Source organism: Sphingobacterium sp. UBA865 (assembly GCF_002295765.1).
Classification (GTDB): Bacteria; Bacteroidota; Bacteroidia; order Sphingobacteriales; family Sphingobacteriaceae; genus Sphingobacterium; species Sphingobacterium multivorum.
This window is the reverse complement of sequence record NZ_DBGB01000022.1, coordinates 288,358-329,183: the sequence shown is the minus strand read 5'-3', so window position 1 is coordinate 329,183 and position 40,826 is coordinate 288,358. Positions and strand designations below refer to the sequence as shown.

The window sequence follows — 40,826 nt, the reverse complement described above, 5'->3', positions numbered from 1 at the left end:
TTGCTTAAAGGAATAGGTCAATAAGCTTATTTTCTAGCAGGAATTTACAACTTATTTTATAGGGATTTAAAACGGGTTTTATAGGGGTTCATCCGAATGAAGTCCGAATGAGGTCCCTATCAGGTCCCTATTAGGTCCGTTTAAAGAATAGGAATACTCACTTCATGTTTTGAACCTGAACTATGGAAGATTAATGTCCCATCCCTTTTAGTGTAATACAGCTTTCTAAATCCCATTAAAAACAAAGAAATGACATGAAATTGATCTGCAATGAGTAGTTTTGTAATCCGTGATTACAAATGAATAACAGATGGTTACCAAAGAACAAGTATTAAATGCATTATCCTATGTTGAAGAGCCTGATTTGAAAAAGGATCTTGTAACATTGAATATGATTCAAAATATCGAAATCGAAGGCCAAAAAATTTCTTTCGATGTCATTTTAACTACGCCAGCTTGCCCGCTTAAAGACCATATTGAGCATGCTTGTCGAAACGCTATAGCCCATTTCATCGACAAAAATCTCGAAGTTCAGATCAATATGACTTCCAATGTGATTGGGAAGCAAGGTGCACAAGTGTCGGGTATTAAAAATATCATTTTGGTATCTTCAGGCAAAGGTGGAGTTGGTAAATCTACGGTTGCCGCCAATCTAGCTCTTGCTCTCCATGCCAAAGGTGCTAAAACAGGACTTTTAGATGCCGATATCTATGGACCATCGCTTCCGATTATGTTTGGATTGGAAGGCGCTAAGCCAGGTTCGGTAGAAATGCCAGACGGACAGGTTAAAATTGAACCGCTTGAAAAATTTGGGCTGAAATTACTTTCAATAGGATTTTTCACCGATCCAAACCAACCTATTCCATGGCGTGGTCCAATGACCACCTCCGCAATCAAGCAGCTTTTTAACGATGCGCACTGGGGCGAACTGGATTACTTGGTCGTTGATATGCCTCCAGGCACTGGTGACATCCATATCACCGTATCGCAGACATTCCCTATTGCCGGAGCTGTGATTGTCACTACGCCGCAGCACGTTGCCCTGGCCGACGCCGTCAAAGGAATTGGAATGTTCTTAATGGATAGCATCAATATTCCATTATTGGGCGTCGTAGAAAATATGGCCTATTTTACCCCGGCTGAGCTGCCAGAAAATAAATACTATATTTTTGGTAAAGACGGTGGAAAACGTTTAGCAGAAGAATATAAAGTTCCTTTCCTTGGTGAAATCCCTTTATTAAAAGGCATTTCTGATGCTGGAGATAATGGTTTCCCAGTTGCCATAGATACCGAAGACCCTGTAACGAAATCATTTTTAACGATTGCAGAGAAAGTTGCCCAGCAACTTTCCATTATCCATAGCCAGGGGAAATAATTAGTTAATAATGTCCCTCGTGCTTCACAAAAAAAAGGCTTTCATACATATGAAAGCCTTTTTTTGTGAGATGCCATCTAATTAGACGGCAAGCTCCAACAATACCGGGCAATGATCGGAATGGACAGCATCTGGCATTATGCTGGACGATTTGATTTTCTCTGCCAGAGGTTTTGAAACCATATTATAATCAATACGCCAACCTAGATTTTTCGCACGTGCTCCAGCACGGTAACTCCACCAACTGTAATGGTGCGGATCCGGATTTAAATGGCGAAAAGAGTCGATATAGCCCGAATTAATAAAATTCTCCATCCATTCGCGCTCCTCTGGAAGAAATCCCGAAGAATTTGCATTTGATTTTGGATTGTGAATATCAATAGCACGGTGACAAATATTATAATCACCACAAACGACCAAATTCGGTTTTTCGACCAAAAGCTTATCGCTATATAACTGAAAATCCGCCAGAAAACGGTATTTAAAATCCTGTCGCACGTCTCCTGTCGTACCTGATGGAAAATAAGTACTCATCACGGAAACCTGATCAAAATCAGCACGGATAATACGTCCTTCAAAATCATAATCTTCATGGCCGCAACCATACTCAATATGCTTAGGTGTGATACGCGTAAACAAGGCGACTCCGCTATAGCCTTTTTTTTGAGCGGGATACCAGTAATGCTCATAGCCCATCTGTTCCAACAAAGCAATTTCAGGAATTTGATCCGGTGTAGCTTTAATCTCCTGAAGACAGATGACATCTGCATTTACAGTTTTCAACCAGCCTAACCAATCTTTCTTCAAGGCTGCACGTAAACCATTCACATTATAGGTTACTATTTTCATTTTTTGAATATTGAGATGCTAAATAATAAAGGAAAAAGCTCTTCAACCCCTGATTTGCGAATCATAACGACATTAATAATCCTTGGAAGAGAACAGATCACCAATTTTAGAAAAGATACCCGTCTGAGGTTTTAGACCTTTTAGTTCTCGCTCCAGGTTTAACGCTTCTCGTCTTGTGAGCACGTGCATGCTCATTTTCTGGTCGACTTCTGGCCTATCGTGCTTATCGGTTTTCACAGCTGCAATCTGATCGATGACATCCACGCCTTTGACCAGCTCACCAAATACGGTATAATTCCAATCCAAATGCGGAGCTCCACCAATAGTCGTATACGCCTGACGTTGCACTTCCGAAAATTTCTTACCATTCATTCGTGTTTGCTCCAAACGATCGAGGTCTTCAGGGGTGAATACCTTTCCCTGAACGAGATAAAATTGAGAACCTGAAGAAGCCTTTGCGGGATTATTATCTCGAGCCGCTCCGATAGTACCTTTTTTATGGAATAAACCATCCTGAATCTCTGCAGGAATTGTATACCCTGGTCCTCCATTACCCAATTGAGCGCCGCCAACGGCATTTCTTGAATCAGGATCACCACCCTGAATCATAAAATTCTGGATGACACGATGGAACAAAGTCCCGTCGTAATATTTACTTTTTGCCAATTTGACAAAGTTATCCCGATGTTTAGGTGTCTCATTATACAACCGCAGCACACAGTTTCCCTTGTCAGTAACGATCTGTACATATTTAAACTCGGGTTTAGCCGCAAATGCCAAAACCTGCAAAAAGCAGAATACTGCTATTAAACTAGCCTTTAAAAATTTCATCTGTTAATAATTATATGCTCCCAATTAGAACTTCCAGTTTTTTCAATTGTGTTATCTTCTAGATAACGTTTAATTCCTCAAAATAATTTATGATCAAGGACTTCATAATCAGCTCTTGTTCCAAAAGCGTATAGTTAGGAATAGGTTTTACCAATTCCCAATGTGGCCACCCCTCTTCATCCAGACCTTTCAGATTATAAAATCCCATTGCACTGAAAAGTCGACAGGTCGCAATGTGCATCAATTCTTCTTTTTCCCGTTTTGAGAACTTTTGAGCACCTTTACCCAATTCCTGAACACCAATGAGGAATAAACAGACTTTGATGTCCGGCTTTTCCATATCGAATAGTGAAGCAATTTCATCCTGTAGAATGCTCCACTTCTTATTTACTTCTGCTGCCTTCATTTTTTTGTTTTAAACAAACTAAGATAAATAAATACACTTATGCCGTTAGATTCCCTCCTTTTGCAATAACCTCTGCACAGCGCTGATCAATCATCTGAAAAACTGGATCGAACAAATTATCGTCAAAATACGGATCGGGAACGACATCGTCTCCTAAAAACAATTTCACTTTGTTCAGGTCTTCCTTATCAATCACCTGAGCGCATACATCTTCATAATTTTGTCTATCCATCACAAATATAAGATCATATTCGGCAAAAAAATGCGGCTTGAAATGTCGGGCCCGCTGACCGGAAATATCGACACCATACTTCTTTGCAATGGCTATCGCCCTACGGTCGGGTGCTTCACCAATGTGCCAGTCACCTGTACCCGCCGATTCAACGACCCAATTTAATTGATTATCCGCAACTTTTTGTTTTAATATACCATGTGCAAGGGGCGAACGACAGATATTGCCCAAACAAACCATTAAAATCTTCATCTCTATAATTTTAAAAAACTATCAAGCAATCGCGATACCGTTGACTGATCCAACTAAAGGACGCAAAGAACGCCTTTAGCCCATATAATCAGGCTCTCATTCTTGTCGATAGCAAAATATATAATAAATCATCAGGCCAGAAAGACGCAGCTTAACAAGTACTGGCGCTGTTCGGCACTTCATTCCGCAAAATAGCTAAACTAAAATTATTAAGGAAACAACCAGCTTAAAATTGACCTACATGTTACCAAGTGACATAGCATTTCCACCAAATTTTCCTGATTTCGCATACAAAAACAGCGGAAAAACCCGCCTAAAAATCATTCTGACCAATAACTGAGTTCATTAAAGCCAATGAAATTAAACAATGCTTAGTAAACCAAGCATAGCGAGTTCATTACTCCCTTAATGAAAAAACGTGATCATAATACAAAGGATAAAACCTTCATGACTTCGCAGCCACCAACAGCAATGAAAGCAAACTGAAGGTTTTTTCTGGCCAATAAGATCAGACACTTTCAGAAAAAAAAAGGTGGCCTAACCTTACGGCTAGAACCACCTAAACTATATTAATCAACCAATTCTTAATTCAACGCTTAATATTCTACTGGGAAGCTCAATTGAACAGCACCACCTTGAGGAGATACCCCTTTCAATCGCACAATATTACGTTGTGTTGCGCCAAGCGCAGTTTCAACATCGTCTACTGTATTTACAGCTTTTCCATTAACCTCAGTAATGACCAATCCACGCTCTACACCGAAGTAATCAAAGATGCCACCACGATTCACTTGGGTCACAACAACTCCAGAGTTGACACCCAGCTCTTTTTTCTTCTGAGCTGAAGCAGGAATAAAGCTTGCACCCAATTTATTGTAAATCTCCGTTGCACTTTTAGAAGCTTTACCGCCGGTATTTGCGGTCTTCAAGGATTCTTCCCCTTTCAATGTCATGGTTACTTGTTTTTCCTTACCATCACGTTTGTAGGTGACATTGACCTTATCTCCAGGACGCGCACGACCTATAGTTTCACTTAAGACAGGTGAACCTGTGATCACTTTTCCATTAATCTTGGTCAGGATATCTCCTTTTTTAACACCTGCAGCCTCTGCGGCACCACCAGCTACAACGTCTTGAACATACAAGCCATCAACATCTGTAAAACCTTTCTCTTTAGCAAGTTCAGGTGTTATTTCGGTATAGGTAACACCGATATAACCGCGTTTTACATTACCGTATTCGACAAAGTCATCGACAATCTTTTTCACCAAATTGACCGGAATCGCAAAACCATAACCCGCATATGTTCCTGTCGGAGAAGCGATAGCAGAGTTAATACCAATCAATTCTCCCGAAGCATTCGTCAACGCACCACCACTATTTCCTTTATTGATAACAGCATCTGTTTGAATAAAGGATTCTATCGCTGAACTCACCGGGATTTGATCCTGTCCACCACCAAATGGATTACCACGTTGTTGCTGACCTTCACTCAGAATACCGATCTGACGACCCTTTGCACTAATGATACCTGCGGTAACTGTAGATTGAAGCCCTAGCGGGTATCCAAAAGCCAACACCCATTCACCGACATTGACATTATCTGAGTTACCTAACTTGACCACAGGAAGCCCCTTGCCTGACACTTTCAACAAGGCTAAATCTGTATTCGGATCACGTCCGATCAATTTGGCTTCAAACGTACGTTTGTCTGTTAATACGACTTCAATTTTATCTGCATCTTCTACGACGTGGTTATTCGTTACAATATAACCATCATCCGAGATAATTACACCTGATCCGGATGCCTGCACAGGTTGCGCCTGCATTTGACGACGTCCACCACCTTGTGGCATGCCAAAAAACTCTTCAAACATATCGAACGGAGAACCTTGCGATTGCTGTGATCCTTTACGGCTATAGGTTGTCTTAATATGCACTACACCTGGCGACACTATTGCGGCAGCCTGGGTGAAATCAGGATTGCCTGTTGAAGACATAACTCCTGTAGGATTGTTTGCAAAATAAACTTTTTGTTTGTCTTCGAAAGACATACCATCCAACTTCTTATTCTCAATAAGCTTGTAACCACCTAATGCTACCGCTCCACCGAAAACAGCCGTTAATAGCGTTAAACCGACCTTATTCATAAACTTATTTCTATTTTAAAATGTCCTAATATATGCTGATAACTTTTGCTCCTAAAATTACCGATTTTATTCGGATATGTTCAAATGTAATACCATTTCAAGGCCTTCGGAAAATCCGACACGTTAAAAAATGTTAATTGCTAGACAAATGCAATCATTTTAACAAATCTTAACTTTTACCCGGTTTTTTGTAACAAAAAAACGTATTTTTGTTACTACAAATCAACGTAATGGCATCAAAAGTAAGATTTTCAAAATATCAGGGCGCAGGAAATGACTTCATTTTAGTAGACAACCGCGACAGTGCATTTGACCGCGCAGATGAAGCATTGGTAGAAAAACTCTGTAACCGTCGGTTTGGCATTGGTGCCGATGGCTTAATGCTGCTTCAAAACAAGGAAAATTACGATTTTGAGATGATTTATTATAATGCCAACGGCAGAGAAGGCAGCATGTGTGGTAACGGGGGCCGTTGTATCGTCGCTTTTGCACGCGACTTAGGCATCATTACTGACAAAACTGTCTTTTTGGCAGTAGACGGCATACACCATGCCTCGCTAGCAGCAGACCTTGTCAACCTGCAAATGATCGATGTACAAGATTATACACGTGATGGTGAAGCTTATGTATTACAAACGGGGTCTCCACATTATGTTGAGTTTGTAAAAAATCTGCAGGATAAAAATGTCTTCCAAGATGGCTACGCAATTCGCAACAATGCTACTTATGAAAAAGAAGGCATCAATGTAAATTTCATTGAAGCGGAAGGAGATGGTTATTTCCTCCGTACTTTTGAGCGCGGTGTTGAAGATGAAACCTATGCCTGCGGCACTGGAGCAACTGCAGCAGCGATGGCTGTTGCTCTGCAGCAAAATTTAGAAGGTGATATCACTATTCCTATTCGCGTATTAGGAGGGCAGCTTTATATTTCATTCCATAAGAAGGGCTCCCATTTCTCAGAGGTATTCTTAAAAGGTCCAGCACAATTTGTCTTTGAAGGAAACTATTAGATTTTTACTCCTATAGCGAGTCAAGCTAATTACAACTCAAATTTTCAACTCAGGTAAATCAAGCCGTGAAGGACGACCTGTTATCTTTGGCATTTAACGATACCTGTGAACAACTTCATAATGAAGGTTAGTACAGGATCTTAACGAGGCTATCCCTTGGAATCGATTTTTAAAATTTCAACGTGCAAATTGCAATTAATGGTATATTTTATTGTATATTAGAAACCTTTATTTATAAGGTCCGCTATTTTTAATGCAACAGTCAAAGTCATTTCCAGTATATAAAATCGTTTATTCTATATGTGAGCATCCCTATCTTGGCTATCTTATTGAGCCACACATGGTCAAACTCAATCCCAACGGGACTTACTCACTACGTTATCAGCGTATATTTAGCAATACTGTCGATGCTTACGCCGCGGAATTGGATGAAGTAGATTACAAACTGATTCGATTGCTCGATGAAATCGAACAAACGCATCTCATCAAAAAATACTATAAAAAAGCAATTAGACCTGTCGATTTCTTTTCCAAAGTTTTCGATAAAAAGTTGTATGAACTTCTTCGGCCTAAAATAGATGAAAAAATGATCCAATTTTTTGAAGCTATTGGAGACAAACCACTTTTCATGATGAGCAAAGATGGTTATCCAGCAGATCAAGAAATTAAATTGGCAACCTCTGCGGCATCGATTCTATTTCATTTTCGACGAAACGAAGAAGAAACACGTTATTTCCCGACAATCAAATACGAAAATCAGCGTCTGGAGTTTATGTTCAAAAATGCCATTGTCTTGACCAATGTACAAGCATGGTTACTTTTAAACAATACCCTATATTATTTCGATCAGGCCCTTGAGGGCAAGAAGCTCAGCCCTTTCCTGAATAAACGTTACATTTCTGTCGGTAGAAGCACTGAAAAAAAATATTTCGAAACCTTTGTATGTGGACTGATTGAACGTTATCATGTCTATGCCGAAGGATTTGAAATTCAGACCCACCAGCACCAAGCAATTCCACTCCTCCATTTGATTTATGTCGAGGATGGAGCCTCGCAATTACAACTGCAATTCAAGTACGGACCGCATACCTTTACCGCGGGAGCCGAGAATAAGGTTACTGTTCGCATGGAATATAATGCGCAAGATGATCAATATATATTCCACCGTGTCAAACGATCGTTGCAATGGGAAGAACAACAACATGAAAGCTTAAAAAAATTGGGACTACAGGATGTTGATCTCCAACTCGGCTTATTAACGCCAGCAAACCAAACTGGAAAACGGCTTTCAGTATTTGACTGGATGAACAACCATCAAGAACAACTGGAGGCTCTTGGATTCCACATTATACAAAATAGTGAAGAAAAACGCTTCTTCATAGGGCACACCTCCTTAGATATCTCCATTGATGAAGACAATGATTGGTTTGATATAAGTGCTATCGCAAAATTTGGGCCCTATGAGATTCCATTTATTCAGCTGCGCAACCATATCCTTAATAATATTAAGGAATTCACCTTACCAAATGGAGAAATTGCCATGATTCCGGAAGAATGGTTTGCAAAATACAACCATCTCTTCCAATTTTCTGCAGACCGACATGAGCTCAAACTAAATAAGGTACATATTGGTCTACTCTTTGAAATTAGTGAGCATACAAAACTGGTATTTACACGAAAACTACAGAATCTAGCCAACTTTGAAGAGATTGCTGATATTCCCGAACCAAAACATTTCAAGGGAAATCTTCGCCCATACCAAAAAGCAGGATACAATTGGTTTAATTTTTTGAAGCAGTATAAATTTGGCGGCTGTCTTGCAGATGATATGGGTTTAGGTAAAACCATACAGACTTTAGCGTTATTGCAACAGCAAAAAGAACAACTCCAAGACGAACAGGATGTCCGTACCTCACTTTTGGTCTTGCCAACATCATTGGTATACAACTGGCAAAAAGAAGCACAGCAATTTGCGCCACAGCTTAATATTCACCTTCATACCGGAAACAACCGCATTAAAGATGCCTCGCTTTTCGCTAAATATGATTTGGTCATTACTACCTACGGGATTGCCCGCATTGATGAAGAAACCTTGAGTGGCTTTTATTTTAATTACATTATCCTCGATGAGAGCCAGAATATCAAAAACCCAACTTCCAAATCGTTTAAAGCCATCAAAAGCCTAAAAAGCAAAAACAAATTGGCCTTGAGTGGAACTCCTGTAGAAAATTCCGTTTCGGATCTTTGGGCACAGATGCACATCACCAATCCAGGATTACTAGGAAGCTATACCTATTTTCAGAAGGAATTTGTACAGCCCATAGAAAAGAAAAAAGATGAAGAAAAGGCGCAGCGTCTTCAAGCGATTGTCAAACCTTTTATATTAAGACGTACAAAAGATCAGGTGGCAACAGAATTACCGCCAAAAACTGAACAGGTACTTTATTGTGAAATGACTGAAAAACAATCCGAGTTGTACGAAAAAGTCAAATCTGAATATCGCAATGCCATTCTTGACGGACAATTGGACAGCAAGCCAAAATCTACCCAAATTGCGCTGTTGCAGGGCTTGACAAAGCTCCGACAATTAGCCAATCATCCCCGAATGGTGGATGAGAAGTTCTCGGGTGCTTCCGGCAAGTTCGACGCTGTCATTGAAACGCTTGAGATGGTAATGCAAAGGGGCAACAAAGTACTGATTTTCTCCCAGTTCGTAAAACAGCTCAATATCTTCCGTCAGTATTTCGATAATAAAGGAATAAATTATGCCTACCTAGATGGCGGCACAAAGAACCGGGATGAAGCCGTTAGCCAATTTCGTAAAAACAACGATACTAAGTTATTTCTTATATCGATAAAAGCAGGTGGGGTGGGACTCAATCTGATTGAAGCGGACTATGTTTTTATTCTGGATCCGTGGTGGAATCCAGCTGTGGAACAACAGGCCGTAGACCGTTCACACCGCATCGGTCAAACGCGCAATGTATTTATCTATAAATTTATCAGTAAAGATACCGTCGAAGAAAAGATACTGGCTTTACAGAATAAAAAGAAATCGATTGCACAAAGCCTGATCACGACAGAAGAAAGCTTTATCAAGTCACTATCTCAGGAAGATCTGCAGGAACTTTTGGCCTAAATAAAATATTACTGTTTATATTCATTAATCTTCGCCATATATATCGATGGACGGATACCCGTTACACGCGTAAAAATATTACTAAAAGAAGACAGCTCGTTGTATCCCACGCGCATGGCTATTTCTAGAATGGAATAGCTATTCTCTGACATCAGCTCCAAAGCTTTTGCAATTCGTATGGCTCTTAAAAACCGAATATAACTGATGCCCATATCGTCTTTAAAAAGTCTGGACAACGAGCGGCTACTCATTCCAAAGCGAGCCGCAATCTGTTCTATGGTAAAGGCCTGATCAATGTTGCTGTTCAGATATCTAGCCACACTCCTGAGTTTCTCACTTTTAGGATAGGGATGCTGCATCGGGAAAGCATCTATTGGTGAACTTGTATCCGGAATGATAGCCATCATCGCGCGCAAGAGACAGTATTTTGAATAATCGGTCGTTTTACTGACCCCTCCGCTCCAATCCTGAGCAAATAAAAACATTTCACGCACCAGATCATTGCTAAGAAATATATTCGGTACTGAAAGTACGGACGGCATCTGCTGCCGCTCTTTGAAATAAAAACTATATAGCGGGATACGGGAGCTTGTGCTTTCCAGATGATAGGTTGTATTTGCCGGAATCCACATGTAAAATCTTGCCGGTAAGTACCAGTGCTTTGTTGCTGTAAACACATGAACAATTCCACCTTCGGCATAGAGCAACCGTGCCTTTTTATGTTTATACTCCCGAGAATCGATACGATCGACATACATGTGGTCTACATAAAAATCATATTGATCAGCATCAATAGCTGCCAGTTTTTCCTCTTCCATAACTTAAAATTACACTTTTCCTACAACATGGCGCAAATGAACATATATTCGTCCGACTATACAAAACAAAACGTTTCTATCTCACAGTATCTTTGTACAGCCATATGCTCATGTGCTCAGAGGAAATTTGCTCGTATTCCGAGTACTCCTGTTTAAGTCAAATACAAAACCAGAAAAATTGCTACTTCGAGTACAGCATAGCTGAACTGGATGAATGGCTCCGAGACTTTTTGAGCTGGAAGCTTTGATGATTTTAAGGTAAAGGATACGTCAAGCACATACAAAGGAATAAGCACAGGCAAAGCAAACAATTGAAAAACGCGCAATTAAACAACAATGAATAAAGAAGATAAAAAAGACAAAACAAAGGGATTTAATAAAGTGCTCGTCATATTTGCCAGCCTATTATTATTGACCGGTATTGGCGTCTTAGTCAGACACCTCATTTTTACTAATCAGTATGTCACGACAAATGACGCTCAAATTGATCAATATGTTACACCCATTGCCAGTAGAATCGCTGGTTTTATTAAAGAGGTACGATTTGAGGAAAATCAATATGTTCATCGAGGCGACACGCTGCTTATTATAGACGCGAGCGAGTATCAAACCAAGGTGGATATGGCGAATGCCGAACTCCAAAGTAGTGAGAGAAATGCCGAGGTTCTCAGCAAAACAGCCGATGCGGCAGCTAATAGTATTTCGGTTCAAAAGGCAAGATTAGAGGCTGCAAAAGTAAGTGTATGGCAGACCCAACAGGATTACAATCGGTTCAAGAATTTATTTGAAGCTGAGGCTGCCACCAGACAGCAGTACGATAATGCCAAAGCAGCATACGATATCGCATTGGCGCAATTGCACGCCATTACGGAAGAATATAATTCAGCTCAACTGAACAGCAGCAAAGAAAAAGCAAACGAATTGCCGGCAAGAGCTAATATCAATATCAAAAAGGCTGCGAAAACAAATGCACAGCTTTTTCTCTCCTATACCGTAGTAACCGCTCCCTACGATGGCTTTGTTGGCAAACGAACGATCCAACCAGGACAATTTGTAAAGGAAGGCCAGACACTAGCCAACGTCATTAGCGAGGAAAAATGGATCAACGCTAATTTTAGAGAGACTCAACTCGAAAACCTTTCAGAAGGTACTGTAGTCACGATACAGGTTGATGCCTTTCCCAAACTTAGTTTTAAAGGAAAAATTCACTCTTTTTCCCCAGCATCAGGTTCCAAATTTTCCGTGATACCTCAAGACAATGCAACCGGAAATTTCGTAAAGATTGAACAACGGATTCCTATTAAAATTGTATTTGATCCAAAACAGGATCTTAAGAAATTGCGTGCCGGTATGAATGTGGTTATCCATGCTACCCATCAATCCTAATCATCATGCGTATGAATAAATCTTTATACTATAGTTGGGTGCCCGAATGGATAAAACTTCCGTTAATGATATTAGCGATGTTCCCACATCTCATGTTAATGTCTCTCTTCCATTCCAATACGGCATTTACCGCTTCGGTACTGGACATTGAAGCCGAGGATATTCAGTATTTTCTATCCCTGATGTATGGCGCCATTGTCGTTGCTTTACTTCTATTTCAGCGGCTATTTTCCTTCTTCAGAGTAAGAACATATATTCTTTTGACCTGCAGTCTTTCCATTTTGATCCTACTAGGCATTTCGCTGACAAGAGATCCATTTCTTATTGGCATTCTGCGCGTGGTAGAAGGTATTTTCTGTGTATTGGAAGGAGCTTGCTTTCTTCCCTTGCTTATGATGCAAATTAGGCATGCCAAAAGCCGTACGATTGCTTATTTTTTCCTGTACACCTTTATGCTTACGGGATCAACTTTAACGACCTCCTTACTCAAAGAAAGTATTATGGATTACGGATGGCAAGATATGATCCACGTCGTCCTCTATTGGCATTTGATTGTGATTGCAATAGCTTTGCTGTTACTTAACAATAATCGCTTGGGTAAAAAATTCCCCCTCTATCAATTAGATCTGGCAAGTTGCTTGTTTTTATTGATATCATTGAGCTGTGGAGCTTATGTCTTAATTTATGGTCGCAAATACTATTGGTTTGAACACGCCAATATCACCATAAACTTCGCCCTTTCCCTTATTTTCGGCGCACTCTTTATGATTAAACAAAAGACGGTCAAAAGACCCCTTTTTCATTTTGAGATCTTGAGATACAAAAATGTGATCTTTGGTGTTACCCTGTTTTTTCTGTTTTATATTATTCGTAGCTGCCTCAATAATGTTTATACTGTAATGGCTACAGTTTGGAAGTGGCCCTGGCATTATATTATTGATGTACAGTACATCAACGTGTTTGGCACAATACTGGGTGTCGGTAGTTCAGGTTTTTTACTCCTGCGCGATGTATCTCCTAAATATATCTTTGGTTTCGGCTTTTTGATTTTGGCGACCTCATGTTTTCTATTTGTACCCACATTTTACCCTGACACCACAATTTGGACAATCGGTCTTCCTTTGTTTATTCAAGGAATAGGTCAGGGATGGCTCTTTACACCGCTTGTTATCTATATCTTGACTGGTGTCGAATCCCATCACGTTGGCAATGCAGGTCTTATGGGCACAACAGCTCGGTTCTGGAGTACGAATGTCGGATTTGCTCTTATCCAAAACGTCAGTTATGTATTAAATCAAAAACATTATATTCAACTCGAACAAACATTGAATACAAGCAGTCCCCTAACAATAAACTATTGGGATACATTAATGGAGAAATATGCCGGAATATATGGCGATCAGATAGCTGGCCGAATTGCCAGCAAAAGTATTTCGGGAACCCTAAGTCAGCAAGCAACGTTAATCAGTAACATGGAGATATTTACTTATCTAGGGATACTAGGAATACTAATAACGGGGCTAATATTTTTATTCGGCCCAGCCAAAACACTTTTCATGCGCCTAAGGATACCATACTTGTAAATGAGGCCGCCCCCCCTATAGACAAGCTCCATGATTTCGCGAGCAACAACAGTTAAGAACCCGAACGGAAGATTCTTTTTGGCTAATCAACCGCGTATCGCGCGCGCATTGATGACTTAATCGCGCATTGATGACTTGATAAAAACAACAGCAATCAATAAACAACCTCTTTCAGAAAAAAGGGGCTGTTTGCATAGCAATGCAGACAACCCCTTTTCGGTATCTCGTACTTAAAGCTATTTAAGCATCGAATTCTTTAAGTGCTTTTTTCACACGCGCTATGACCTCTTGTTGACCAAGTAATTCAACAATCTGAAATACATCTGGTCCAAACTTACCCCCTACCAACATAATCCGGAATGGCATCATAAGCTCACCCATCTTCATCCCTGATGCCTGAATCGCATCCTTGAAGAAGGGTTCCAATTCAGCAGCCTTCCAGGTATTAAATCCTTCGAATGATTGGTTAATATCCTCAAAAAATGCAGTTTTCTCAGCAGACCATTTAGGTTTTACCGCGCTCAAATCATATTCCGCAGGCTGCGAAAAGAAGAAGGACGCCTGAGTCCAAAAGTCTTCAACAAAGGTTAAACGTTCTTTCACGGCATCCAATACCCTACTCACATAAGCGGCATCGGCTTCTACTTTATGATGCTCCAAAACTGTATTGATCTGTGGCAACAGAGATTCTGTCGATGTGCGTTTAATCCATTCATGGTTGAACCATTTTGCTTTTTCAAAATCAAATTTTGCCCCAGCTTTACTGATACGGTCAACACCAAATTTCTGGATCAATTCATCTAAGGAGAAAATCTCCTGTTCAGTTCCATCATTCCAGCCCAACACCCCAAGCATATTGACAAAAGCTTCTGGCAAGAAGCCCATCTCACGGAATCCTTTTGTTGTATCACCAGATTTCGCATCAGTCCAGTTCATTGCATAAACAGGGAAGCCCAAGCGATCGCCATCACGCTTACTTAATTTACCATTTCCATCTGGTTTCAGAATTAATGGAAGGTGTGCCCAACCTGGCATGCTATCACCCCAGCCGAGGTATTCCCACAATAAAATATGGATAGGCGCCGAAGGCAACCACTCTTCACCACGGAAAACATGCGATATTTCCATAGCTTTATCATCGACAACAACTGCCAGATGATAAGTCGGCATGCCATCTGCTTTAAGCAACACCTTGTCATCGACAAGATTTGTATCAAAAGCAACCTTTCCACGGATCATATCCGTGAATGTTACCGTTTCATCGGTAGGAATCTTTATACGAATGGTATGCGGAGTCCCCGCATCCAATAATTGTTGAGTTTCAGTCTCAGACAGACTCAATGAATTACGCAATTGAAGTCTATTTTCGTGGCTATAGCGAAAATTAGGCTGCAACTTACGTTGCTCATCCAATTCCTCTGCAGTATCAAATGCATAATAAGCATAACCATTCTCGATCAACTGCTCAGCATATTTCCGGTAAGATGGTTTTCGCTCACTTTGACGGTAAGGTCCGTACTCGCCCCCTTTTAACGGGCTTTCATCTGGAGACAGACCACACCATGCTAAACATTCGTTGATATACTCCTCAGCACCTGGGACAAAACGAGTTTGGTCCGTATCCTCGACACGTAAAATAAAATCTCCCTGATGCTGACGCGCATAGAGAAAATTAAACAAAGCTGTACGTACCCCACCAAGGTGAAGACCACCTGTCGGGCTCGGTGCAAAACGCACTCTTACTTTTCTTTCTGAACTCATGCCGCAAAATTACCACAAAATTTTTGATTTGGATGGTACGTTAACTTCTTCAATGAAATAAAAGTGCAGAAAACAGACATTTATTCAGTAATTTGCAAATGAAGGACACGAATACGTAATCATGAAACCCTATCAGATTAGCCAGCAACGCTGGAAATTTATCTTGCTTATCTTTGCAGCAGTCATTGCTGTCGCCTCTTTGGTTTATACCAACTACCTCGTTCGAAATCTTGCGCATGCCGAACGTTCAAAGGCTGAGGTATGGGCTATGAGTACCAAAAATATCATGACCATGCCCGACGTTGATGATGAATTCATTACGTTTATTTACGCCGTAAGAGACAGCCTAAATTTACCAGCAATTATTACTGACGATAAGGAAGACATTATTTTCTGGCGTAACCTCGATTCCACAAAGACAAATATTAAACCCGGACACAACGACAGTGTTACAAAACATCTCGATTATGATCCGGCATATTTTCAAAAGCAGCTCGCGTTTATGAAGAAGAGCCATCCTCCGATTACATTGGAATTGGAAAATGGTCAAAAATGGCATGTTTATTATAAGGATTCTTGGTTTTTGCAACAGTTAAGGGTGTTTCCTTATGTACAATTATCATTGATTGCCCTCTTTCTCATTATTGCCTATACGGTTTTCAACTCCATCCGAAAATCTGAACAAAATCTTGTTTGGGTCGGACTAACCAAAGAAGCAGCACATCAGTTGGGCACCCCTATTTCGTCACTGATGGGCTGGTTAGAATTGATTCGCATAAAATTTGATGCCGAAGAAGATGACACGCTAAATGAAATGGAAAATGACATTAAACGACTTGAAATCGTCGCTGACCGCTTCTCCAAAATAGGATCTACTCCCGTACTGACCAACCATAACCTCTATGATGTCATCAAAAATTATATGGATTATTTTCGCATACGAACCAGTAATAAAATTGCTTTCGAATTAAAAGGCGACACACATCTTGAAGCACAACTCAATATTCCACTCTTTGATTGGATTATCGAAAATTTATTGAAAAACGGAGTAAATGCCATTGGCACAGAAGGAAAGATAACTGTTAATATTTCAGAAAATATTGCGAAAGAAGAAATTTTTATAGACATTAGTGATACGGGCAAAGGAATTCCGAGATCTAATTTTGAATCTGTTTTCCAGCCGGGTTTCACAACACGGAAAAGAGGTTGGGGGCTTGGCCTTAGTCTGACAAAAAGAATGGTGCGGTACCACCAGGGACAAATTTTTGTAAAAGAATCTGAAGTAGGTAAAGGAACAACATTTCGAATAATCTTAAAAAGCAATTTAAAATATGAAGCCACTCAAATCTGACGAATATCCAGCAGTCTACGCACCTTATATTGAGACTGTCGTCGATAACGTGTTTGATGCACTAGAAGAACAAACGCTCTCCTTTCCAGCATTTCTGGACACGATTCCTGAGGAAAGAGGTAATTTTAAATACGCCGAAGATAAGTGGACCATCAAAGAAGTTGTTGGCCACGTCATCGATAATGAGCGTATCATGGCTTACCGGGCATTGCGTTTTTCACGTAATGACCTTAAAGAGCTTGCCGGGTATGACCAAGACTATCTCATTCAATATTCCCGTTACAACGACCGCACATTAGAAAGTTTAAGCAAAGAATTCACCTTTCTTCGCAAAGCTAACATGATGCTTTTCAATAGTTTTAACGATGTGGAACTAGAACGTAAGGGCATGGCATCTGAACGGCTGACAAGTGTAAAAGCGCTTTTGTATGTCATTGCGGGCCATCTCAATCATCACCGCATTATTATCCAAGAACGTTATTTAAACTCAGACGATGTCAAAAATTTGGTTTCAGCATTACAGCATTGAGGAAATTAACGTATTCTTCAATAAATATCTGTCAGGTCTGCTCGAAATTCAAGCAACAGAAATAGATGACAACTCCATCACGGCGACCATGCCTGTAACAGATAAAGTCAAACAGCCGCACGGCATTTTACATGGCGGTGCTTCTGTCGTTCTGGCGGAATCTTTGGGAAGTATCGCATCCAATCTCGTGGTTGACCCTGACAAATACCGCGGTGTGGGACTTGAAGTAAATGCCAATCACATACGCCCGGTCAGTAGCGGTGTAATCACCGCGAAATGTAGTCCAATACACATTGGTCGGTCCACACATATTTGGGAAATAAAAATGTACGATCGTTTCAACAAATTAAATTGTATCTCAAGACTTACAGTAGCAATCGTTCCAAAATAACGAGGACTGTATGGCTCCTGCTAACTCGATTTATCAACTTGGTCCAATTAAAATTCGACAACGTTCATAAGCAAAGGAGGATAAATTTCACAATTTATCCTCCTTTTTTTTGTCAATTAATTATCAAAATCCCTCAAAAATATGCCTTTATTTATTTCCAATATTCAAGAAATTTAAGTAGTCTTGTAGGATGGATACCTTAAAAATCAGTAATTATGGAGCGCAATCGTTTGTTCATTCCTTATTCCTACTGATTTACCAATCCTCGAACGATAACTTAACTACTCGAACGATAACTTAACTAAATATAATAAAACAAAACATGACCACTAATCCTAACGTTGGTAAAACAGCTTTTCGCCCTATGGCCATCTGCTGTGGTTTATTTTTTATCCTCGGTTTTATTACCTGGGCAAACGGAACTTTAATTCCATTCTTAAAAATTGCTTGTAACCTCGAAACAGATTTGCAAGCTTTCTTCGTAACCTTTGCTTCCTATATTGCTTATTTTTTCCTAGCACTTCCAAGCTCAGTCATCATCAAAAAAATTGGTTTCCAAAATGGTTTAGTTGTCAGTCTTATTATATTAGGTTTAGGGTCCTTGATCTTTATTCCTGCGGCAGATAACAGAAGCTATGGTCTATTTTTAACAGGAATCTTTATTCAAGGTTCAGGAATGGCATTATTACAAACAGCAGTTAACCCTTACTTAAGTATTATTGGTCCTATTGATAGCGCAGCACAACGAATTTCAATAGCTGGTTTTTTCAATAAATCGGCTGGTATCATTGTACCTATCCTTTTCGGAACACTCTTTTTAAAAGATGCTCAAAAAGTAACAGCAAAATTAGAAGCAACAACGGATCTGGTCCAAAAAAATGCGATCTTAGATAATCTTCTTCAACGCGTACACACGCCATACATCTCGCTTGCAATTATTTTCGTTGCCTTCGCAATTTTCTTAAAGTTCACTCACTTGCCTGAGGTCGATATGGACGCAGAAGAAGAAAGCAGCGTAGAAAGCGGAACTGTTGCGGCAAAGAAAACATCGATATTTCAATATCCACATTTGTTCTTGGGCGCTTTGGCAATTTTCTTCTGTGTAGCGGTCGAAGTTATGGCGGGAGATATCATTGGCGTCTATGCACGCGAACTGAAAGTTGATCCCTTCTTTACGACCTACGCAACAGCATTTACACTATCTTGCATGTTGATCGGTTACATTATCGGTATTATCTCTATTCCAAGATTTGTATCACAACAAATGGCCCTACGCATTTGCACAATCATTGGCATCACATTCACCGTCATTTCTGTTTTCACAACTGGCACAACATCATTTATATTTGTTGCCTTATTAGGAATCGCAAACTCCCTCATGTGGCCAGCGATCTTCCCATTAGGAATTAAAGGTCTGGGAAAATTCACAAAAACAGGATCAGCAATTATGATTATGGGTATTGCTGGTGGAGCAATATGGCCTTTGATCTATGGACTGTTAAAAGATCATTTGCATATTGATTTTCAACATGCATTCCTATATGCGATGGTACCAGGCTATCTATACATTATGTATTTCTCTATAGCAGGTCATAAAGTGGGAAAAACGAATTAAGGTAAATCCATCTTATATTTTAAGAAAAAAAGGCATCTAAAAATAGATGCCTTTTTTTCTTAAAATTCTTCCTACTTTTAGGAGATAGATGCTGTAAGAGCCATTAAATATTAAGCATACAACAAAACAAACAATGATACAGATGAAAAAGAATCTTTTTGCAATTGCCATTGCCGCAACAATGATGTTTACGGCCAACGAATCTTTTGCTCAGCTAAAGCTACCTGCAGCAAGTAGCTCACAGACAGTTACACAAGGATTGGGTATTGAAAACGTAACCCTTAATTACAGCAGACCTAGCATGAACGGTCGTAAGATCTTTGGCGATCTTGTTCCTTATAATGAAGTATGGCGTACAGGAGCAAATACCAATACCACATTAACCTTTGAAGGTGATGTTGAGTTGAATGGCCATAAGCTTTCTGCTGGAACCTACGCTCTTTTCACAATCCCGAACAAATCAGAGTGGACCATCATCATCAGTAAAAACACAAAACAATGGGGTGCCTATACCTATAAACAAACTGAAGATGCCTTACGCTTCAATGTTAAACCACAGACCTTAGCAAATCCAGTGGAGACATTTACCATTTCTTTTGACAATGTTACACCTACAGGCGCTGTATTGAGTCTCGCTTGGGAAAAAACGTCTGTAAAGGTTGATCTCAAAGTCAATCAACAGGCTAAAATATTAGCTTCTATTGACGAGGCTATGAAGGGTGAGAAAAAACCTTATTTTGCTGCAGCCCAATATTACTTCAGTAATAATTTAGATCTAAATAAAGCACTAAGCTGGTTTGACGAAGCTGCTAAAGCTCAACCCAAAGCCGCTCACGTCCTATATTGGAAAGCAAAAGCGCAATTAAAAGCTGGAGATAAAAAAGGTGCGATAGAAACAGCAACCAAAGGTCTTGAAGTTGCCACAGCAGATAAAAATGGTGAATACATCAAATTAAATACACAAGTGATCAACGCTGCAAAGAAATAGGTATCTCTATCTAAAAATGCCCCCAGAAAGTGTCTAACTTTTTGGGGGCATTGGCATTTAAAACCTTTTTTATAGCTCAGCTTTTTATTTTATAACTCGTCTTTTAGCAATTGCTCAAGTTCTTCTGGTGAAACGTTCATATTGACGTTTCCATCCTTCGCAAAAGATATCTCACCAGTCTCTTCAGAGACGATAACGGCAATCGCATCCGAGATTTCCGTCACTCCAATTGCAGCGCGATGCCGTAGTCCGAATTGCAGCGGTAAATCCTCACTATCCGACAATGGTAGCACACAAGATGCTGTCATAATCTTAAAATCAACAATAACCACCGCACCATCATGTAATGGGCTATTTTTATGAAAGATACTTTCAATCAAGCGCTTGGAGATATGGGCATCGATATACTCACCACTACTCTGATAATACTCCTCATCAAAATATTTTGAAAAAACCAATAAAGCACCTGTCCGTGTACGCGACATGCTTCTACAGGCTTCAATAACCGGTTTTAAGTCTTCCGTCAAATCCTTTTGTATAGCTTTCTTATTCCCGATAAATGACCAAAAAACTTTTTTCCGTTTCATGGATATGTTCTTCCCAACGTGCAGTAAGAACCGCCTGATTTCCTGTTGGAACACGACAATCAATGCAATGGACCCTACAGATATAAAACCGCCGAATATCTCGGTCAGTAAACGCATGTGCATCTGCTTAACGACTATATAAACACCATAAAACAGTGCTACACCAATCAGGATATTAACAGCAATGGTCCCTCTAATCAAACTATAGATATAGTAGATAATAATCGCTACCAATATGATATCAATAACGTCCAATAGGCGAAAGCCGCTAAACAGGCTATAGTCGATTCCATCCATATATGCAAGTTAAAAAAAAATAGATATTATTTGTATTTTTACATCATAACATACAGGAAAATGACTAGACTTTCAGTAAATATCAATAAAATCGCAACGCTCAGAAATTCTAGAGGTGGCAATAACCCCAATCTAGTATCTGCGGCACTAGCCTGTGAACGTTTTGGCGCTCAAGGTATCACTGTGCATCCACGACCTGATGAAAGACATATTCGATATCAGGATGTTTTTGATCTAAAAGCAGAAATCCAGACCGAACTCAATATTGAAGGGAATTGCCAAGAACAGAAGTTTATTGACCTTGTATTGGCCAATAAACCAGCACAGGTAACCTTAGTGCCCGATACCGAAGGACAATTAACCTCTAACCATGGCTGGGATACCATTAAAAACAAAGCCTATCTACAAGATATGTGTAAATTGTTCAAAGATGCAGGTATACGTGTTTCTATCTTTGTTGATCCCGTCGAAGAAATGGTAGAGGCCGCGGCCGAAACAGGAACAGATCGCATTGAGCTCTATACAGAAGGATTTGCTACAGAGTATGGCTTCGATAAAGAACTTGCGATAAAACCCTATTTCAAAGCTGCATTAAAAGCACGTGAAGTTGGATTAGGTCTAAATGCAGGCCATGACCTGGACCTCAACAACCTGCAATATTTCAACCAGCACATTCCTGAGCTGCTGGAAGTAAGCATAGGCCATGCGCTTATATCCGATGCACTATACTTAGGGTTAGAGGAAACGATCAAACGTTACCTCGCTTGTTTGAAGTAGTGCAACATTCAGGGAATAGCGTTCATCAGGCAGCACCCTTGTGGTTGAGAAACTGCAAAAATATTCATTAAAACCTTCGTAATTTCGCTGTCACCAGTAGCTCCAAAGGAGATCACAAAGGTTTTCTCTTGCTGAGAGAAAACACAGATTCATAAAAAAGGGCTTTCACAACGAAAGCCCTTTTTTATTGCACCCCAAATAGCGGTGTTATTGCTCAAATGGCAGTTGCTAATGAATTCCTTTAAAGATACGGTTCCAGCGAATTTTCGAAAGTCCTGTACCAATCTCATCCCAGCTCATCCAAGTAAATAAAGCCTTTCCGACAACATGATCTTCGGGAACAAATCCCCAACCTCTTGAATCCAAGGAATTATGGCGATTATCACCCATCATCCAAAAATAATCCATTTTAAACGTATAATGGTCTACTTTCACATCATTGATATAGATCCCATCCGAACGTTTTTCTAACTTATTGTTTTCGTAAACGCGGATCGCTCTTTCATAAATGGGCAGAGTCTGTGCATTTAATGCCACCGTCCATCCTTTCTTCGGGATTAAAATCGGCCCAAAATTGTCAAAATTCCATTTGTATTGTGGATCGTACGGATAAGCACCTTCACCACCAGGATTTCTTCTGATTTCTTTGACATTCGACCACGATTTTACTATAGCTAATTCATCTTTTGTCATGAACAACTGATAAACACCAGGCTGCTGATCTCCACCAGCCGCTTCTATTCTCAACTCCCGTAATCTATCCATATTTAATGGGGTACCATCCGTTAAGACGAGATAGTCCAATTGGCTTTCTGGAGGATCAAAACCCGGTTGATCGTTCACAAAGAGTTTAGCATCCTTCATGAAAATTTTATCGCCCGGCAATCCGACACAGCGTTTAATATAGTTCTCCCTTTTATCAATAGGTCTTGCCTGGATCGTAAATTGGGAATTGACAGTCTGCCAGCCATAAGCCCGAACAAGATCGTAATAACTTGCATTTTGGTTCTCGAGCGCGACAGTGTCACCTGCAGGAAAATTGAAAACAACAACATCATTACGCTCAATCTTTTGAAATCCTGGCAAACGTTTATAGGGTAGTTCAATCAATTCAGAATATGCTTTCCCACCAGTGATGGGCATCGTATGATGCGCAAAAGGAAAGGCAATCGGTGTGTTAGGAACCCGTGGTCCATAATTTAACTTGCTTACAAATAAGAAATCCCCGATCAACAAGGTACGCTCCATCGATCCTGTAGGAATCATATAAGCCTCGATCAGAAAACCACGAATAAGTGACGCTGCTACAGTTGCAAATACAATGGCATCTGCCCATTCGCGTACCATGGATTTCTTGTACGGATATTTAATTTTATAATCTTTGTAAGATTCAAGTGCAATTTCGGCACGTTTCTCCTCGGTCAGTTCAATACCTTCCTGAGTAGCTGCCTTTAAATTCTTTGCATATAAACCATTCAAAAAACGCACATTGTTGTCCTTTGCCCACATGGGCAGAACGATAAAAGGCACTAAAACAGCAGCAGCATTCTCCCAAAACCGGCGTTTTCCAAAACAATGGATAAAATCAAGGTAAAGATTATAGAAAACAAAGACATTGACAATTGGCACGAGCAATAAAATTACCCACCATGTAGGTCTTCCCGTCAATTTTGCCTGAATATACTGGCTATAAAAAGGCACGATCGCTTCCCAGCCATTTCTGCCAGCTTTAACAAACAATTGCCACAAACCATATCCCGATATTGCTGTTAAAACCGCAAATATAATTAATCCCATAATCTACTAATTAGTACTATTTATTAAAATCAAAAATTTCAGTAACCTGATAGAAACCTTTTTTGCCATTCAACCATTCAGCAGCAACTACAGCTCCTAAAGCAAATCCATCACGGCTATGTGCGGTATGTTTAAATTCTATTTGGTCAACCTCAGAACTATAAAGTACCGTATGTGTTCCCGGAACCTCTTCAATTCGATGACTTTCTATTAAAAGTTCCTGTGGTTTTGGAATAAGCTCATCCTGTTCACCAACAACAGTATTTACCCAATTGGTTTTCACATCGCTATTATCCAATATCCCCTCTGCAATCGTAATTGCTGTACCACTTGGTGCATCCAATTTGTGAATGTGGTGTATTTCCTCTACCTGAACATCATATTGTTTATAAGGCTGCAATGCCTTCGCCAACATTCTATTGATATGGAAGAATACATTCACTCCGATAGAGAAGTTGGAGCCATACAAAATAGAACCATCAGCATCCAAACACTTCGCCTTAACATCCTCCAGTTGATCATACCAACCGGTTGTTCCGACGACAATAGGTACACCTGCCTCAAGACAAAGATTCATATTATCCAATGCTGCAGAAGGTACACTAAAGTCTATTGCGACATCAGCACCTTTAATATCATCAGCAGTCAGGTTAGGACGATTATGTTCATCGACAACTAAAAAAATTTGATGGCCTCTTTTCAGCGCGTATCTTTCGATAATCTGCCCCATTTTGCCATATCCCAAGAGAATGATGTTCATATATTTAGAAAAAAGTATAGTTTATTTTTAAAATTAAAAAATTTCAATGAAATACCCATGTTTAAAACCATAAACCCGTATGAAAATAAAACTGTTCAGTCCTTATTGTCTTAAATTTGCTTGGGCTATATGAATCCCTTAATAAAGAAATAAACTCATGAATAAACAAAAGGAATCAAAATATAACCTTTAAAACAGGAGATTTTAATTGAATTTCATGGTCAATTTAAGTCCGACCGTAGGTTTAAACGAATAAGTTCCCGACGCGAGACTAGCATCCATTAAAGTAGGTCCTATTAAGAAAGCCGTTTTTTTGGGTTTATCATCACCGATACTCCAGCGATATTTAAGCATCGAGTCGATATAAGCTTCTGCGACATTCAGGCCATAAACACCTAACGTAAGTAGCACCATGAGATCTCGATTTCGCCGCGCATTATCTTTTGCCCGGATGATAGATTGGTCGGAGATTCCGATGTAATAAGGATCAATCGGCTTACCAAGAGCTTTGTCTTGTAATACCCCCAGTAATTCCTTATAATAACGGTTATTAAAATCGAAAACAAGTACGGTTGTTATTAAGCCACCATAGATTGCAGGTACTTTTATCCACCAAACGCCGCCATTTGTATATTGTCCCCAGCCTGGAAGTACTAAAGAGCGCTTCCAAGCTTGTTTATTTTTTGCTTCGATAGCCAAACGGGTTGAATCTTTAAACACAACCTTCTCTTTCGCCTTCGCCTCCTCCTTCTCCCGTTTTTTACGTTCCTTCCGAGATTCCTTCTTTACGGTATCCTGTACCGATTTTTGCTTTATGCTATCTATTTTGACGGGTGCCAACTGTTTCTTAGGAATTGTATCCACAGTCTGTCCATGTACTACCGACAGTGCAAACACCGCAAATATCAAGCTTATTAACTTGGCCATATTACCAATCTAACAATTCAAGAATGCGACTTAAATCATCTTCCGACTCAAAAGGTATCTCAATAGCACCCTTTCCTTTCGTGCTCTTCAGATTCAATTTGACCCGAGAAGAAAATTTCGACGCCAGATCATCTTCAATTTTCTGCAATTGAAAAGACATCGGAGCTTTATCTTTTCCAGCTTTTTTCTTACCGCCTTTTTGTAACTCACGAACCAACTCCTCCGCCTTACGGACGGATAAACCTTGATCAATAATCAACTTAAAGATATAAAGCTGCTTATCAACCTCTGGAATATTAATCAGGGCACGAGCATGTCCCATAGTCAAGGCTCCATCGCGTATTGCCGCTTGAATGACAGGTGGAAGTTTTAATAAACGGAGATAATTTGTAACAGTAGAACGGTTTTTACTAACACGTTCACCCAATTCTTCCTGTTTTAAATTACACTCCTCAATCATACGCTGAAAGCTTAAGGCTACTTCAATAGCATTTAAGTTCTCCCGTTGAATATTCTCAATCAGGGCCATCTCCAGCATCTGCTGGTCGTTGGCGGTACGGATATACGCTGGAATTTCGGTGATACCGGCCAAGCGCGAAGCGCGGAGACGCCGCTCTCCGGAAATCAACTGATAATTTCCGTCCGAAATTTTACGTACGGTAATCGGCTGAATTAAACCCTGTAAACTAATCGATTCCGATAACTCCTGTAAGGCAACCGGATCAAATTCTGTACGCGGCTGAAAAGGGTTGACAGATATTTCTTCTACACGGACATGGCTGATACTGCCATTCTCTTTTGTTGTTTTTACTGCAGTTGGTGTAACTAGAGGAGCTTCTTCCACTTGCTGATTACCTTTAGCAGGAACTTTTACACTATCGTTTAATAGCGCACCTAAGCCTCTTCCCAGTCCTGTTTTACGCTGATGTGCTGCCATATTATGCGGTTACTGTTTTATTCATTTCATTAAGATGCCCGTTTTTCTGTAAAATCTCGCGTGCCAAATTCAAATAATTTATTGCCCCTTTGCAGGACGCATCATGCATGATAACAGAAATTCCAAAGCTTGGAGCTTCGCTCAAACGGGTATTTCGCTGAATAATCGTATCAAAAACTAAATCTGTGAAATGTGTTTTCACTTCCTCGACCACCTGATTTGACAATCTTAAACGAACATCATACATGGTCAACAAAATTCCTTCGATCTCCAAACTTGTATTTAAACGGTTTTGAACGATTTTAATTGTGTTCAACAACTTACCAAGTCCTTCTAGGGCAAAGTATTCGCACTGTACCGGAATGATAACTGAGTCCGAAGCAGATAGTGCATTGATTGTAATTAAGCCTAAGGAAGGCGAACAATCGATGATAATAAAATCATAATCCTGTTTCACCTGATCCAAGATTTTTTTCATCTTGTACTCCCTTTCGTGCATATTGATCATCTCAATTTCTGCCCCAACCAAATCAATATGAGCCGGTAAAAGATCCAAATTTGGCGTTTCTGTTGATTGAATAGCCTCACGAGGATCCAAATCATTCACTAAACATTCGTATACACTTGCGCTGATTGTACGAGGGTCAAAGCCAATCCCAGAAGTAGAGTTTGCTTGGGGATCTGCATCGACCAACAATGTTTTATATTCTAAAACCGCCAAACTAGCCGCCAAATTAATTGACGTTGTGGTTTTTCCGACCCCACCCTTTTGATTTGCGATTGCAATTACTTTTCCCATCTTGAATGAAAACCTTTCTTAATTAAAATGTCATTTTATACTACATTTCACGTTTCTGAAGATCAATTTGCCCAAATTTTAATCTGCGATTCAAATTAACAAAACTAATTCAGCATATTTCGTACTTTTGATTGATCGAAAGCACATATCCTCAGGATGCTAAGATACAAAAAATCAAGATATGTATCCACTTTGAAAATGCGCTTTTTATAAGTATCAACAACACAATGATTTTAATAATATCCGGAACAAACCGTCCCAATAGTAAGACGTTAAAAATAGCAAAATGCTACCAGCAATTACTTGATCGTAAGTCAATTGAAAGTAACATCTTTTCGTTGGAAGATCTACCAGCAAACATTTTAGAAACAGATCTTTACGGAAAAAGAAGCACCGCATTTGAACCCATCCAAGAAATGGTCAGTAAAGCTGAGCTATTTATTTTCATCGCTCCCGAATACAATGGAAGTATTCCAGGAGCACTGAAACTGTTCATTGACTGCTGTACATTTCCGATTAGTTTTTATCACAAGAAAGTTGCATTGGTTGGGTTATCCTCAGGTCGCTATGGCAACCTCCGCGGCATAGATCACCTGACGGGCATATGCCACTACTTAAGAATGCACGTGCTTCCCCTTAAGATCTTTCTACCCAATGTTCAGAACGAACTGAATGATGAAGGGCAGTTATTCAAAGAAGATACGCTGCAATTTATCAACGAACAGATTGAGGAGATTATCAGGTTTTAATACGCTACTTTTAGTAGCCATGATAGCGAATTCACCTTAAAACTAATCCTACTCGCGAACAGTGAAACAAGGATTCCGTAGCGTGAAACAAGAATAAAAAACAAAGGGCATCACAAAACCTGATACGAAAGAAGCCTCCGGCAAACACCGGAGGCTTCTTTCGTATCATACGCTAATCTAATTCTTAAGACAAGCAATCCGGGATCTAATAGCCGAAGATCTCTTTAAGATCCAGCTTTTTAACCTCGCCCAGTTTCGCAAGATCCTCTGGCTTAAGACTTTCTTCCTTCGCTACAATACAATAAACGTACGGCTTTTGACTCATCTCTTTCTTATGGAAAGTGCTTAGGTCACCATAAGTTAATTTTGGCGCTTGCTCATAGACAACTTTACGAATATCAGTTGCATTTCCCAAACGTTGTGCAGCTAGATAACTACCTAATATAGACGCATTCAACACACGTTCACTGGCAATTGATTTTTCCAGACTTACTTTCGCAATATCCAACCCTTTAGCGCTTTCAGGCAACACATCCAGCAGCTCATTCATGCCTTTAATCGCATCGTTAAACTTATCAGCCTGCGTCCCAACATAGGCCCCAACGGTGTAATGGTTTTCTTTTTTATAAGGCTGTCCATAATAGGCATAAGTTGAATAAGCCAATGCTTTCGATTCACGGATAGTCTGGAAGACAATACTTCCCATGCCGCCACCAAAGTAATTATTAAACAGAGAAACAGTCGGTGTCAAGGCACTACTGTATACTCCTGAGCATCTATACCAAAATACTTCAGCCTGCTTCATTTCGAAATTAGCAAAAAGAACCTGGTTCTTGCTTGTTGGCAATTCTGCGAACACGACCGCCTTTTTCGCCGGAACATACTCTCCAGCCCCTTGTTTCAAAGGCTTCGCTTTCGCTACAAATTCCGCGGCAGTTAACGGGCCAAAATAAAGCATCGTATGTTTCATATTAGCCAAATCGTGCAATGCCTTCACCAAATCCTCCGCTTTTAAAGCATCCAATTCCGCGTCTGTAAACACATTATTAAATGGATTTTTAGCGCCGTATTTAGCATAAGATTTTAGGCCTTCCATGATCGCTCCCTTGTTTTCTTTCGCATTTGCTCTCGCTTTTTTAAGACGGGCAATATACATTTTGAAAGCCTCCTGATCAGCAACACAATTACGCAATAAATCCTGAATCAAGTTCTGTGTAGCTATAAAGTTTGAATTCAAGCCTGAAATCGACACCATAGTTTCTTCATTTCCTGCAGACACTGAAAAATCAGACGCCAATTGATAAAAATCCTTGCTAAACTGCTCACTGGATTTATCTTTTGTACCTAAAAATTCTAGATAACCCGCAGCCAATGAAAGCAATTTATTGCTCCATTTTCCACCATCAAAACGATAAGACAGCGAAAACAGTTCATTATCTGAGTTCTTTACAGCAAGTACTGGCAAACCGTTTGCAGTAGCCTTCTGAATATCTTTGTTGTAATCTACCCATACCGGCTGAATTTTATCCTCTGGCAATGCTTCTACTTTCTTCAAGAAATCAGACTGGTCATCACGATTGACCGTTACGGGAGTAATCTCAGGTTTAACAACTTTAACGACATTATTATCAACTCCCTTACGCTTATAAACAACAACATAATTATTGTCATTCAAATATTTGTTAGCAAAATCAACCACATCTTGCTTAGTGATTTTATTCAACTCATCCGAATAGCCCACGACAGACGCCCAATCCTGACCCGAAGTAAAGGCATCCATCAATGATTCAGCACGATCACCATAACTTTCATTTTGCTTGATTTCGTCTTTCTTAGCGTTGTTCACAATCGCCGTGATCAGCTCATCCGAAAACTCTCCTTTTCTCAATTTTGCCAACTCTTGTAACAGCAGCTGTTGCACCTGTTCCAAGCTCTGTCCCTGACTAGGATTACCCTGCAACAGAAGCAGAGAATAGTCTTTTAACACATACGGAAAAGCACCTGCACCTAATAATTTTTGATTCTTCACCAAATCCAGATCAATCAGACCGGCAGAACCATTTGTCAAGATCTGACTCATCAGATTGAGCATACGGGCATCCTTTGTTGCAGCGCCAGGAAAACGGAATCCCATTAACATAAATTCAGCATCCGGACCTTTAACCTCGCGGACAACAGGAGTTAAAATTGGTTTCTCTGCATCAAACGTGTAGGCCGGAATTTCTTTCGCCTGCATAAAAGCAAAGGCCTTATCCACCTTTTTCACCACCTCTGTAGGATCAAAATCACCCGACATAATAACCCCCATATTGTTAGGGACATAGTAGGTGTGAAAATATTCACGAATCGCTTTCAAAGATGGATTTTTAAGGTGCTCTACAGTACCAATTGTCGTCTGCTTTCCATAATTATTATTAGGAAAAGCTGCTGAAAACATCGATTCTACAGCCTTACGATTATCTTTATCCAAGCTGATATTTTTCTCTTCATACACCGCTTCCAGCTCAGTATGGAACAGACGCAATACCGGATATCTAAACCGTTCTGCCTGTACAGCAAGATACTTATCCATTACATTACTAGGAATTTGCTCCTGATAGACTGTCTGCTCAAATGAAGTGAACGCATTAGTACCTTCCGCCCCCATTGATGCCATCAATTTATCGTACTCATTTGCAATAGCATATTTCGCAGCCTCTCCAGATACTTTATCGATTTCCTTATAGATTGCTTTCCGTTCGGTCTCATCTGTGGTACCATTATATTTCTCATAGAGCGCATCAATCTGATCTAACAAAGGTTTTTCCTTTGCCCAGTCTTTAGAACCAAATTTATCGGTTCCTTTAAATAGCATATGCTCCAGATAATGGGCCAAACCGGTGTGATCTTTCGGATCTGTTTTGCTCCCCGCTTTTGTCGCAATGTAAGTTTGGATACGTGGTTCTTTTTTCGTCGGGCTCAAAATCACCGTTAAGCCATTTTTTAGCTTGTAAAACCGTGAATGTGTAGGATCATTCGTGACGTACTTGTAGGTGTACCCCCCCTCAGATGCTTCTTTCCAATCAAATTTGGCGTTTTGAGCAAACAAAGCACACCCTGCTGTTGTTAGTGCAAACGTAACAGCAGTAATTCTAAATAGGTTTTTAATCATATTTCCTTTTTCTTTTCACCTCAAACTTAGATAAATTGCTTTTTATATGCAATATAATTACAGACATAAACAATAATTATTTACCCATTTGACAGCCTGATAGTTAAGCTGCCTAATTTCTCTCACCACTAACCGACATGGTGTGGCTTAAAAATGGCATTTTTTATAACTTGATTTCGCTACTGTTTAAATACTTTTGTTACAATGATATATCATTCTTATTTTTGCAAAAATTTTAAAAAACGCTAACGTTTTATTTCATGAGATCAAGAATACTTGCTTTTGTGGCCCTGACACTGCTCTCCTTTCGTGCCACAGCACAGGTCACACCCCGAATAGAAAATCCGAATGACACTTTACAAAGCCGTACCCCAGCTAAGACGAGACTTATATTCCAACTTGAACATGAAAGCGGGGGCGAACTCAAATTCAATGAGCGCTCCAAAGAAACCCTTGCTGACTCATACTATAGTGGGTTAAATTTTAGAGTCGGTTTTCAGACCCAGTTTCAAGACTCATTAAAGAGTATTTACAATGAAATATACAACTATCCAATATACGGTATAGGCATCTACAGCAGTACTTTTGGTCAGGAACACCTCGGACGACCTTTCGCCGTCTATGGCTTTGTCGCCATTCCTATTCGGCCAAAAGTAAATTCAAGATGGAATTTCAACTACCGCATTGCGCTCGGTCTTTCCGGGAGATTCAACCCCTATAATGAGGAGGACAATCCGTTCAACCTACTTATTGGCAGCAAAAACAATGTATTTATTGATCTTGGACTTCAGGTCAACTACCGCCTAAATAAAAACTTTCAGGTAGGGGCTGGTGCAGCCTTCCACCACTTCAGCAATGGCGCCCTGGCATTACCGAACACAGGGATAAACCTCGTCCCCTTAAGCCTATCTGTTTCGTATACACCAACAGACAAGCCTTTTGATTATAGGAAAAGTAGTATTCCACAAATGGAGAAAACAGAGGAACTCCATTTCAACTATGCCTTTGGCTTCAAACAGATTGATCGCGAACACGATGGCCAATATTTTAAATCTATGCTAGGTGCATACTACAGCAAGCATTTCGGCTACAAATGGCGGCTTGGCGCTGGGTTTGATGCATTTTATTCAGCCAGTGGAAACGACGAGAAGGTTGCCGGCGACAAAGCCGGAAAATTCTCCGCTTTATTTTCTTACGGCCCCGCATTCTACATTGATCATGTGTTAAATTCACGCCTTTATATCAACGGAAATGTAGGAGTCTATCTTCATCGCAACGAATTCAATGGCGAGAGCATGCCCGTGTATTTAAGAGCAGGAGTACGTTATAAAGTTTACAAAGATTTCTTTGCCGGTGTTTCCATTAAAGCCCATGGCGGTAAAGCTGATTTTATTGAATGGACAACAGGTTACGGAATTAAACTAGGGAAGAAACGGAAATAGTTAGAAAATAAATGCGAAAGATTCCCGAGATAGATTGAATACCGGATCGGGGACTTTCAAATTTACAGCGAATTCAGCCCATAAAAAAAGCGTTCATGAAGAACGCTTTTTTTATCGTGGGGATTACTGGGTTCGAACCAGTGACCCCTACCTTGTCGAGGTAGTGCTCTAAACCAGCTGAGCTAAACCCCCTAACGAAAAAAAAGCACCAATTGATGATGCTTTTGTGGAGGCTACAGGATTCGAACCTGTGACCCTCTGCTTGTAAGGCAGATGCTCTNNGAACCAGCTGAGCTAAGCCTCCATACTTTTTTAAAGAACGCCGTTCCCTAATTGCGTGTGCAAATATAGCTTAAAAATTCTATTCTCAAAATTATTTTATAAGATTTTATGCCTTTAATATCACAACAAGCTAAGAAACACCGAAATAATTTTTAATCATAGAACTTCCAAGAAATACCAAATCTAAAATTAGCACTATTCATCGGATAACGTCTGACCGTATAGTAACCATGCGGATAGAAGTTCTGATTTAAAAAATTATAACTCAAAAACATATTCACCCGTTGTATATTCGCTGTAATCCATAGATCCATGATTGGATATGTCGAAAACTCAATCTGTTTGTAAGCATTGTAAAACTGTCCCGTCCCAATTGAATAATTCGGATTGGCATAAGGTGTATTGAACTTTGCGTCCAGACCGATACTATAATCAATAACTTTGTAAAACAGGTTACTGTAATACAAACTATGCCAGGTATACAACTCGGGAACTGCCAATGCATCCTGTTGATCTGTCTTTTGATAGACCACGAGATTATCGAAGGTAAAATGGTTTAGTTTAAATTTTTGTCCAACGGTTACCTTCAGCAAATTAGCTTTATCCAATTGTGTCGGAACAATCCATTTATCCTTCTTAGGATCGTTCTGTGGATTGGACAACTCTTCGAAATAGGTATAATTGTTCATCAAAAAATACTCCACCTTACCATGGAAACCAAGCATCGGATTGGCATATTGAAAACCCAGATTCTGAATTTTCGTCTTTTTAAGATCTAAATCATTCCATTTTCCGTAGGTATAATTTAAATTCTCGAAAACCATCTCCGGAGATTTGTTCTGTGAATAAGCTGACAACGTCACCTTTCCGATTTTATCCCCCATCGAGATATCCGCTTTAGCTTCATACAAGAAATCTCCAAAGTTGTGGCCAAATACGATTTGATTCGCTTTTAAACTAAAATCAAGACGATCTGAAAACTTATACCCTAATTCACCTTTCACAATTCCGTTCTGATAAAAACGATCAAATGTTGTGCTATCCGGCAGTTTCTTCAGCGGCTGTGGATAGGCTGATGTATTATTGTAATACCGCATGGAGTCCAACTGATTCTGCTCCACCCAGTTCATGTCGTGCTGAAAAGCCAAATTCAACTTTGCCTCGTTCTTAAAGACCGACTTCCCTCTAAGAAAAAAGTTATATTCAAATTCATTGGAAACATTCGTGATCAAAGTCTTATCATTGTTTAGCGCCAATGCTCTATTATTGTATGGTAATGCTGCATTTTGGTCATCCATGTTCTTGAAGAAGCTGTATGTCTGCCTTCGGATACGCGTATTATGCGCCATACTATTGGTCGGATGGATCTGCATGGTCGGCTTGCCTTTATCGATCGTATCCAATCGTCCCAAATAAAGTGACTGTCTCAGTAAGAATGAATTATCCCACCACTTAGATCGAGGTACCCTTGTGTTACCGGCATCATAGAATTTCGGTATAAATCGATCAGGAGACTGTCTATTTCCAGGCGCAAATGGAAGATCTTCTGTAATAGAGCCATTCTCCATGGCATCCAAACGATTAAATACGCCATTGATCAACAAATTATACCGGTTATTTTTCGATTCATACCAAGAAGCAACTGAAGCCTTTAAATCCGAATAATTCTGTCCAAGGTAAAATCCATCCGTTTTAGTAGAATGGAAATCGACATTCATATTCCATTGGGAATTGATATTCTGCGCCACCCGAGCCCTAAAAACCTGGTCATTAAAAAAGAATCCTACCGCGGACAATTCGGAGTACCTCGCCCGGGCCCTAAAATATTGGACCGAATCGGGGTTCAATAAATAACGTTCCAACGCTGTAAAACCAGACTGAAAGCCAATGGTCTTTTTAGGCTGGAACAATAGATCCCGTGTGGCAAGGCCATAAGCCCCAAGGTTCACACTGGGATTCCAAGGTAAATTCTGCGGATTATAATATTGATAATTATGATGTGATGTATCGATCTGCCGTGTATAAGTTCCTTTTTTTAACATATCCAGTGTGGCATATCGGATATACTTCGCAGAAAGGATGACAGAATCTTTCTTCCCGTCCTCTTTGGCTCTGGCCGAATCCAATGCGCTACTCCAATCCTCTTTGCTCTGCGCAATGACATCCACGGAATAAATAAATAAAACACACCATGCGGCAAGTATGCGTACGATCAACTTCATCTAAAATTATATAAAAACCAAAAAAGCTAAATTCACATCAATGAACCAATTACCCTTCACCGCACACAAATCCAACAACCTTCTCCTTCAACAGAGATACATGAAGAGGTAATTTATTGCAAAGCTATTAATTCTTTCAAAATTAATGTCATTTTAGGTTCCGCTTTCTCCGCAACATTAACAATTTCCTGTAATGATACGGGTTTAAGCTCCTCGTGAAAGCCTTCATCCGTAACAACAGAAATCGCAAATACCGGCAGTGCCATATGATTAGCAACAATCACTTCTGGAACGGTACTCATACCGACCACATCCCCACCGATCAGGCGCATATAACGATATTCCGCTTTTGTTTCCAAATTTGGACCTGCGGAAGAAACATAAACAACTTTTCGCGCAGCAATAGCATGTTTGGCTGCAATTTCAAGAGCCTGTCCAATCATCTTTCGGTTATAAGGCTCGCTCATATCCGGAAATCGTGGACCAAACTCGGCCAAATTCTGTCCGCGTAGCGGATTATCCGGCAACAAATTGATATGATCTTCAATAATTCCAAGATCACCTTTTTTCACATCAGGATTCAGGGAGCCCGCAGCGTTGGAAACAAACAATTTTTGTACCCCCAAAACTTTCATGATACGGATCGGAAAGGTAATCTGTTGCATATCGTAACCTTCATAATAATGCAACCTCCCCTGCATAGCAACCACATTGCGGCCACTCAATTTTCCAAAAATAAGCTTACCAGAATGAAATTCAACAGTCGAAATGGGGAAATTTGGTATATTGGAATACATCAGCTGATACTCGACTTCAATTTCATCCACCAACTTACCTAAACCAGTACCTAGGATGATACCGAACTCTGGAGTAAAATCTCCAATTTTTCTACGGATAAACTCCGTAGTCTCATTTATGCTATGATACATACGTACAGAAAAACTAAGTATATCAAACTTAACTTAATTTTTCTGTACGTACAAATCAAAATCAATACTTGTATTTACATCTTATCACCAATGGAGAAACTTTTTATAACTGAAATGCATTAATTGTGGGACAATGCTTTTTCACTTGCTTTACCTGGAGAACTGATCAAAAGCATCACAAACGTGATAAAACCATTAATAATGATCAGATCCAATCCGATAACATACGGTGTGTACACTTCAACAACATAGGTTTTAAGTAAGAATAAGACGGTAGGCGAAAGTACACAGATATAGGGTACAGCGCTATCCCGCACGGCATATTTTGTGAATATTCCGAAAACGAATAAACCCAATAATGGCCCGTAAGTATAACTCGCCGCAGTAAAGATTGCATTGACGACCGAGTCATCATTGATCAGCTTAAAGACCAGAATAACCAACAGCATCACAATGGAAAAACCAAAATGCACATAGTTACGCTGCTTGATCAGCGCTGGATCATTGGGATTTTCTTTTTTATTGAAATTTAGAAAGTCCACACAGAAAGATGTGGTCAATGCCGTTAGCGCACTATCCGTCGTTGCAAAAGTAGCAGCCGTTAACCCCATCATAAAGATGATTGCAGGAACAATAGCCAAGTGGTTTAATGCAATTTCAGGGTACAAATAATCGCGTGTTGCAAGTTGAGTCACATCAATTCCGTTTTTAGCCGCATAGATATACAGCAAAGCACCGACAGCTAAAAAGAAAATATTAATGACCACAAAAACACTTGTAAAAGTGATCATGTTCTTTTGGGCTTCTTTAATGGTCCCCATCGATAAGTTCTTTTGCATCAGATCCTGATCAAGCCCCGTCATTGCAATGGTCACAAAAATTCCTCCCAAGAATTGTTTCCAAAAATTTGCTTTACTGCCGACAAAATCATCCCAGAAAAAGATCTTGGAATAGCTACTTTCTTTTACAGCCTCGAAAGTATCGACGATACCAAAATCTAATCCTTTTGCCATAAAATAGATGGAAAGAATTACTGCGGTCACTAAAAAGGTAGTCTGTAGGGTATCTGTTACAATAATCGTCTTTAAACCACCCTTATTTGTATACATCCAGATTAACACCAAACATATAACGACCGTAATCGCGAAAGGCACATTCCAGGCATCAAAAATAAAATGCTGCAATACGATTGCCACCAAATAAAGACGAAACGCCGAACCGATCGTACGGGAAACCAAAAAAATAGCAGCACCGGTCTTGTACGTGGTGTGCCCAAAACGTTCTTCCAAATACGTATAAATGGAAGTCAAGTTCATTCTATAATAGAGCGGAAGCAATACATAGGCAATAATGACAAAACCAACGGCGTTCCCAAGAACAAATTGAAAATAGCTAAATTCAGACGCACCGACTGCGCCGGGAACCGAGATAAAAGTTACGCCGGAGAGCGCGGTACCGATCATCCCAAAGGCGACCATATACCATTTAGAGTTCCGGTTTGCGACAAAAAAAGTCGAGTTATCGGAAGCTCCCTTCGAGGTGAAGTGAGCTACAGCAAGCAGAACTGCAAAATAGATTATTATAAAAGATAATAATATTACTGGTGACATAGTTTGTTTTTAAATAGGTGATTTTAATAGGTTATGCTCAATGGGTATCCTGATAAGCTTCGATTGCCTGTCTTACATTACCAAATTGCTCAAGCAAAGCCGCAGCTTCTTCTTCAAGCGCCCCGGTCTGATCCATAATGATACGTACACCACGACCGACCAGCTTATGGTTTGACAATTGCATATCGACCATCTTGTTCCCCTTTACCCTACCCAATTGGATCATCACTGCGGTACTGAACATATTTAACACAAGTTTCTGTGCTGTACCCGATTTCATTCGCGTAGACCCGGTAACAAATTCTGGCCCAACAATAACTTCAACCGGATACTGCGCTATTTCCGCAATCGGGGACCCTCCGTTACAGACAATACAGCCCGTCACAAGCCCTTTCTCGTTTGCCGTTTTCAATCCGCCGATAACATAAGGTGTGGTTCCAGAAGCCGCAATGCCGATAACAACATCGTTTTCATCAATATCATACGCTTCCATATCTTTCCATGCTTGCTCCAGATCATCTTCTGCAAATTCAACTGCTTTTCTAATTGCAGTATCACCACCAGCAATCAACCCAATGATCCATTCAAATGGAACGCCGTATGTCGGAGGTAATTCAGACGCATCCAGCACGCCCAAACGGCCACTTGTACCAGCGCCGATATAAAAAGTTCGACCACCAGCCTTCATTTTCTCCACAGTGACTTTGACTAATGCTTCAATCTGAGGGATAGCCTGCTCTACAGCAAGTGGCACAGATTTATCCTCATTATTGATATTTGTCAATAACTCATGCACAGACATCTTGTCCAAATCCTGATAATTCGAATCTTTCTCCGTTGTATTTACCATTATTAGTATATATTGTATTTCTTTATTTCAATAAATCGGGTACATCCACAAGTTGATACCCTTTCCCCTTTAATATGCTAATGATATCATCCAAATGATGATACAGCTTATCTTTCCGCCGACCATCAGTTCCCATATGAATCAATATCAAAAATCCATTGAGCCCATATCGAGCTTCGTAAGACCAGAGATTGTCGAGAATCGCTGTCGACGATAAATAACGCCCCCCCATTTCAGGATAGGTATAATCAGCCGCAGTACGTATTCCTGGTGTATAATTAACCGAATTTAGACCAACTGCCTTTGCCCAGTCGACTGTTTCACTATTATACCATTCATAAGAAGGAATATAATAGGACAGCTGCTCTCTTTTGACACCCGCGCCTTCCAGTGCTTTCAGGTTTGCTTTTAGATCAGCGACAAAAGAGTCACGTTTGACCAAAAGCACCTCCCTACTCCCCCAGTCACTCACCAGAATATGTTTATCGGAATGCCCCGAAATCCAATGGCCATCGCTTAACATCTGACGGACATACGGCTTAAAACCTGGAGTTCTGAGATAATCGCCTGTCAGGAAAAAAGAGCCTTTAATGCCATTATGCTTTAGACTTGCTAATACCTCAGCAGTACCCTCAGATAAATCATGACCGGTAAACACCAGGGCCACCTGCCGTTTTGTCGAGTCGCCCCGGACAATAGCTCCAAAAACATCCCGTGTTACTTTTTTCCGGTAGGCTCCTCCATGGCCTTACCCTCCTTTGAAGCCAACAGATAAATCAACGAAGCGGTACCATCCATTGTCGGCTCATTCGTACTATAATCTCCGTAGTCGTCATGATAGACCGCCAGATCACTTTGAAACTCCGCATAGCTATCCGGATTATTCAACTTGATACCAATCAGATTGCGGTACGTGGATGCCATAATGGGCCCATCAACCAATCCGCCGTCGATCGGATGTTTCCCTAGAAAGGTAAACGCCGAATGCGGATCAACAGGCGTATCGCCCCAAGATGGAAGACCATATACCATACTCGTTCCCCAGGGGTTCGTCCCAAATAACCAGTCAAAATTAGCCTGAGCAAGCTCGTCAAAATATGCGTCTCCCGTCAATTCCTTATACCAAAGGCATTGGATCGCAAAGGATACGGTTAAGTTATTGCTGCACCAGATAAAGGGAACTCCCCGAAAAAATGCATTTTTTTCGGCTCGCCGATTGACCTCTTCGATGCCCTGCTTATAATAGGAAACAATCTCCTCGCGATCTTGTCCTTTTAATCCTTTTGCCAATTCATAATGTCCAAGGTTGATAAAAGGGTACCACTGATAATGTGCAGCAGTATCGCTTACCATCCAAGGTGTAATCTTTTCTTGTCGGGCATACTGTGAGGCTTCCCGTGCAAATTTTTCCTTTTTTGTCGTCGAAAAACCCATTGCTGCAGCCAACTGCATATCATCTACCCAATTATCCTCTGCATAAATATAGGGCGATTTCACAGAAACCGTTTGTGTCACGCCAGGTTTTATCATTGCATAGGCATAAGCCGTTTCCGATTTCCTCGACAGCAACTTTGCATACTTCCGATCTTCTTTGTCAAACAACACTGCACCGAGGCGAAAAGCACTGCTAAATTTACCAGCAGTAGAGCTTGTCCCTGTTGTATTATTCATAAACTTACCACGCTGTTGCGGCTCGCCATCGATAAAATACACCGGTCTCTCAAATCCACGACCATAGTAAGGATCTTCCTTTGGCATCCGCATGCTGGCATGATCCCGGTCATCACCAATCTGATTGTACATTTGGTTGGCCTTGGGATGCATTTTCAACAGCCAATCCAAGCCCCATTTTGCCTCATCGAGCACATCGGCCCGGCAATTTTTTCCATCAAGACCATTTGCTTGCTTTAGATCACCAAACACCTTTGGAAAATCACGGTAAGCCGCTAGCAAATGAAATGTAGCATTTGCCGACGTTGTCGCATATTGCAGATAATCAGAGGCATCATGCCAGCCGCCACCTGCATCGATATGCGAACTATCC

Annotated in this window: 33 protein-coding genes and 2 tRNA genes (1 of these 35 running past the window's edge); 13 read left to right on the top strand and 22 right to left on the bottom strand. The window is 40.2% G+C overall.

The window, feature by feature from the left end; translation table 11 throughout:
• Positions 1-310 precede the first annotated feature (310 nt).
• Complete coding sequence (locus B2O97_RS13250; protein WP_046673637.1) at positions 311-1,375, top strand: Mrp/NBP35 family ATP-binding protein; 1,065 nt, start codon at positions 311-313, stop codon at positions 1,373-1,375.
• Between the two features lie 81 nt (positions 1,376-1,456).
• Here the strand turns inward: B2O97_RS13250 and B2O97_RS13245 are convergent, their stop codons facing one another.
• The 5 genes from B2O97_RS13245 to B2O97_RS13225 form a co-directional block, all read right to left on the bottom strand.
• Positions 1,457-2,224 carry an exodeoxyribonuclease III gene (locus B2O97_RS13245; protein WP_070561278.1) on the bottom strand — a complete coding sequence of 256 codons (768 nt, stop codon included), beginning with the start codon at positions 2,222-2,224 and terminating at the stop codon, positions 1,457-1,459.
• A gap of 72 nt (positions 2,225-2,296) precedes the next feature.
• On the bottom strand, positions 2,297-3,055 hold the full coding sequence (locus B2O97_RS13240; protein ID WP_286710240.1) for a peptidylprolyl isomerase: 759 nt from the start codon (positions 3,053-3,055) through the stop codon (positions 2,297-2,299).
• Positions 3,056-3,113: 58 nt separating this feature from the next.
• Positions 3,114-3,461, bottom strand: a complete 348-nt coding sequence (locus B2O97_RS13235; protein WP_046673634.1) for a hypothetical protein — start codon at positions 3,459-3,461, stop codon at positions 3,114-3,116.
• A gap of 37 nt (positions 3,462-3,498) precedes the next feature.
• Positions 3,499-3,945 carry a low molecular weight protein-tyrosine-phosphatase gene (locus B2O97_RS13230; RefSeq protein WP_070561279.1) on the bottom strand — a complete coding sequence of 149 codons (447 nt, stop codon included), beginning with the start codon at positions 3,943-3,945 and terminating at the stop codon, positions 3,499-3,501.
• Positions 3,946-4,541: 596 nt separating this feature from the next.
• Positions 4,542-6,095, bottom strand: a complete 1,554-nt coding sequence (locus B2O97_RS13225) for a Do family serine endopeptidase (protein WP_046673632.1) — start codon at positions 6,093-6,095, stop codon at positions 4,542-4,544.
• A 230-nt stretch (positions 6,096-6,325) separates the two neighbouring features.
• Between B2O97_RS13225 and dapF the strand changes: the two genes are divergently transcribed.
• Positions 6,326-7,105, top strand: coding sequence for a diaminopimelate epimerase (dapF, locus tag B2O97_RS13220; protein ID WP_112375034.1), 780 nt, complete (start codon positions 6,326-6,328; stop codon positions 7,103-7,105).
• A gap of 253 nt (positions 7,106-7,358) precedes the next feature.
• Complete coding sequence (locus tag B2O97_RS13215) at positions 7,359-10,244, top strand: DEAD/DEAH box helicase (protein ID WP_286767521.1); 2,886 nt, start codon at positions 7,359-7,361, stop codon at positions 10,242-10,244.
• Positions 10,245-10,252: 8 nt separating this feature from the next.
• Here the strand turns inward: B2O97_RS13215 and B2O97_RS13210 are convergent, their stop codons facing one another.
• Positions 10,253-11,062 (bottom strand): helix-turn-helix domain-containing protein, encoded by an 810-nt coding sequence (locus B2O97_RS13210; RefSeq protein ID WP_070561282.1) that lies wholly within the window; start codon positions 11,060-11,062, stop codon positions 10,253-10,255.
• Positions 11,063-11,398: 336 nt separating this feature from the next.
• Here B2O97_RS13210 and B2O97_RS13205 point away from each other — a divergent pair, with 336 nt between their 5' ends.
• Both B2O97_RS13205 and B2O97_RS13200 read left to right on the top strand, forming a co-directional pair.
• Positions 11,399-12,448, top strand: a complete 1,050-nt coding sequence (locus B2O97_RS13205; protein WP_070561283.1) for an HlyD family secretion protein — start codon at positions 11,399-11,401, stop codon at positions 12,446-12,448.
• Between the two features lie 11 nt (positions 12,449-12,459).
• Positions 12,460-14,031 (top strand): MFS transporter, encoded by a 1,572-nt coding sequence (locus B2O97_RS13200; RefSeq protein WP_286710241.1) that lies wholly within the window; start codon positions 12,460-12,462, stop codon positions 14,029-14,031.
• Between the two features lie 240 nt (positions 14,032-14,271).
• Here B2O97_RS13200 and gltX read toward each other — a convergent pair whose 3' ends face one another.
• Positions 14,272-15,792, bottom strand: coding sequence for a glutamate--tRNA ligase (gene gltX, locus B2O97_RS13195; RefSeq protein ID WP_286710242.1), 1,521 nt, complete (start codon positions 15,790-15,792; stop codon positions 14,272-14,274).
• A 121-nt stretch (positions 15,793-15,913) separates the two neighbouring features.
• Here gltX and B2O97_RS13190 point away from each other — a divergent pair, with 121 nt between their 5' ends.
• The 5 genes from B2O97_RS13190 (at position 15,914) to B2O97_RS13170 (ending at position 20,666) form a co-directional block, all read left to right on the top strand.
• Positions 15,914-17,143 carry a sensor histidine kinase gene (locus B2O97_RS13190; RefSeq protein WP_070561286.1) on the top strand — a complete coding sequence of 410 codons (1,230 nt, stop codon included), beginning with the start codon at positions 15,914-15,916 and terminating at the stop codon, positions 17,141-17,143.
• Positions 17,124-17,672, top strand: a complete 549-nt coding sequence (locus B2O97_RS13185; RefSeq protein ID WP_046673623.1) for a DinB family protein — start codon at positions 17,124-17,126, stop codon at positions 17,670-17,672. Before B2O97_RS13190 ends, B2O97_RS13185 begins: the two co-directional genes overlap by 20 nt.
• The gene (locus tag B2O97_RS13180) at positions 17,638-18,063 is read left to right on the top strand and encodes a hotdog fold thioesterase (RefSeq protein ID WP_112375037.1); all 426 of its coding nucleotides are present in this window, start codon (positions 17,638-17,640) and stop codon (positions 18,061-18,063) included. Before B2O97_RS13185 ends, B2O97_RS13180 begins: the two co-directional genes overlap by 35 nt.
• Positions 18,064-18,385: 322 nt before the next feature.
• Positions 18,386-19,678 carry a sugar MFS transporter gene (locus B2O97_RS13175; protein WP_204990867.1) on the top strand — a complete coding sequence of 431 codons (1,293 nt, stop codon included), beginning with the start codon at positions 18,386-18,388 and terminating at the stop codon, positions 19,676-19,678.
• 142 nt (positions 19,679-19,820) lie between these two features.
• On the top strand, positions 19,821-20,666 hold the full coding sequence (locus tag B2O97_RS13170; protein WP_070561502.1) for a DUF2911 domain-containing protein: 846 nt from the start codon (positions 19,821-19,823) through the stop codon (positions 20,664-20,666).
• An 89-nt stretch (positions 20,667-20,755) separates the two neighbouring features.
• Here the strand turns inward: B2O97_RS13170 and cdaA are convergent, their stop codons facing one another.
• Positions 20,756-21,550 (bottom strand): diadenylate cyclase CdaA, encoded by a 795-nt coding sequence (gene cdaA, locus B2O97_RS13165; protein ID WP_046672648.1) that lies wholly within the window; start codon positions 21,548-21,550, stop codon positions 20,756-20,758.
• A 60-nt stretch (positions 21,551-21,610) separates the two neighbouring features.
• Here cdaA and B2O97_RS13160 point away from each other — a divergent pair, with 60 nt between their 5' ends.
• Positions 21,611-22,327 carry a pyridoxine 5'-phosphate synthase gene (locus B2O97_RS13160; RefSeq protein WP_046672649.1) on the top strand — a complete coding sequence of 239 codons (717 nt, stop codon included), beginning with the start codon at positions 21,611-21,613 and terminating at the stop codon, positions 22,325-22,327.
• 228 nt (positions 22,328-22,555) lie between these two features.
• On the opposite strand, the gene lepB is transcribed toward B2O97_RS13160, so the two are convergent.
• The 5 genes from lepB to B2O97_RS13135 form a co-directional block, all read right to left on the bottom strand.
• Entirely contained in the window at positions 22,556-24,124 is a 1,569-nt protein-coding gene (lepB, locus tag B2O97_RS13155; protein ID WP_112375039.1) for a signal peptidase I, read from the bottom strand.
• Positions 24,125-24,140: 16 nt separating this feature from the next.
• Entirely contained in the window at positions 24,141-24,884 is a 744-nt protein-coding gene (dapB, locus tag B2O97_RS13150) for a 4-hydroxy-tetrahydrodipicolinate reductase (RefSeq protein WP_070561291.1), read from the bottom strand.
• 204 nt (positions 24,885-25,088) lie between these two features.
• The gene (locus tag B2O97_RS13145; RefSeq protein WP_201640035.1) at positions 25,089-25,811 is read right to left on the bottom strand and encodes a DUF5683 domain-containing protein; all 723 of its coding nucleotides are present in this window, start codon (positions 25,809-25,811) and stop codon (positions 25,089-25,091) included.
• Between the two features lies 1 nt (position 25,812).
• Positions 25,813-26,748, bottom strand: a complete 936-nt coding sequence (locus B2O97_RS13140) for a ParB/RepB/Spo0J family partition protein (RefSeq protein WP_286710243.1) — start codon at positions 26,746-26,748, stop codon at positions 25,813-25,815.
• Position 26,749: 1 nt separating this feature from the next.
• Positions 26,750-27,547, bottom strand: a complete 798-nt coding sequence (locus B2O97_RS13135; protein WP_070561294.1) for a ParA family protein — start codon at positions 27,545-27,547, stop codon at positions 26,750-26,752.
• 227 nt (positions 27,548-27,774) lie between these two features.
• On the opposite strand from B2O97_RS13135, the gene B2O97_RS13130 reads away from it, so the two are divergent.
• Entirely contained in the window at positions 27,775-28,296 is a 522-nt protein-coding gene (locus B2O97_RS13130; RefSeq protein ID WP_286710244.1) for an NADPH-dependent FMN reductase, read from the top strand.
• 205 nt (positions 28,297-28,501) lie between these two features.
• Here the strand turns inward: B2O97_RS13130 and B2O97_RS13125 are convergent, their stop codons facing one another.
• Complete coding sequence (locus B2O97_RS13125; RefSeq protein ID WP_286710245.1) at positions 28,502-31,447, bottom strand: M16 family metallopeptidase; 2,946 nt, start codon at positions 31,445-31,447, stop codon at positions 28,502-28,504.
• 260 nt (positions 31,448-31,707) lie between these two features.
• Between B2O97_RS13125 and B2O97_RS13120 the strand changes: the two genes are divergently transcribed.
• Positions 31,708-32,889, top strand: coding sequence for an acyloxyacyl hydrolase (locus tag B2O97_RS13120; protein ID WP_286767520.1), 1,182 nt, complete (start codon positions 31,708-31,710; stop codon positions 32,887-32,889).
• 117 nt (positions 32,890-33,006) lie between these two features.
• Here the strand turns inward: B2O97_RS13120 and B2O97_RS13115 are convergent.
• The 8 genes from B2O97_RS13115 to B2O97_RS13080 form a co-directional block, all read right to left on the bottom strand.
• A tRNA-Val gene (locus B2O97_RS13115) sits at positions 33,007-33,081 on the bottom strand.
• 35 nt (positions 33,082-33,116) lie between these two features.
• Positions 33,117-33,193, bottom strand: a tRNA-Val gene (locus tag B2O97_RS13110).
• A 130-nt stretch (positions 33,194-33,323) separates the two neighbouring features.
• On the bottom strand, positions 33,324-35,393 hold the full coding sequence (locus B2O97_RS13105; RefSeq protein WP_286710247.1) for a putative porin: 2,070 nt from the start codon (positions 35,391-35,393) through the stop codon (positions 33,324-33,326).
• A gap of 113 nt (positions 35,394-35,506) precedes the next feature.
• On the bottom strand, positions 35,507-36,322 hold the full coding sequence (locus B2O97_RS13100) for a purine-nucleoside phosphorylase (protein ID WP_286710248.1): 816 nt from the start codon (positions 36,320-36,322) through the stop codon (positions 35,507-35,509).
• A gap of 119 nt (positions 36,323-36,441) precedes the next feature.
• Positions 36,442-37,932 carry a sodium:solute symporter gene (locus B2O97_RS13095; RefSeq protein ID WP_286710249.1) on the bottom strand — a complete coding sequence of 497 codons (1,491 nt, stop codon included), beginning with the start codon at positions 37,930-37,932 and terminating at the stop codon, positions 36,442-36,444.
• Positions 37,933-37,969: 37 nt separating this feature from the next.
• On the bottom strand, positions 37,970-38,782 hold the full coding sequence (murQ, locus tag B2O97_RS13090; protein ID WP_046672659.1) for an N-acetylmuramic acid 6-phosphate etherase: 813 nt from the start codon (positions 38,780-38,782) through the stop codon (positions 37,970-37,972).
• Between the two features lie 22 nt (positions 38,783-38,804).
• Positions 38,805-39,449 (bottom strand): polysaccharide deacetylase family protein, encoded by a 645-nt coding sequence (locus B2O97_RS13085; protein ID WP_286767519.1) that lies wholly within the window; start codon positions 39,447-39,449, stop codon positions 38,805-38,807.
• Between the two features lie 50 nt (positions 39,450-39,499).
• Positions 39,500-40,826, bottom strand: partial view of a glycoside hydrolase family 9 protein gene (locus tag B2O97_RS13080; protein ID WP_286710251.1) — the 3' portion only. 500 nt of this gene lie beyond the right edge of the window; the window shows 1,327 of its 1,827 coding nt (coding positions 501-1,827); its start codon lies off the right edge, out of view — the gene reads right to left on this strand; the stop codon is at positions 39,500-39,502.

Coding starts and splice junctions, on each gene's coding strand:
- B2O97_RS13145 (WP_201640035.1), bottom strand. CDS start 25,811: ATGGCCAAGTTAATAAGCTTGATATTTGCGGTGTTTGCACTGTCGGTA.
- dapF (WP_112375034.1), top strand. CDS start 6,326: ATGGCATCAAAAGTAAGATTTTCAAAATATCAGGGCGCAGGAAATGAC.
- dapB (WP_070561291.1), bottom strand. CDS start 24,884: ATGAACATCATTCTCTTGGGATATGGCAAAATGGGGCAGATTATCGAA.
- B2O97_RS13105 (WP_286710247.1), bottom strand. CDS start 35,393: ATGAAGTTGATCGTACGCATACTTGCCGCATGGTGTGTTTTATTTATT.
- B2O97_RS13120 (WP_286767520.1), top strand. CDS start 31,708: ATGAGATCAAGAATACTTGCTTTTGTGGCCCTGACACTGCTCTCCTTT.
- B2O97_RS13100 (WP_286710248.1), bottom strand. CDS start 36,322: ATGTATCATAGCATAAATGAGACTACGGAGTTTATCCGTAGAAAAATT.
- murQ (WP_046672659.1), bottom strand. CDS start 38,782: ATGGTAAATACAACGGAGAAAGATTCGAATTATCAGGATTTGGACAAG.
- gltX (WP_286710242.1), bottom strand. CDS start 15,792: ATGAGTTCAGAAAGAAAAGTAAGAGTGCGTTTTGCACCGAGCCCGACA.
- B2O97_RS13235 (WP_046673634.1), bottom strand. CDS start 3,461: ATGAAGGCAGCAGAAGTAAATAAGAAGTGGAGCATTCTACAGGATGAA.
- B2O97_RS13130 (WP_286710244.1), top strand. CDS start 27,775: ATGATTTTAATAATATCCGGAACAAACCGTCCCAATAGTAAGACGTTA.
- B2O97_RS13230 (WP_070561279.1), bottom strand. CDS start 3,945: ATGAAGATTTTAATGGTTTGTTTGGGCAATATCTGTCGTTCGCCCCTT.
- B2O97_RS13205 (WP_070561283.1), top strand. CDS start 11,399: ATGAATAAAGAAGATAAAAAAGACAAAACAAAGGGATTTAATAAAGTG.
- B2O97_RS13240 (WP_286710240.1), bottom strand. CDS start 3,055: ATGAAATTTTTAAAGGCTAGTTTAATAGCAGTATTCTGCTTTTTGCAG.
- B2O97_RS13160 (WP_046672649.1), top strand. CDS start 21,611: ATGACTAGACTTTCAGTAAATATCAATAAAATCGCAACGCTCAGAAAT.
- lepB (WP_112375039.1), bottom strand. CDS start 24,124: ATGGGATTAATTATATTTGCGGTTTTAACAGCAATATCGGGATATGGT.
- B2O97_RS13245 (WP_070561278.1), bottom strand. CDS start 2,224: ATGAAAATAGTAACCTATAATGTGAATGGTTTACGTGCAGCCTTGAAG.
- B2O97_RS13210 (WP_070561282.1), bottom strand. CDS start 11,062: ATGGAAGAGGAAAAACTGGCAGCTATTGATGCTGATCAATATGATTTT.
- B2O97_RS13190 (WP_070561286.1), top strand. CDS start 15,914: ATGAAACCCTATCAGATTAGCCAGCAACGCTGGAAATTTATCTTGCTT.
- B2O97_RS13140 (WP_286710243.1), bottom strand. CDS start 26,748: ATGGCAGCACATCAGCGTAAAACAGGACTGGGAAGAGGCTTAGGTGCG.
- B2O97_RS13200 (WP_286710241.1), top strand. CDS start 12,460: ATGAATAAATCTTTATACTATAGTTGGGTGCCCGAATGGATAAAACTT.
- cdaA (WP_046672648.1), bottom strand. CDS start 21,550: ATGGATGGAATCGACTATAGCCTGTTTAGCGGCTTTCGCCTATTGGAC.
- B2O97_RS13125 (WP_286710245.1), bottom strand. CDS start 31,447: ATGATTAAAAACCTATTTAGAATTACTGCTGTTACGTTTGCACTAACA.
- B2O97_RS13185 (WP_046673623.1), top strand. CDS start 17,124: ATGAAGCCACTCAAATCTGACGAATATCCAGCAGTCTACGCACCTTAT.
- B2O97_RS13095 (WP_286710249.1), bottom strand. CDS start 37,932: ATGTCACCAGTAATATTATTATCTTTTATAATAATCTATTTTGCAGTT.
- B2O97_RS13225 (WP_046673632.1), bottom strand. CDS start 6,095: ATGAATAAGGTCGGTTTAACGCTATTAACGGCTGTTTTCGGTGGAGCG.
- B2O97_RS13135 (WP_070561294.1), bottom strand. CDS start 27,547: ATGGGAAAAGTAATTGCAATCGCAAATCAAAAGGGTGGGGTCGGAAAA.
- B2O97_RS13170 (WP_070561502.1), top strand. CDS start 19,821: ATGAAAAAGAATCTTTTTGCAATTGCCATTGCCGCAACAATGATGTTT.
- B2O97_RS13250 (WP_046673637.1), top strand. CDS start 311: ATGGTTACCAAAGAACAAGTATTAAATGCATTATCCTATGTTGAAGAG.
- B2O97_RS13180 (WP_112375037.1), top strand. CDS start 17,638: ATGTCAAAAATTTGGTTTCAGCATTACAGCATTGAGGAAATTAACGTA.
- B2O97_RS13215 (WP_286767521.1), top strand. CDS start 7,359: ATGCAACAGTCAAAGTCATTTCCAGTATATAAAATCGTTTATTCTATA.
- B2O97_RS13175 (WP_204990867.1), top strand. CDS start 18,386: ATGACCACTAATCCTAACGTTGGTAAAACAGCTTTTCGCCCTATGGCC.